This is a genomic window from Prevotellamassilia timonensis (assembly GCF_021531665.1).
GTDB lineage: Bacteria > Bacteroidota > Bacteroidia > Bacteroidales > Bacteroidaceae > Alloprevotella.
Map to the genome: position 1 here is coordinate 1 of NZ_JADYUH010000001.1, position 57,671 is coordinate 57,671.

Sequence of the window (57,671 nt, forward strand, 5' to 3'; positions counted from 1 at the left end):
TCTTATAAGACCAAAACGGAAGCATCACAGCAGCGGCGCAGCCGCCATACTCTTCAAGGGGTTTTCTTGGTTTGTCTTTGCCCCTTTTTCTTTTTATCACTTCCTCTCTTTGTCTCTTTGACTCTTTGTCCCTTTGTCCCTTTGTCTCTTTGTCTCTTCAACTCTTCGATTAATGAGACAATTAATGGGCATTAATGGAGAAAAAATCTTGTTTTGGACACGAATTGTTCGCGATTTGTTCAGAATTAATGAGACAATGCGGGAAAGTGACCTGTCCCTCTGTCCCCTTTTTCTCAAAATCCTTGCACAATCCAAATAAATGCCTTACCTTTGCAGCGCTAGAACCCCCAAGCCTCTTAACAATGCTCAAATCGGGGGTCGTTTTATTTTTATACCACTATGAGATTGTACCTGTCCCTCTGTCCCTCTGTCCCGCTGTGCCACCTTACTGCGGCTTCCGTCCCTTAAAAAGAAAACGCCAAAAACGGAATAAGTCAGCAAAAACAGGTGTTCAAAAACGGAATAAGTCAGAAAAAGTTGGGTTCAAAAAACGGAATAAGTCAGAAAAAGTTGGGTTCAAAAAACGGAATAAGTCATATTTTCTTTTTCCGAGAGATGAAGAAGTGATAATATTGCGCTGATTCTCAATCATTTCCCTTTACTTCTATCGTAATACCTATGCTTGAGCGCAAATTTACCGTGTTCTCGGAGCATTTCCTCAAAAAAGAAAGCGACAAGACTGTGGTTTCCTGCGGCTGTCAGGAGAGGTCGTCCACATCTTCATTTTGAAGTCCGTTGAGCGTATTCATCCCAGATAGTCCTCCAAAAAGCGACGGATGGAGGCGAGACCGAAGCGAGCGGGACAGAGTTCGGCGCGGGGAATGAGTAACACTTCTGCGGCATCATCGCCTGCTTGTAGTACTGCCGCTGTGCTGATGCGGCAAAGGAAGAAGGCATCGCAGGTGTGGACGTCATGACCCGAAAAGGGATAGACATTGGGGTGAGAACCGATGAAACGGTAGTCCTCAATGTCTATCCCGATTTCTTCTTTCACTTCTCTTTTCAATCCTTCAATGAGACTTTCTCCCGGGTTCACGAAGCCGCCGGGAAGGTCCAGTGTCCCTTTTGCCGGTTCGTTGTTGCGAAGGACACAAACCACTTCGTCACGCTCCGTCAGGATGAGTGCTGCGGTGGCGGCGGCAGCGTTCGGATAGAACTCAAAACCACAAGAGGTGCACCGCTTGCTGAAAGCGTTGTGCACCTCAAAGGTTGGTCTGCCGCAGTGTGGGCAGTGATGAAAATCTTCCAAAGGATGTTTCATGAGTCAAAGTACTTAGTAATCCTCAAAAAATAACCTGCATCATCTTTGAAAATCTTTTCGGTCCATATTTCCTCCCTCATCAGTCACATAGCTACGGCTATGCTCCTTCTTCGGGTGAAAATCTGACCTCGAAAATGTCATTCAAACCTGACGCAACTTATTATTTTCATATTACTTAGGGCATGGCGTCGCAGGGGTCAAGCGGGCGGTAAGGTCCGTCTTTCACTTCAAAGATGACCGCGGGCTCCACCACTTCCAGCGAGTGCCATTGTCCTTTCGGAATCTGAATGCCGTAGTGTCCCCGGGAGACATCGAGGCGGTGACGCTCCGTTTCTTCACCTTGGTCGTTGAAGAACATCACATCCAGCTTTCCACGCAGGATGATGAAAGTCTCGGCGGTGGCACGGTGACGATGAATCGGCAGGACAGTGCCCGGTTCCAGTGCGTTGAAGAGACGTTGCGCCTTGGATTCCGCAGACTCGTGAAGGTTAAAGTTCATGCGCAGTCTCTCTGACTGTTTTGCGCGTTCGGCAAGTTCGTCAAAAAGTGTATCGTCAATCAACATGGTCTTCTTTCTTTTCTTGAGTTTGTGGTTTCTCTTCCGATGCGCCCGGGCGGCGTGATGCCGCTCTTCTGCGAGGTTTGGCTTTGCTGACTTTGGTGGCTTTTGCTTCAGCATGGTTTGCTCCAGCCTCGGCTTCAGCGTTGTTTGCCTCGGCTTCTGCGTTCTTTTCCTCGGCTTTGGCGTTGTTAGCTTCGGCTTTGGCGTTGTTAGCCTCGGCTTCAGCGTTGTTTGCTTCGGCTTTGGCTGCTTTGGACTCACCTTGTGACGCATTGTCCCCGGCGTTTTCGGTGTTCACGCTATCCTCTTTTGAGTTGATGTCTTCACCGGCTTCGGGAGTTTCAGTTTTTTTGCGTCGTGGTTTTCGCTTGGGCTTTTCCGGAGTCGCTTCAGCCGCGTTCGTGTCAGTGCTGCTGACTTGCACATTGGCATCTTCAACTTTAGGTGCTTCGTTGCCTGTTGCTTCCGAGTTCGCTTTTGCTGTTCCCTCGCTCTTTGCCTCTTCTTTTTTCTTCGCTTTGGCTCGTGGGTTGGATTTCTTTTCCGCAGCCTTTTTCTCTGAGGCTTTCTTTGTGGACGCTTTTTTCTCCGCTTTTCCTTCTTCTTTCGTTTCCGCCGTTTCCTGTAGCGCTTCGTCCACAGTCATGGCTTTTCGTTTCGGGTTGCGGGTTTGTTTGCGTTTCGGTTTGTTTTCTTCTTCCAGCATCATCGGAGCGGTGGCGAAGTCATTGGCGAGCCGCAGGTCTGAGGTCTGTTCAATGATGTCGAAGCGTTGCGTGTGGTCGTAGGCGGTGTCGTAGGCATCTTCCGCGGAGACGTTCACTTTCCCGCTCGTTTTTTTCGCGGGGTTGTTTTTCGGCTTTGCTTGTTGTGTTTTTCTCTCTGTTTCTTTGATTCCGAGATCTGCGAGACGTGGCAGTGTGAAGTTTTCCACCGCCTCCATGGCGGTGCGTTTTTCTTTTGAATCAAAGAGACTGCGATAGAAGCCTCGATTTCCGTTCAGTCGAATCAGTGCGTCTTTTGCGCCGTGCTGGTGAGCTTCCTTCTTGCTTCTTCCTTGTCCCTTTCCGACGGAGATGCCTTCCACGAAGAGTTCGCAGTGGAAGATTTTCACGTTCTCGCTCTCGTCAAGGTCTCTGATTTCCAATTGGAGGCGATTTTTCTGGCTCCATTCCAGCAGTTTGCTTTTGAAGTTCACCTCTTTCTGTGCCACGGTGTCAAGGTCAATGTAGCGTCCGATGATGCGGTTGCTGACGAACCAATGGCAGTGGCGGTAGCCTCGGTCCAGATAGATGGCTCCGATGAGTGCTTCAAAGGCGTTTCCCCCGATGTTTGTGTGAGACATTCGGGTGGTTTGGGAGACGTGAATCAGTTTTTCGAGTCCCATCTGCGTAGCGAGTCGGTTGAGCGATTCGCGCTGCACGATTTTGGCTCGGGTGGAGGTGAGGAATCCTTCTCTTTCGTTTTTGAAATGACGGAAAAGGATGTCCGACACCACTCCTTCGAGGATGGCGTCGCCAAGATATTCCAACCGTTCGTTGTTGATGGGTTTGTTCGGTTGTGAGTTTCTTCCTTTTCTGTCTCTCGAGTGCGAGCGTCTGTCTTTGTGGCTTTCGTTTTGTTGCTGATAGGCGACGGACTTGTGGGAGAAAGCGATGCGATAGATTTCGATGTCGTGGGGATAGAATCCCAGGATATCATACAAAGCCGAAAGAAACTCCTTGTTCCGTCGGAACGGGAGTTTCATTCGGTCTAAAAGGTTCAGAATCATTTGGGTTCTTATCCGTTGTACTTCTTCAAGATGCAGCAAGCGTTGTGTCCGCCGAAGCCGAAGGTGTTGCTGAGAGCGGCGCGTACGGTTCGCTTCTGTGCTTTGTTGAAGGTGAAGTTGAGGTTATAGTCAATGTTTTCGTCGCGGTCATCATCTTCGTGGTTGATGGTGGGCGGTACGATGTCATTCTGGACGCTGAGGCAGCAAATCATGGCTTCCACAGCTCCGGCAGCACCGAGGAGGTGTCCGGTCATGGATTTTGTGGAACTGATGTTGAGTTCGTAGGCGTGCTGTCCGAAGAGTTTGGTGATGGCTTTGACCTCAGAGATGTCGCCCACGGGGGTGGAGGTTCCGTGCACGTTGATGTAGTCAATGTCCTCCGGTTTCATTTCAGCGTCTTCGAGCGCAGCTTCCATGACGAGTTTTGCGCCGAGGCCTTCGGGGTGAGAGGCAGTGATGTGGTGAGCGTCGGCAGACATTCCGACACCAGCCACTTCGCAGTAGATTTTCGCTCCGCGAGCCTTTGCGTGTTCAAGTTCTTCGAGTACGAGGATGCCGGCTCCTTCGCCCATGATGAATCCGTCGCGGCTTGCAGAGAAGGGTCGAGAAGCGCGGGCGGGGTCATCGTTGCGAGTGGAGAGTGCGTGCATGGCATTGAAACCGCCCACGCCGCAGGGGAAGATGGCAGCTTCAGCACCTCCGGTCACGATGGCGTTTGCCTTGCCGAGACGAATGAGGTTGAAGGCATCTGCCAGGGCGTTGGTGGAAGAAGCGCAGGCGGCGGTGGTGGTGTAGTTCGGTCCGTGGAAGCCATACTGAATGGAGATGTGACCGGAAGCGATGTCGGCAATCATTTTGGGGATGAAGAAGGGATTGAATTTCGGTCCGTTCTCATGGTTCACGGCATAGTATCCTGCTTCTTCTTCAAAGGTATGGATGCCGCCGATGCCGACGCCGAGGATGACGCCGATGCGGTTTTTGTCGAGGGTTTCGAGGTCCCATCCGGTGTCTTTGATGGCCTCCTGTGCAGCGACGAGCGCATATTGCGTGTAGAGGTCCATCTTGCGTACTTCTTTACGGTCAATGAAGTCTGTGGCTTTGAAGTTCTTCACTTCGCAGGCGAACTGCGTTTTGAACTTGGAAGCGTCAAAGTGGGTGATGGGAGCGGCACCGCTGACGCCGGCTTGAATGTTTTTCCAGGTTTCTTCAGCAGTGTTACCAACGGGGGTGAGGGCACCCAAGCCCGTCACGACAACTCTTTTTAATTCCATTTTGATTTTGGTTGTTTTGGTCCGCCTCCTCTGTGAGCATTTTTCTCCTACTTAGAGGATTAGTGCGCAGTCTGCCGAGGCATTTCTCACTAATCCCCTAAGTGGTTTCAGAGCATTCAGCTCGGGATGTGGGGGCGGAGGTGAAAAATTGTTTTTGTCAAAAAAGAAGTGGGTGAAAAGACAAACAACAAATAACGTTTAACGTGCAGCTTTTATGCTTCACAAAGGAAAGTGACGCATCAAGCAAGACGTTAAACGTTAGATGTGTGTCAATCGTGGAAAAGCTCAATTATGAGTTAGCCTCGATGTAAGCGATAGCGTCACCTACGGTAGAGATTTTCTCAGCCTTGTCATCGGGAATGGTGATTCCGAATTCCTTTTCGAACTCCATGATGAGTTCTACGGTGTCGAGAGAGTCTGCGCCGAGGTCGTTGGCGAAACTTGCTTCGTTCTTTACTTCTGCTTCGTCAACGCTGAGCTTGTCAACGATGATTGCTTTTACTTTTGCTTCAATATCAGACATAGTTTCTAATTTATAGATATTAATGAAATGTATTGGCTTATCCTAATTACGGGTGCAAAAATACGGGTTATTATTCGTACTGACAAACATTTGTGCGAAAAAGTGGCATTTTCCTGCACATTTCTTGAATTTGTGTGCTAAGAAAGGCATTAAATCTGTGTTTTTTGCTTTCCCGCAGTCATGATTGGTTTTGTGCTTACAGTCCCCAGACGGAGGTGATGCATTGGTTTTCGATGCTTTCTTCTTTGGTGTCCGGGAGGTTGGGGAAGAAGTTGATGCCGGTGGTCGTCTCAAGTTGGTTGATGCTCATGGCGTGCTTCTTCATGGCGCTTTCAGCCACGGGGTCTTCGTAGGTGTAGTTGTAGTTTTTGTGTTCCAGGAGGAATCCGATGGAGGAATAGATGCCGTTTTTGATGCGGAGCAGTGCCATGAAGTAGTATTTTGGTACGGCAACCTTTGCTCCGTTGCTGCGGTTGACGTGTGTGAGAATTTGTCCGTCGCGGATGGTGCCTCCCTTGACGACGTAGAGCGTGTCGCTGAAGCCTTCGTTTCTTCCGAGTTTCTGAACCAGTCCTTCCAGTGTCACCCAGTAGCCTTGGTTGAAGCTGGAAAGTTGTGGTGACATGTTGGACATGTAGAAGGTGTTTTGATTGGCATCGAGGGAGTAGAGTCGGTCGGCAGAGGCGCAGAGGTGACCTCGGTCATAGCCGCTGTAGGAGCTGCTTCCAATTTGACAATCGGACGGTAGTAGGGGGTCATCCATGAAGGAGCCCGAACGACTCACGTTCTTTTTACGTGTGGCGGAGTCAAAGCGGAAAGCCACCCAGCGGGAGTGATATTCCTTTTTGTCGTATTCAATCGTGTAGGTCACGACATCTTTCTTGGCTCCGTTCACGGTTTCAGAAGACGTGTGGCAGATGAGCAGGGTGCTGCCGTCTCGGAGAATCTCGGGAGTTTCCATGCGGCTGACGATGGCTTTTGCCTCTGCATCAAGTTCTTCTTCGCCGCCGGGTTGTTCGTTATTCCCTCCGTCTTCGCCGGGTGGCAGAATGGGGTCGTCGCCACCGCAGGACGCGGTGAAGGTGAGAGCGGCAAACAGAAGAAGTAGTTTGTGAAGTTTCATTTTCTGGGATATTTTGAGAGAGCAGGAAAGACCGTTGCTGTCGTGGAGGGCAGCAACGGTCTTGGTGAGTCTATGAGAGAGGATTATTCAGCGTAGGTGATGACAATCTTTTTGAAGCGAATCTGGCTTGCAGCACCTGTCTGTCCAGAGATGTTGGTGATGGTAGCCTGGAGTGCGTTGATGCCGGTGAATTTGATGACATCGTCAGCCAGGGAGAAGGTTCCGGGCTCGATGCTGATGTCACCGCTGGCATTGTAGGTCACACCGCTGAAAACGTCCACGGTCATGTCGATGGAGAGAATCTTCTTGGAGGACCTCACAGTCATGGAGTTCTTCGGATACATGCGGATGGTATTGCCGGTGGTGTAGTACTTCGGAGCGTTGTTGTTGCCTCCACCGTCGAAGGTGAGGGTGGTGCCGTCACTGAGGGTGAGGGTGGGCACGGCAGTTCCGTTTTCGAGACCGAGGTCAGCAGCGTTCACGGTGATGGTGTTGCCACTCACTTCGCCGCCGCCTTCTTCGCCTCCGCCGGGTTGGTCACCTCCGCCGGGTTGGTCGCCTCCGCCTTCACCGGGCTGGGTGTTGCCGTTGATGCTGACCACGTAGGCTTTGCCCTGCACGGTTTCAGGCGTGTTGCCCTTGAAGTTGGTGACGCGTCCGCAGACAACCACTTCGTCGCCGACGTTCAGGAGTGTGCCGGAGGTGTATTTCTGATTGCCGAGATAGAGGGCACGGTACACATAGAACTGTCCGGTGCTGGTGCCATCGTCAGAGATGTAGAAGGTGGCGTTACCGAATTCTGTGCCGAACTGCTCTCTGATGGAAACGACTTTTCCCTTGATATAGATGTCTTCGGAGCTTTCTTCACCGTCGGCGAGTGCGGCAGCATATTGGTTGGCTGCGACGCTGTTGAAGGGGTTGGCAGCGGTTCCGTCGCCGGTTGCCTCTCCTTCTTCGCCTCCGCCGGGTTGTTCTCCGCCGGCGGTCACGCCGTTGAGGGAGTAAACGAAGGATTTGCCTTGTGCGGTTTCAGGTGTGTTTCCTTTGAAGTTCACGACAGAGCCGCAGATGATGACTTCGTCGCCCGCTTTGATTTGCGTGTCTCCTTCGGCGAATTTTTTGTTGCCGAGGTAGTAGGTACGATAGATATAGAATTGGTTTTTGGAGGTGCCATCGTCAGAGATGTAGAAGGTGGCGTTACCATAGTCGGTGGAGAATTCCTCCTTGACGGAAACCACGATGCCTTTGATATAGACGGTGGGAGAGTTCACGTCAGCTTCGAGTGAGGAGATGTATTCGTTGATGCCAGCCACGTTGAAGGGCGTAGCCAGTGTTCCGTCGCCTTCGGGCTCGGCGGTTTCGCCTTCATCGCCGCCGCCTTCGCCGCCATTACCTTGATCAAAAATGCCGTAGGGGGCAGGGATGTCCTCGCAAGCTGTGAATCCGAGTGTCAGCACTGCGGACAACAGGAAAAGAAAATACTTTTTCATTGTATGTTTGATTTATGATTTCTGTTTGTGGGTTCGCCGCTGTTTTTTGCGGCACGCCTTATATATTATATATGTGTGGTTTTAGGGATGGTTCGGGATGATGTCTCCGAGGTCTCTCACTTGAATCTGCCAGCTTTTGTCGTAGTAGGTCAGGATTCCGGTGTAGTTTCTTCCGTCTTCCGGCAGTTCTTCGTAGGAGAGGTCAATTTTTGTGGAAGTTCTCAGTGAGACGGTGGAGTTGTTGGAGTAGAGTTCAATGGTGCGGTCCACTGCCATTCCCTTGTCGTGCAGGTTGTAGGGTGCAAAGATTTTCTTTCCGTTGGGTGAGAGTTCTTCCGCTTTGCCGTAGGTTTCGGGCAGGTCGGGGTCAGAGCCGTAGTCCAATTTGTCTCGGTTGGCATCTTTCACTTCGCGAATGCTTCCTTGGATGGTGGCAAGGCGCGGTGTGTTGTAGTATGCCCTGTTGTCGGAGGCTCTGAGCCATGCGTCGCCTTCTGTTCCTGTTAGGTTGATGGGGACGAGTTCCGGTGCGGAGGGGTCGGGTCTTCCGACGAGTTCCACGTTTTCTCGCAGCAGTTCAAAGAGCATGGGTCCGAGGTTCAAGTTGTCCCAAGAAGATTTAACGGGCTGTCCGATGCGGGGCACCTGGCTATAGACGCCCACCCAGAGACCTTTGAGGTTCACCTTGATGCGCTGTCCCAGTTGGAAGTAGGGATAGAGGCAGGTGTTCTTCACGCCGAGGATGATGCACTGGTCTTCGCCGGAAGGTTCCATGTTTCGGATCAGGAGGGTCTGATAGAGGTTTCCGCTGATGTCATTGGCAACGACGACGCCGGTGATGACGATGTCTTCATCCACGCGGGAGTAGAAGTTTTTGTCGTTTCTGACGAAGGTTGCCGTGGCGGAGTTGCTGCAGAAGCGTTCTTTCACTTCGAGGATGGTGGCATTGACTTCGCCCACGGAGGTTTGACTGGTCACGTAGGGTTCTTGGCTGGAAGAAGTGCCAATCATGTCAAAGTCGTTCTCCTCGCAGGAAGTCAGGGAGGCAGTTCCTGCGAGCAGCAGAACCGCTAAACCGATTTTTGAAAATATCTTGTTCATGTTGGGGCAGAATTTAGAATTTAAATCCGATGTTCAAGAATGCGTTGAGCGCGTTGGCGTAGTAGTACTTCGGGTTCTTGGAGAACATGTAGGCTCTTTCGTTTCCGGAGCTGTAGTTGTCGTCGCGGTTTTGCTCGTAGCCTCCGGTTTTCATGTTGCAGTTGTTGGTGAGGTTTTGCACCTGGAGGTTGATGCTGAGGCTCTTTCCTTTTTTCATGCGGATGTATTTACCGATGGAAAGGTCGAGCATCCAGCCTCCTTTGCATTTTTCCTGTTCTGCTGCTCGTGTGGCGAGGATGTTTCCTTCTGCATCGAAGGCGATGCCACTGTAGTCTTTCACGTCTTGGCTTTTGATGAAGGTGACGAGGTCTTCTTCCGTGCTGACCACCGCCCAGCTCTTTCCGGAGTTGGTGGGGGCTGTGACGATGTTGCCAAGTCGGCGATATTCAGAGAAGTCGATATAGACGCGGTCGTAGTAGTTGGCGTTGATTTCAAAGAACCATCCGTTGATGTTGTAGTTCAAGCCGAAACTGAGTGCGGTCAGCGGAGTTCCGTTGGTTCGCATTCCCTTGGCGAGCACTTGAAGCGGCATGTTTTCTCCTGTGACGGGGTTCTGCCATTGGTTGAGTTCTGCGATGGTTCCTGCGTTCATTCCTTCGTAGTTCACTTGTGCCAACGGGTTGTTGGTGTAGCGTGCATCGCTCAGCGTTCCGAGGACGTTGAAGGAGAGGTTGGATGTGATGTCCCATTTGAGTGCAGCTTCAACGCCCATGTGTTCGCGGCGGATTCCGCTCATGGTAAGATAGGTGAAGCGGTTCTCCTGGTCGTTGTAGAAGGCGGTCTGTTCCACTCCGTCGGTGAAGAGTGTATAGTAGCCTGCGACTTTGGCAGTCACGTCTCCGATGCGGAAGCGGTAGGCGAGTTCGGTGCTATAGATTTTCTCAGAGGTGAGATGGTCCACGAAGTTGTTTTGGATGCGCGGTGCCACAAAACTGTTGCGTGCCAGCGGTGCTTCGTTTTGGATGCCGGCGTTGAGGCTGATGATGTGGTTGTTGTTGGGTCGGAGTTGGATTCCGAGTCGTCCTCCTCCGGTGAGGAACTTCGCCATGCCGCTCTTTCCGTAGGAATTTTCGGGGGCGCGTCCATTCTGCATGAGACCTTCGCGTTCAATGGTTGTTCCTTCCACATATCCTTTGGCGTCAAAGGAGAAGATGTCCTTCGTGTATTGATACTGACCAAAGGCGCGTGCCTTCATGACATATATATTATAATTGTATCCGAACTTGTCTCCGACTCCGATTTTGGCGTTTGGATTGCGGAGGTCGTTTTGGATTTCCGGCGCGCCAGGTCCGTAGTCATTCTGTGCGAACTTGTCCACGTCGGTGTAGCGTGTGCCGCCGAGGAGGTCCGCCATGGTTTTGTAGTGCATGCCCTTCGTGAAGTTGAAGGAGGCACCGACGGTGTATTTGTTTTCTTTGTTGATGTCTCGACTCAGCACGCTGTTGAAGGCTGCCACCATCTGGTCGTTGTGGCGACGTTCCTGGTAGTAGAGTGCTTCTCCGCCTGCCGCTTCGTTCTGTCGGTTGACGAAATACATTCTGTCCCAGTTGATTTGACGGTTGGCGTCGTCTGCCATCCAGTAGTCTTTCAGCGTGTTGTACTCCTCGAGGAACCAGGGGTGCTGTGCGAGGTAGTCCGGATTGTTGACGTCCGGGTCATAGACGTTGAAGACGGAGGAGGGGAGGTTTTTGTAGTAGTCGGGTCGCGGGTCGTAGGCGTCTCCGTTCCAGCCGAGTGCGGTGGAACTGTACCAAGAGTACTTAAATCCGGCAGCCGTGGTCCATTTCGTTTTTTCGTTGATGTCCCAGTCCCAGGTGAGGATGGCGGTCGGTTCGAAGTCGTTGACGATGCGTGAGTTTCGTTTTTCCCCGTTTTGGTAACCCCAGTTCGGGTTGTAATAGTGTGAGTTGGCAAGCCAGTAGGCTTCTTCGGTGGATGCACCCTGCTGTCCTCTTTGTGTGGGTGAACCGAAGGTGACGAGCGAGAGCGTGTGTTTGTCTCCGAATTTCTTTTCTGCAGCGAGGAAGTAGGAGAAGGAGTTATAGAAAGTTCCTTCGATGACGCCCTCGTTTGCCCAGCGGTAACCGATTTGTCCGGCGAAAGCCCATCCGGAGGGGAGGTAGCCGGTGGCGTGTGAGAACATGCCGCGTGCGACGTAGTTTCTGTTGCAGCCGGAGAGTGTGATTTTGCTTCCTTGTGCGAATCTTCCGGCGCGTGCGTTCACGTCGGTGGCTCCGCCGATGCCGACGAAGCCGAGTCGGTTGTAGTCAAAGGGGGAGAGACCCTCCTGGTTTCTGGTGGCGTCGTTCATTCCGCCGACCATGCCGTAGCTGAATCTTCCCAGTTCGAGATCGTTCAGTTGCAGACCGTTCATGTAGTAACTGTTGTACATGTTGTCGTAGCCTCTCACTCGGAATCTCATGGGGCTGAAGCGATAGCCGACTTCAGAGTAGTAGGGGTCGCTTTTTGAGCCGGAGATGGTGGCGACGGTCTGTGCCGCGTCGTTGTCTTCGTCCAATTGTGACTCCGTGAAGGTGAAGTCTGCATTGTCCAGCACCTGAAGTGAGTCGGCTGTGGTTTGGGCGTAGGCGCCGGAAGCCACGAGCAGAGCTGCTGCTGTCAGTTTGATGCCTTTTGTCATGCTTGGTGAATGGATTTTTGCCGTGTTCGGTTCAGCGAGAGTTGCGTTTTCCGTGGTTTGGAACCATCGGAAAAGGGACAGTGAAGAACCGTTCGGGCATTCTTAATTAAAATTTATTTGCTGCAAAAGTACTAAAAAAACATCGCGCACTCTTTACGTTTCTGTGAAATTTCGCCTTTTCCGTGCTTTTCGGCAGGAAAAAGATGGTGTTGAGTGGTTTCCACTTGCCGTTCGGCTTGTCTTGGCGATGGGTTTCTTGTCGAAGGCGGTGCGCATTCACGTGATGGGTGTTTGGCTGATTCATCCGACAGCGAACCCCTTCCTTCCAAGAAAGTTCGGGAGGAGTCTTTGCGTTTAAAAAAAATTATAGACCTTTGCGGCGTCATTTGAGCACTTCGCTGCGAGCGGCGTGTTTCTCGCCTATCCCGAGAATCTTCTTGTCTTCTCATCTTTTGAATCTTTAAAGGCAAACATAAGTTCATCCCAAATCATGAAAAAGTTCACTCCGTGGCTTACCCTGTGCGCCACACTTCTCTTCCTTTGTTCTTCCTTCGTCAATCACACTGAGCAGAAAAGACTTGCGCTCTACGGTGTGGCGTTCTACAATCTTGAAAACCTCTTCGACACCGTCCACGACGCCGGAAAGAATGACTACGAGTATCTTCCCAAAGGCAAGAATCGTTGGGGAAAGATGAAATATGAAGCAAAACTTCACAACATGGCGCGCGTGCTCAGCGAACTCTGCACGGACAAACTTCCTGTCGGCCCGGCTGTCATCGGACTCTCCGAGGTGGAGAACGACAAGGCTCTTTCCGACCTCCTCAATGAACCGGCTTTGAAGAACCGAGGCTACAAATTCGTCGATTTTCCCGGCGTGGACCGTCGCGGCGTGGAGTGCGCGTTCCTCTATAATCCCCGCTTCTTCCAGATGGAACGCAGTTTCATCGTGCCTTACTACTATGACCCCGAAGGCAAGATTGACTCCGACCTCCTCGGCTTCTACACGGATGAAAACGGACAGGTGCAAGCCTACGAAGAACTGAAGGGCGACACGACCCACATCACCCGCGGCTTTCTCGTCATGCAAGGCAAACTCGCCGGAGAGAGAATGTTCTTCATCGTGAACCACTGGCCTTCTCGTGCCGCCGGAAGCGAAGCCCGTGAGCGTGCCGGATTCCAAGTGCGCTGTCTCAAAGATGCACTCATGAAGCAAGATCCGGCTGCCAAGATTGTCATCATGGGCGACATGAACGACGACCCGAGCAACAAGAGTATGACCGAGCAGCTTGGCTGCAAGAGCAAAACAAAAGACGTCAAGAATCCCGGTGACCTTTACAATCCGTGGTATGATACACTCTACAAACTCGGACAGGGAACCCTCCTCTACGACGGCAAATGGAATCTGTTTGACCAAATCGTCTTCACCGGAAACCTTCTCGGAAATGACCGCAGCACGCTGAAGTTCTACCGTCATGAAATTTTCATCCGTGACTACCTCTTCCAGCAGGACGGACGCTACAAAGGCAGTCCCCTCCGCACCCACGCCGGCGGAACCTGGCTCAACGGCTATTCCGACCACCTTCCGACCTACATTTATCTCGTGAAAGAACTGAAGTAAACCTCGTTTCATTCTTTCCAGGAAACGCCCTAAACTGTGCCCACCCCAAAAAGTGCGGCACAGTTTTTGTGGTTGCTGTCCGATAAAAGTTTCGCACACCGGAAGCCATACGCCGTCATGGTGACATCGTCAAAACAGTGTCAAAGTCAGCGACTGTTTTCTTCTGTCAGTGCATCGATGTTTCGGCGTAGTCCTTCAAATTTTGCCCTTTTCACCGCACTTTTTCGGAAGAGCCGGGTGTAGTCCTCCCGTGAGAGTTTCATCCAGTCCTCCCGTTGCATCGCCGTGAGTGCCGGGCGCGGCATCAACTCCGGGCAGTTCGTTTCTTGCGCAAAGCGTCGGTTCCACGGACACGCCTCGGCGCAGCGGTCACAGCCGTAGAAGCAATCCTTCATGGCGAAACCCGTGCCCGGAGGCAGAGCGCCGCGGTGCTCAATGGTCAGATAAGAAAGACATCGTCCCGCATCCATTCCGCCTTTTCCGTCCAAAGCCTTTGTCGGACAGGCTTCAATGCAGGCACGGCAGTTCCCGCAAAGCGCAAGTGGAACGTTCTTTGCAGCAGCGTGGGCGGCAGTGTCATCGTAGGCGTCAGCCTCTGCCGTTAGTAGCATTTCCCCTAAGAAAAAGTAGGAGCCCGCTTGGGGTAGGATGAGTTGTGTGTTTCGTCCGATGGCACCCAGTCCTGCACGCATCGCCCAAAACTTCTCATCGATGGGTGCCGTGTCTGCAAAGACTCTTGCCTCGGCTCCCTCCTCAAGTCCGAGTTCGTGAAGGAAGAGCCGCAGTTTCTGTTTCATCACGTCATGGTAGTCGTCGCCGTAGGCATAGCGAGCCAATTTCCATTCATTTTCTTCGTTTTCATCGGGCGTTTCGTCTCTCAGTGGGGCGAGGGAGTGGGCATAGTTCAGTGCGACGCACACCATGGTGCGGGCACCGTCCAAGAGCAAGCACGGATTCAGTCGTTTCTCCAAGTGTTTCTCCAGATAGTTCATCTCGGCGTGACGCCCTTCCAACAAGAATCGTCTCCATTCCGCTTCGCGCCAAGCGGGGAGCGGTCCGGGGTGAGCCAAGCCGCAGGCAGAGAACCCGATTCGCCGGGCAGTCTCTTTGATGAGGCGCGAAGAGAGTTTAGACATGAGATAGGGAATGAAAAAATGCGGTTTCACCGCAAGAAACGGAAGAAAAACTTATTGATAGATGAGCGTGGTCAGTCTGCTTTCGTCATAGACCTCCGCTGCCACGCGCTGCATCTCCTCGGCGGTGACCCCCTGTAGTGCTTCGATGAGGTTCGCAATGTCGCGGTGTGTGCCGAAGTGAGCAAAGGTCTTGCCCATGGCGAGCGCATAGTTTTCCGCCGATTCAGAGGAAATGCCGATTTGTCCGCAGAGTTGTTTCTTCGCTGCGGCAAGTTGAGTCGGGGTGAGAGGTTTCTCAATGAACTTCCGCAACTCCTGCATCAGCAGTCGGCGGCAGCGTTTGACATCTTTGGCATCGCAGCCAAAATAGACGTTCCAAAATCCCGTGTCCGGGTAGGTGTTGAGATAGGAATCCACCGAATAGACAAGTCCTGCCCGTTCTCGAAGCGAAAGGTTCAATCGCGAGTTCATTCCCGGTCCGCCCAGCATGTTGTTGAGGAGTATCAAGGCAAAACGGCGCGGGTCACTGCCGCCAAAGGTCGGTGCGCCAATCAGCACGTGTGCTTGGTGTGTGTCCTTTCTTACCACTCTCTCGATGCCGCAGAGGCGAGGACGGGCCACAGGCTGCGCATCGTCAGGTCTGGGTGGAAGATGAGCGAAGTCCGAGGCGGGAAGCAGTCGTTCCATGCCGCGGACAATGTGGCGAAAGTCCAAGTCGCCATAGACAAAGAAGATGACGTTCTCCGGGCGATAGAATCGGCGGGCGAACGCCTCGGCATCGGCGGTGACATAAGTCCGAAGTCGCTCCGCTTCTCCCAAGATGTCACGACCGAGCGGCTGGTTCGGATACATTAGACTTTCAAACTCGTCAAAGATGATTTCGGAGGGCGAGTCCCGATAACTCTCGATTTCATCGCAAATCACCTCTATTTCTTTCGTGATTTCGCCCTGCGGATACGTACTGTGGAAAACGATGTCGCTGAGCAGGTCTGCGGCACGCGCATAGTCCTCCCGGAGCACGGTGGCATAATAGACAGTTTCCTGTTTCGTCGTGAAGGCGTTGAGGTCGCCGCCGACGCGCTCCAAGCCGTTTGTGATGTGGTAGGCTCTGCGGCGGTGCGTGCCTTTGAAACTGATGTGTTCCAGAAAGTGCGCCATTCCTGATTCCTCGGTGCGTTCGTTGCGTGTGCCGGCTTTGACGACGAAGCCGCAGTGAACCACTCGGGAAGCGTGGGGTTCAAAGATGATTTTCAGCCCGCAGGGAAGCGTGGCTTCTTGATGAGACAAAGTGAATTCCATGCCGATGAAAACGGAGATTTTGGGAAGTTCAAGGTTCAAGGAGCGGAGAAGCGCCCTTATTTCTTCTTAAAGAATTTTCCGATGACCGGAATGCGCGAGACGGGGAAGTCATGATAGAGCACGTGGGCGGCGAACAAGGCAATGCAAGCCGTGTTGCAGAGCAGACGAAGGAATACGTTCTCCACATATTCGCCCGAGAGGCGGATGCAAACGAAGAAAAAGACGGTTAGAACGACATAAATAGCCATGCTCTTCAACGGATAGCGGACGGGATAGTAACGCTGACCGACCACATAACTCAAGAGCATTGCCGTGGCGTAGCCCGCGAAGCCTGCCCAGGCACAAGCCATATATCCATATTTAGGAATGAAGATGATGTTCACGGCAATCAAGACTGCGCAGCCAATGCCCGAGAACCATGCGCCCCAGATGGTTTTGTCGATGAGTTTATACCAAAACGAAAGGTTGAAATAGATTCCCATCATGATTTCGGCAGCCATGACGATGGGCACGACCTGCAAGCCGTCCCAGTAGTCCGGCGCAATGATGTGTTTCAAGATGTCCATGTAAGCCATGACCATGAGGAAAGCCAGTAGCGTGAAGATGAGGAAGTATTTCATCGCCTTGGCGTAGGTCTCGCGATTGTCCTTGTCCTTTTGCTTTCCGAAGACGAACGGCTCGTAGGCGTAGCGGAAGGCTTGCGTAATCATTGCCATTATCATGGCGATTTTTGCGCAGGCACCGTAGATGCCGAGTTGCACTTTGCCCTCTTCTCCGCCCAAGACACGAGGCAGAATCATTTTGTCGGCAGTTTGGTTGAGGATGCCGGCGATGCCGAGCACGAGGATGGGCCAGGCGTAGGATAACATCCGGCGCAGGAGGCGCGTGTCAAGCACGTAGCGAAAGCCGGTCAGTTCTTTGCGGAAGAACAACGTGATGAACGCCGTGCAGAAGAGGTTGATGAAAAAAGCATAGCCGACTCCGACGGAAGGACTGTAGAAAAGTGCGATGAAATCGTGGATTTCCGACATTTCGTAGAGCCAGGGAAGAGCCACAAAGAACAGCAGATTGAGCGAGATGTTCAACACGATGAAGAACAGTTTGAGCGAAGCAAACTTGATGGCTTTCCGGCGATAGCGCAAGAAGGCAAACGGAATGCACTGAAAGGCATCAATTGCCACGCAGACAGCCATCGTCGCAATGTATTCCGGATGCGAAGCATAGTCCATGAACTCCGAAATAGGGTTCAGAAAGCCCATGATGACAGCAATGAAGGCTATGCCGACGAGACCGACGGTCAGCAGCGTCGTCGAATAGACCCGCATCGGCTCCTCTTCCTCTTTGTTCACGAAGCGGAAGAAAGTCGTTTCCATTCCGAAGGTCAGCAGGACAAGCAGCAGGGCGACGTAACTATAGACCTCCGTGATGATGCCGTAGCCGCCGGATGCCGCGGAGAGTTTCGCGGTGTAGAGCGGCACGAGCAAATAGTTTAGGAAACGGCCAATGATGCTGGAAAGGCCATAGACGGCAGTGTCTTTTGCCAGGGCTTTCATGGAAGAAGCCGGCGCGGAAGAGGAGGAAGCAGTTTGGGACATGGGATGGTTGGTAAATCAGAAGAAGAGGTAGCAAAGCAGGATGGCGGCGATGACGCCCGCAAGGTCCGCGAGGAGACCGCAAGCCACCGCGTGACGAGTGCGAGTGACGCCGACAGAGCCAAAATAGACGGCGAGAATGTAGAACGTGGTGTCGGTGGAACCTTGGAAAATGCAAGAAAGCCTTCCCACAAAGGAGTCCGCTCCAAATGTAGTCATGGCATCGACCATCATGCCGCGGGCACCGCCTCCCGAAAGCGGCTTCATGAGTGCCGTGGGCAGGGCGCCGACCCACTGCGTGTCAATGCCGATCAGCGAAATCAGCCATTTCATCTCTTCCACGAGCCAGTCCATTGCACCGGAGGCACGGAAGACCCCGATGCTCACCAAAATGGCGATGAGGTAAGGGATGATGCGGACGGCAGTCTGGAATCCGTCCTTTGCGCCTTCAATGAAAGCGTCATAGACATTTATCTTCGCCCTCATTCCCGAAACGAGAAACATCGTGATGATGGAGAAAAGCAGAATGTTCGCCACGTTTGTGCCCCAAAGATCCAGAGAAGCAGAACTCAACTGTCCGACTCCCCATATCAAAGCGGCGACGAACAAACTCATGCCGCCGAGAACGGCTAAAAGAACGGGCTGAAAGAGATTGATGCGCTGATAGATTGAAGTCACCACTATGCCCGCTAAGGTGGAAAAGAACGTGGCAAGCAGGATGGGAATGAATACGTCTGTCGGTTGGGCGGCGCCCATTTGTGCACGATAGACCAAAATGCTCACCGGAATGATGGTCAGACCGGAGGTGTTGAGCACGAGGAACATAATCATTGAATTTGACGCCGTGTCCTTCTTCACGTTCAGTTCCTGCAACCTCTCCATCGCTTTCAGACCGAGCGGTGTTGCCGCGTTGTCCAGTCCGAGCATGTTGGCGGCAATGTTCATGAAGATGTTGCCGAAAACGGGGTGGTTGCGTGGAATTTCCGGAAAGAGGCGCGTCAAGACGGGACTCAGCAGACGAGCCATCGCCTGAATCAAACCGCCCTTCTCGCCGATTTTCATGATGCCCAGCCAGAGCGAAAGAACGCCCGTCAGACCGAGTGAAATCTCAAAACCTGTCTTTGCTGTTTCAAACGTGGAGTTCATGATGGCAGGAAACACCTCCGTGTCGCCCAGGAACACAAGTTTGATGCAGGCAATGACAAAGGCAATGAGGAAGAATGCAATCCAAATGTAGTTCAAAACCATGGTGTAGAGAATTCTGTTCCGTTCGCCTCAGACGAGGCGGATCGAAAGATGAGAAGATAATTCGGCGCAAAGTTACAATTTTCTAAGGTGCAAATTGTGCAAACACCGAGCGCAGTCCTTTGAAAGGGCAGAAAATGGAAAAAGAATCTCCTTTTTGACGCATCAACCACCCCTTCCGCAGGCAATTCTGAACCGTTTCTTTTGTACTATCCAAATCAAGGGGTAAATTTGCAGTCTCATGCAAGAAGACACTTTTGACATCAGACAAGAACAAAGCGCGCCGCCCACGTCGGAGCGAGACTATGAAAACGCGCTCCGTCCGTTGCGCTTCCATGATTTCAGCGGACAGCAGAAAGTCGTGGAGAATCTCCGCATCTTTGTGGAGGCTGCAAAAATGCGCCACGAGCCACTGGACCACACCTTGCTCCACGGACCTCCGGGACTCGGCAAAACCACGCTTTCCAACATCATTGCCAACGAGCTCGGTGTAGGGTTCAAACTCACTTCCGGTCCTGTGCTGGACAAGCCCGGTGATCTCGCGGGACTGCTGACCAGCCTTGAACCCAACGATGTCCTTTTCATCGACGAGATTCATCGCCTTTCTCCCGTGGTGGAAGAATATCTCTACTCCGCCATGGAGGACTACCGCATTGACATCATGCTCGACAAAGGTCCTTCTGCCCGAAGCATTCAAATAGACCTCAGTCCCTTCACCCTCGTCGGAGCCACCACACGAAGCGGACTCCTCACCGCACCGCTCCGCGCTCGTTTCGGAATCAATTTGCATCTTGAATACTATGACGTCGCAACGCTGACGAAAATTGTGCTCCGTTCGGCAGACATTCTCCGAGTGCCCATCGTCGTGGAGGCGGCAGGCGAGATTGCCGGGCGTTCAAGAGGTACGCCGCGAATCGCCAATGCGTTGCTGCGAAGGGTGAGAGACTTTGCACAGGTGAAAGGTTCCGGAAAGATTGACATGGACATCGCTCGCTTTGCGCTCGAAGCTTTGAATATTGACAAGTATGGTCTAGATCGCACGGACAACAAGATTCTCATGACCATCATCGACAAGTTCAAAGGAGGTCCCGTCGGCATCACCACCATTGCTACCGCCATCGGCGAGGATCCCGGCACGCTCGAGGAAGTCTATGAACCATTCCTCATCCAAGAAGGTTTCATCAAACGCACGCCGAGAGGACGTGAGGTGACGCCGCTGGCATACCAACACCTCGGCATTACGCCGCAGCAGTTGCCCGGCTACACACCGGGGCTCTTTGATTGACGCGCTCGGCAGCGGCATTTTCATACACCATATTATATATGATAAGTTATCAGACCATCAACGTCAGGATGCCGAAGATTCCGCGCCGCCAAACATCTGCGTGGATTCGGCAAGTGGCAGCCTCGTTTGGCAAGAAGGTCGGCGAGATTGCCTACATCTTCTGCGACGATCCGAAAATCCTTGAAGTAAACGTGCAGTATTTAGGTCACGACTATTTCACCGACATCATTACCTTTGACTATTGCGAAGGTGACAGCATCAGCGGTGACCTTTTCATCAGCCTTGACACGGTGCGTTCCAACGCCGAGAAGTTTGGAAAGACCTACGAGGAAGAACTTCATCGCGTCATCATTCACGGCGTGCTCCACCTTTGCGGCATCAACGACAAAGGTCCCGGTGAACGCGAAGTGATGGAGGCTGAGGAGAACAAAGCCTTGGGATTTATTTCGCTCTCAAAATGACGGTTTGATTTCGCCCTCGGAATGACGGATTTGACCCAACCATTGGTCTAAATCCGTCAGCTTGTAAAACTAGTTCTTAAATTTCAGTTTTCTTAAACTAAAACTTTTGTTTGCTTGCAAAACATTCTCTTCTTTTGCGGTTTGTAAAGCAAAGCACGTTTTGTGTGCGAAAAGTTTTTGTGAGTTAACAGTAAATATAATATGGAACAAGCAAAAGGAAAGTTAGGTGTGATGTGCGTGGGACTCGGAGCAGTCAGCACGACATTCATCACGGGTGTCTTGATGACACGCAAAGGTCTGGCAAAGCCTGTCGGCTCCATGACCCAGTATGACAAAATTCGCGTGGGTCGTGGCAAAGACAAGAAGTATTTGCACTACGGTGAGATTGTCCCTCTCGCCTCTTTGGACGACATGGTTTTCGGTGCGTGGGATGTTTATCCCGCCAACGCCTACGAGAGTGCGGTGGAAGCCGAGGTGCTCAAGGCAAAGGATATTGAGCCGGTGCGCGACGAGCTTCTCGCCATTCGTCCGATGAAAGCAGCGTTTGATCGCAAATATGCTTCCCGCCTTGACGGTGACAACGTCAAAGACTGCGCCACCCGTCGTGAGATGGTTGAAGCGCTCCGCGAGGATATCCGCCGTTTCAAGAAGGAGAATGACTGCGACAGAATTGTCGTGATTTGGGCAGCGTCCACGGAAATCTATGTGCCGGTGGACGAAACCGTTCACGGTTCCCTCGCTGCATTTGAGAAAGCACTTGACGCCAACGACACCGACCGCATTGCTCCCTCTATGTGCTACGCCTACGCTGCTCTCCTCGAAGGTGCTCCCTTCATCATGGGGGCACCGAACACCACGGTGGATATTCCCGCCATGTGGGAACTCGCAGAGAAAACCAAAATGCCGATTGCGGGAAAAGACTTCAAGACCGGGCAGACGCTCGTCAAGTCCGGCTTTGCTCCCATCATCGGAACGCGCTGCTTAGGGCTGAACGGATGGTTCTCCACGAACATTCTTGGCAATCGCGACGGTCTCGTGTTGGACGAACCCGCCAACTTCCACACCAAAGAGGTTTCGAAACTCTCCACGCTCGAAAGCATCTTGACACCTGAAGAACAGCCCGACCTATATGCCGACTATTACCATAAAGTACGAATCAACTACTATCCGCCTCGTGGCGACAACAAGGAGGGCTGGGACAACATCGACATCTTTGGCTGGATGGGCTATCCGATGCAAATCAAGATTAACTTCCTCTGTCGCGACTCCATTCTCGCCGCTCCGCTCGTGCTTGACCTCGTCTTGCTGACAGACCTCGCTGCACGCAAAGGTCGCTTTGGCACGCAACGTTTCCTCTCTTTCTTCTTGAAGAGTCCGATGCACAACTACGAAGAAGGAGAAATCCCCGTCAATCATCTCTTCAAACAGTATGTCATGCTCAAAAATGCCATCCGAGAAATGGGCGGCTACGAGGCAGACGAAGAAATCGATTGACCCGCACTTTACCGAATGAAAAAACTTCTTTCCCTCTTTTTTCTCCTCACGCTTTCTCTGGCAGTCGGTGCACAGACCCGGTTGTCAGGGAAAGTTGTGGATTTCAGAACCGGCGAAGTGATTCCGCTGGCGAACGTGGTGAGGCTGGGGGAAAAGAAAACAGTGACCACCGACCTGCAAGGAAGGTTTTCCATTCCGTGGAGGGCGGGGAAGTATAGGATTTCAATGCTCGGCTATCAACCCGTAACCATCATGGTGACGCCGGGCATGGATTCTTTGGTCGTAAAACTTAAGTCCACGGAAAGTGACCTTGGAACAGCCGAAGTTGTCGGACGCAAGAAGAAATATTCAAGGAAAAACAATCCGGCGGTGGAGTTCATGAAAAAAGTGATTGCAGCCAAGGGCAACAATGACTTGAAACGCCATGACTTCTATTCCATTGACAAATACACCAAGATGCTCTTCGCTCTCAACGACGTGACTGAGAAAGTCTTTGAGGAAGGAAAGTTCAAGCGTCTTCCGTTCTTGAAAGAGCATGTTGAAGTATGCAATGAGACCGGTCGCCTCATTCTGCCCATCTCCGTCGATGAAACCGTCAGTCGCGAAATCTTCCGCAAGACGCCAAAGTCGCAGAAGAGCATCATCCTTGGAGCACAGAACACAGGACTTAACAACTTCTTCAGCACGGGCGACATTCTGACGGACATGATTAAGGACTGCTTCACCGACGTGGATATCTATACGAATGATGTGCGACTGCTGCAACATCGTTTCATGAGCCCGATTGGCGACAACGCCATCTCGTTTTATCGGTATTTCTTGGTTGACACGTTGATGGTAGGGAAGGACAAGTGCATTCAAGTGGACTTCACACCCAACAATCCGCAGGACTTTGGTTTCTCCGGCAGCATCTACATCGTTGCAGACAGCACCTACCGCGTTCGGCGTACCGACATAGGCATTCCGAAGAAGTCGGACGTGAATTTTGTGGAAAGCATGCGCATCATTCAAGACTTTCGGCAACTGCCCTCCGGTGAGCAGGTCTTGGTGAAGGACGACATGCTTGTTCAAATCAAAGTCGCAAGTTTTTTGCAGAAGCTCATGGTGCGACGAACCACCAACTACAGCAACTTCTCCTTTGACCCGCTGCCCGAGAAGGAGTTCCGTTTCAAGGGGAGCGTCCACACCAAACCTGATGCGCAAATGAAGGACAAACTGTTCTGGCAGACCCACCGCCCCGACAGTTTGACGAAGTCGGAGTCCGGCTTGGACGCTTTTATGGCGAAACTTCAGAGGGTCAAAGGTTTCAAGCCGATTCTTTGGGTCTTGAAGGCTTTCATCGAAAACTTCGTGGAGACCAGCACCGACCCGAAGAAGCCCTCCAAGGTGGACATCGGACCTGTGAACACCATCATTTCCCAGAACTTTGTGGACGGTCTGCGTTTGAGAGCCTCCGCTCAAACCACCGCCAACCTTCACAAGCATCTTTTCCTGAAGGGATATATTGCCTATGGCTTCAAGGATAATCGTCCGAAGGGCATGGGAGAGGTGACGTGGTCTTTCAATGAGAAAGCCTATCTGCCCCGCGAGTTCCCGGTCAATAATTTGACGTTCACCTTCACCAACGACGTCATGTCGCCTTCCGACAAGTTCCTTCCCACAGACAAGGACAACGTTTTCACCTCCTTCAAGTGGACCACGGTGGACCACATGATGTATTTCAACACGCTCCGCCTCACTTGGGACAAAGAGTGGGGAAACGGCTTGCGCTATACGATGCAGGTGCGCACCACCAAAGACACTCCGACGGCAGCGCTGTTCTACCGCCCCCTCACCGCGGGCAACGTCTTCGGAGATCCGGCAGACAACTATCACAGCCTCCGCACCTCCGATTTGAAAATTGGCGTCACCTATCAGCCCGGCGTCAATTGGATGAACACCAAACAGCGGCGCATCGCCACCAATCACGATGCTCCGAAACTTTCCCTAAGCCATTCCGTCGGTCTCTACGATTTCGGACGGGCAACCTACACCTACAACTTCACCGAAGCCGGCATATACAAGCGCTTTTGGCTCGGTTCGTGGGGAAAGATTGACTGCGACCTTCGCGGCGGTGTGCAGTGGGACAAGGTGCCCTTCCCTTTGCTCATCATGCCTGCAGCCAATCTCTCCTACATCATGGAGGATAACACGTTCTGCATGATTGACAACATGGAGTTCCTCAACGACCGCTACGCCTCTCTCATGTTTTCGTGGGACATGAATGGCAAGATACTGAACCGCATTCCCCTCATTCGTCGTTTGAAGTGGAGAGAATACATCGGCTGCAATGTGCTTTGGGGTACGCTGTCAAAGAAGAATAACCCCTATCTTCTCCGCAACGCCGACGAGTCGAGGATGCTCTTCTTCCCCGGTCACTTTTACGGTCCGGACTCCTACGAGCCCATTTCAAAGATTATGGACAAGAAAGTGCCTTACGTAGAAGTCATGGCGGGCATCCACAACATCTTCAAGATTTTCCACATTGAGGGTGTCTATCGTGTGAACTACCACTATCCCGGCACGAAGAAGTGGGGCATTCGCGGCATGCTTCGCATTAGGTTCTGAGTCGTTTTGGGAAGTACCTCAAAAAAGTGAGCGGAAGATTTCCAAAGACCCCGTGTCGGGAAATCCCGCCACGTGCAGTTGGTAGTAGTGTTCAATTTGTTCCAGCAGGCGACTCCTCTCTGCTCCATTGAAGCGGAAGAAGCGCATGTTGGAATATTTCATTCTAAGCAGTTTGGGCACGAGTGCCGCGTCCTCCGGCTTCAAAAAGTCGGGGTGCAACGGTTGTGATGAACAAAACACGGAGGAGCGCAGGTCAAACCAGCAGTTAGGGTGATAGGTGCGTGCCTCCGGTCGGAAACCGAGGAACTGTGTCAGATAGAGCAAAAAGACCAGGTGGAAGTTCGCAAAGCCCTCTTCGCAGGCGTCCAACCATTGCAGCGACTTTTCAACGTATTGAAACAGCGTCTCCGTGTCCGGCTCGTGGCGCACGGCATGAAAGAGGAACTCAGCCAGATAGAGTGCGATGGCGGATTTGTGCGGATGGAAGGGGAGGGAAGAGTAGGGGAAGGCTGAGGCTACTGCTTGCGGACGCACCAACGCATCACTGTTTCGCTCCCGCCACTCCAACTCCAACAGCGCCAAGGGCTGGAACAGACTGTGGCGTATGGCGGCGCGGCGCGAACGACTGATGCGAACCATCATCCCAACGCAGCCTGCCTTCTCGGTCAGCACATCGACGATGAGCGCATCATCGCCATATTTCCTAACGTGCAGCACAATCGCTTTGCTCTTCATGTCGCGTATATATATAATAAGGAGTAATGCGTATATAATATGGTCTAAGAAACGGATTCCGGAGTGCGTTCGCGGCAGCGCCGCGAAAAAACGCAAAAAACGCGGAAGTAGCACGAAAAACCACCGAAAACCACCCCTGCACCCGCTTCTTCCGCACAAAAATACGATATTTTGCAAAAAAAGTAAGGGAAATATTTGCTGGTTCAAAAAAACACCGTACTTTTGCACTCGCAATTACGACCGAAAGGCGTGAGAGCACACAAAATTGGTCCCTTCGTCTATCGGTTAGGACGAGAGATTTTCATTCTCTAAAGAGGAGTTCGACTCTCCTAGGGACTACTCAATAAAAAAGAAAGAATTAAAATGGCAAACCACAAATCATCTGTAAAACGTATCCGCCAGTCTGCAGCGCGCAGACTCCACAACAGATATTACGCTAAGACCGCGCGTAATGCTGTTCGTGTCCTCCGTGCCACCACGGACAAGGCAGTTGCAGCAGAACTTCTCCCCAAAGTGCAGAAGATGCTCGACAAACTTGCAAAGAACCACATCATTCACAAGAACAAAGCCGCTAACATCAAGAGTAGCGTGGCTTCTCACGTGGGCAAACTTGCTTGATTCCTTTTTTACAGATTACCCAATAGGACTAAAGCCTTCCACCGAAAAGTGGGAGGTTTTTTGTTGCTTGCACGGCGGTGTGTCATAATAGCCAATCTGCTTCGTTGCTATCGGATTCGGGCTTTGTCATCTACTTCAGTACACTTCCTGCGCCCTCATCCTCAGCGCCTTGCATCTTAGCCATTCTGACGCACCTTCGAGGGGGAAGCCCCAAAAATGTGCATTTTGATACACCCTCGTGCTTCAAACTCATTCTTTGCGTACAAAATCTCGTCTGCCGCGTAACCATCCGAAATCAGCCGTCTTGTCCGGATTCTCTGCGTTTTCGTACTTTGTAGAAAACAAATGACACCTACTTGACGCCGATTTGATACCGTCAATACTCTGCCTAATGACCTCAAAACAGTGTAAGAGACTGCAGGGGAAGTGTTGGGACACCCCTGAAAGCCTCTCCCGTGAAGGTGACAGATGAAAGAGGCAGGGAGCAAATGATGTTAATCCGCAGAGAATCGCTAACTTTGCAGTTCAAAACAAGTAACAACCAAAATTTTCATGAGTTTACAATGCGGCATCGTCGGACTTCCTAATGTCGGAAAGTCCACTCTTTTCAATTGTCTGAGCAATGCAAAGGCACAGTCTGCCAATTTCCCCTTCTGCACCATTGAACCCAACGTCGGCGTCATCACCGTGCCCGACGAACGTCTGAACAAACTTGCTGAACTCGTTCATCCAGGGCGAATCGTTCCCACTACGGTTGAAATCGTCGATATTGCCGGCTTGGTGAAAGGAGCCTCCAAGGGCGAAGGACTCGGCAACCAGTTTCTCGGCAACATCCGAGAGACGGATGCCATCATCCACGTGCTCCGCTGTTTTGACGATGGAAACGTCGTGCACGTCGATGGAAGCGTGAACCCCGTTCGCGACAAAGAAATCATTGACACGGAATTGCAGTTGAAAGACCTGGAAACCGTTGAGAACCGCATCAAACGCGTTGAGAAAATTGCGCAAGTTGGCGGCGACAAGACGGCAAAGATTGAATATGAGGTGCTGCTCGCCTATCGCGAAGCCCTGCTGCAGGGCAAAAGCGCCCGCTCCGTGCAGTTTGAAACCAAGGAAGAAATCAAGGCTGCAAAGGGACTTTTCCTGTTGACCTCTAAGCCTGTCCTCTACGTCTGCAACGTCGATGAAGCCTCTGCCGCCACCGGCAACCACTATGTCGAAGAGGTGCGCGAGGCGGTGAAAGACGAAAACGCCGAAGTGCTCGTGCTTGCCGCACAGACTGAGGCAGACATCGCCGAGTTGGAGACCTACGAAGAACGTCAGATGTTCCTGCAAGACGCCGGCTTGGAAGAGAGCGGTTGCAATCGTCTCATCAAAGCCGCCTACGACATGCTCGAACTCGAGACCTTCATTACTGCCGGCGAGATGGAAGTGAAGGCTTGGACCTATCGCCGAGGCTGGAAAGCGCCTCAGTGCGCCGGTGTCATTCACACTGACTTTGAGAAAGGCTTCATCCGTGCCGAGGTCATCAAATATGAAGACTACGTCCGCCTTGGCTCTGAAGCCGCCGTGCGCGACGCCGGTCTGCTTCACGTGGAAGGCAAAGAATATGTCGTGCAAGACGGAGATATCATGCACTTCCGCTTTAATGTCTGAAAGGGTTTTATTGGCTTCATGTGGAACGGTTTCTACGATTCATCAGTGGTCGGAAGCCACCAAGACGTGAGCACTTTCTCATGAGCCTCCCTTGTTTCATAATTTTCAGAACTCCCCAACATTAAATCACTTGTTCCCATGATTTTCTGGAATCCCTCAGTGGAAGCCTTCAGCGTTGGACCGTTCAGCGTGCGTTGGTACGGTCTCTGTTGGTGCATCGGTTTGGCGCTGTCCTACATGACCGCCTATTACCTCTACAAGAAGCAAAAAATTGCGGAGGACAAGTTTGAGCCGCTCTTCCTCTACTGCTTCGTCGGCATCATCGTCGGCGCGCGCCTCGGGCACTGTCTCTTCTACGAGCCCGCTTATTTTCTCGCCCATCCGCTTGAAATCGTCCTGCCGATGAAACAAGACTCCGCGGGCTTTTGGCGTTTCACCGGTTTCGCCGGCCTTGCTTCCCACGGCGGTACGCTTGGGCTGATGGTTGCGCTGTGGCTTTATGTCAGAAAAACGAAAATCAATCTCATGCGTGTGCTCGACAACATCGGCATCGCCACGCCGATTGCTGCCTGCTTCATTCGAATCGGCAACCTCATGAACTCCGAAATTGTGGGCAAGTTCACGCAAAGCGACTATGGCTTCGTCTTCGTTCACAATGGAGATTTACTCCCGCGTCATCCTGCCCAGGTCTATGAAGCACTCGCCTATTTGCTCATTTTCTTCATCGGCATCGCGCTCTATCGCAGGTTGCCGCAGAAGGTCGGTACGGGCTACTTCTTCGGTTGGTGTCTCGCCTCCATCTTCGCTTTCCGCTTCATCGTGGAGTTCTGCAAAGAGGTGCAAGAACCTTGGGAAGTTCAGATGCAGCAGTTCATCGGTCTCGACCAGGGACAACTTCTCAGCATCCCCTTCCTGTTGCTCGGCGCCTATTGCATGGCGGGCGGCAAATGGTGCCGGAAACTGGGTGAGCAAGCGTGAAAAATCAAGCGCAAAGCCCTAAACGAATGACCAAGGGCATTTGACGCAGCGACTTATTCCCAAATTACATTAAAAATCAGCGGGGTGAACAAATGCCCCATACGTTTTTGTGTAACTTTGCACTCGGTTGGTCGGAAGACTCCCTTCTTCGTCAAAAACGTCCGGAGAATCGTTGCCGCTTCAGGCATGGAAAAATACGAAAAACTTATATACCATATATTATAAGACATGCAGATTCAAAAAAACCTTACGCTTGCTTTGGCAGGCACGCTGATGCTAACTTCGTGTGGAAAACTTGGTGAACTGACCGCAGACAACTTCACCGTGACTCCCTCTCCGATGGAGATGGTAGGCGGTCAAGTGCCCGTGACCATCAACGGACGCTTCCCCGAAAAGTATATGAAGAAAAAAGCTGTCGTCACAGTCACCCCCGTGCTTCGCTACCAAGGAGGCGAAGCTGTCGGACAGGGAACCACCTTCCAGGGCGAAAAAGTGATGGATAACTATCAGGAGATAAGCTACAGACTCGGTGGGAACTACACGATGAGAAACACCTTCTCCTATGTGGAAGCCATGCAGAAGAGCGAACTCTATCTCACCTTCAAGGCTCGCCTCGGGAAGAAAGAAGTGAACGTTCCCGAAGTCAAGGTTGCCAACGGCGTCGTTGCCACCGCAGACCTCGCCAAGAAAGCAGCGTGGACCTCTACCACCGAAATGGCTGCCGATGCCTATCAATATGCCATCCAACAAACCAAAGAGGCACAAATCAAATATCTCATCAATCAAGCCAACATCCGCACCAGCGAAATCAAAGGAACCTCCGTTCAGGAATTCCTTCAGACGCTTCGCGACATCAAAGCCGACCAGAAAGGCTACATGCTTGACAACATTGAAGTGTCAGCCTACGCCTCCCCCGACGGCTCAATGAAAGTGAACACTGCGCTGGCACAGAAACGTGAGCAATCTTCCAAAAAATATGTCGGCGAGAGCCTGAAGAAGAACAATCTCGAAACCGAACTTGACACCCGCTACACGGCAGAAGACTGGGATGGCTTCCAACAACTTCTTCAAGCATCCAACGTGCAGGACAAGGACATCATCCTTCGAGTCCTTTCCATGTATCAGGACCCCGAGGAACGCGAAAAACAGATTCGCAACATTTCTGCAGGCTATGACGAACTCGCCAAAGAGATTCTCCCCGAACTGCGCCGCGCACGCCTCACCATCCACTACAACCTCATCGGCAGAAGTGACGATGAAATTCAGGAGCAACTGAAAACAGATGCCTCCAAACTTTCCGTCGAGGAGATGCTCTACGCCGCCACACTGACGGAAGACACCAAAGAACAGAAGGACATCTACTTCAGAACCACCCAACTCTATCCCAATGACTATCGCGCCTTCAACAACCTCGCTTCCATCGCCCTCGAAAACGGACAGCTGAACGAAGCAAAATCTTGGCTCGAGAAAGCAGCAAATTTGAAGGGTGATGCCACCGAGGTGAACGCCAACCAGGCACTCGTGGCTCTCGTCAGCGGTGAAAACGACAAGGCTCAGAGCTTCCTCGCCAAAGCCACCACGGCAGGAAACTACAACGAACTGGCGGGTAACATGATGCTTGCTTCCGGAAACTACGTACAAGCAGCCTCCACCCTCAAAGGAAAGAAAACCAACACCGCCGCCCTCGCTCAGATTCTGAACAAAGACTATGCCGAGGCGCTCAACACCTTGAACGCTGTGGCACGTCCCGACGCCACCACCGCCTATCTCAAAGCCATCGTCGCCGCTCGCACCAATCGCGACAACGAAGTGGTGGGATTCTTGAAACAAGCCTTTGAGAAAGACCCAACTTATAAAGAAAGAGCATCACGCGACCTGGAATTTGTGAATCTCTTCAACGATTCCTCCTTCCAAAGTCTGGTCAAATAAAAGCCTGCTTTTGACACATCACTACACGGAAGGATGAGAACGCCAAGCGCTTTCTGCATCCTTCCGTGTCTTTTCCTCTTTTCAACCATCTAATCTTATGAAAACCTTATCTACCGCTCTCCTTCTGGCAACCTCTCTCCTGCTCACAGCCTGCGGTGTGGGAAAAGACAGAGTGAGATTTGAAGGAAAACTGGAAAACATCAACGACGCTGAGTTCTACATCTACAGCGACGAAGGCGGCTTCGAGGGAGTCGACACCATTCGCATCCAAGACGGTGAGTTTGTCTATGAGCGCAAACTCCTCCGCCCCGTCCTCGCCTCCTTGCTCTATCCGAACTTCACGCAGTCCCACGTCATTCTCGAGCCGGGAAAGACCATCAAAATGAAAGGCGATGCTTCCCGCGTCGGGGAAGCCAAAATCACCGGCACCGAAGAAAATGAACTCCTGACCGACTTCCGAACCGACCAAATCGGAAAGTCAGAAGCCAACCGTTTCTTGGCAGCAGAACAGTTCATACGTCAGCATGCCGAAACCATGGCGGCGGTGGCTGTCTTCAAAGCCTACTTCGCCACGTCCAGGCAGAAGAACGTGAAACTCTCCATGGAAATGCTTCAGACGCTGCACAAAGCACAGCCGAAGAACTATGCCGTCAACTATCTCTGGAACTTCTATCAACCCATCTTCATGAACGGCGTCGGCGAGCAACTTCCCGAATTTTCTGCAGAGACCACTGAGGGAAAACAGGTGACGCAGAAAGACTTTGAAGGCAAGAAACTCCTCGTTGTGGCAGTCGGATTCTGGACGCCCGATTCGAGAACCTTCCTGAAAGAACTTAAAAAGAAGTTGGACGCGGCAGGCAATCCCTTTGAAGTCTTGCTCGTTTCGCTCGATGTGGATCGCGGAGGCTTGCGCAAACAGTTACAGCAGATTGATGTGAACTATCCCGTCATCTGTGACCGTCAATCCTTCAATTCTCCTCTGGTCGGCACGTTCGGACTGCGCTATGTCCCCTCCGCCATGGTGGTGAACAGTCAAGGCAAAATTGTTCAGCGCGACGTGACGGAAGTGGATAAACTCAATTTGAATATTTAAGCCACTAAAACGGGTGTGTCCGCTTCCGCGACATGCCCGTTTGTCTTTAGCCGAAAACACAATGTTGGTTTCCGTACATACCGCCGCTCTGAACGGTCTGCAAGCCATGCCGGTGCTCATTGAAGTGAGCCAGATTATTTTTAAAAATGCAGCCGTCATGTCCTCCTATCTTCGGTCTGAGTGACAGCCAAACCTATCAATTGCTGTGGCCTATTCCATACAACGAGCTAATGACCAATCCGTCGATGACACAAAATCCGGGTTATTAGCGAAAACCTACAAACCCAAGAGTACTAATCAAAAAAAACAAGAAGAATGACACACAAAAAATTTGTATTGACAGCTGCAATAATGCTATTTGCTATCCTGAATTTCTCGGCATGTGATGATAACGAGAGCAGTTCGGAGTATTCTAAGTTTCATGGCTGATGGTTACATGAATTTCAACTTGAAGGAGTGGGTGCTCCAAGTATGGCATACGCATATTGGTTTCACGATGATGTTGTAGAGGGTGAATACCTTCTTATAGACCATATAGAAAGTGGCTTCTCCAAGCATGCCGTTGGAAAATGGTATATGAATAATATCATCTGTGTAGATATGCCATACACTGTAAAGGGAAATACCATATTCATAGACAACTCCAAAGATAATTTCTTAGTTCTCCAAAACGGGAAACTTGTAAAGAATGGAAACGGCTATGAATATACTAAACAATGATTTTGTTGTATCTAATTTTTACAAATTAATAAACTGAATAATATATGAAAACTAAAGCATTCTCCCTATTCTCTGTAATAGTTATTTTACTGTCTTCAATATCACTCTTCTCGTGCAGCAACGACGACGAAGACGGAATATGGACAGGAGGCACTAACCTCGTGGGTATATGGGCCGTCTTAGATTCTTACAACGATACAGAAGTTCCTTCAACGCATGAACTTTATATTATAAAGGCAGATGGCAGTATTGCACTCTTGTATAATTGGGACTTTCTCTACGACGATGGCTATCTGGTTGACAAATATTTTGGTTATCCCCAAGAGGAAATTGAAAAGGAAATGGAGGAGTGGGCAGCATACGACACCTATACATGCACATTCTCCAATAACACCTTCTATTGGCAAGGAACTGCGATGGCAAAAATCACAGTCATTGATAAGGAAACGGTCAAGATGGAAAGTGTCTTCCTAGGCAATGAAACCCTGCATAAGGTAAAGGAAGTTATCGGTAAACGTAGTTTTGATTATGACGGCTCCAATGGTCAAACGGCAAGTCTTTTAGGTAAATGGATAGGCGTAGATATGGAACGGAATAAGAATGGTACGTATAATGTACATTATCTGTTTGAGCTTGATGACAGAGGCAGACTGAGCATTCGTCCTTTGGAAGGTGTATATCATAAAAGCAATTATGGCAATGGATATATCGAGTCACCGCTTTCACAAGATGAACTTGACAGGCTACTTCGTTCAAATCTCACTGTTTTCAAGTTTTGTCAAAAAAAGAATAATAAGCTCTTTTGCAATAACGAGCAGTTAGCAACCATAGAGGCGACAAGTGACGATGAATTTGTAATGGTAAGTACGCGATGGGGCAAACTTCGGCTGTTACCAAACGGTGAAGACGTTGGTATCATTTCTTCCCAAAATAAAAATGACTGGAACTAGCAATCTGGTTATTCTCCAGCGGGAGCTAGAATAAGCAGCTACTCACGTCGTTCGTCACGTACACCAGGGTGCGGCACGTTCACATCATTCCTTATTCTCTGACACATCCATCATTGATTCAACTATCGAACCAGCAGCCGAAGGCTGCGTTGAAACAGGAAGCCTGCGGGGATTCCCTGAAACTAGGGAACGAAGTTCCCGTTGAAACCAGATCGCGCAACGACCGATGAAACTTTTGGTCAAAGCGCACCCAAAGCCCGCCTCGTAATATTATACATCGCGAAGGATCGCTGCTGCAAATCGCTGCATTTAACATTGTAGGTAGGTTCTATAAATTAGTTTTAATGGAAGGTAGTGTTTCTATCTTGCTTGGATGCCTTTTCGCCTCTCGCACCATATCTTTTTGTTTTTCTTTCAGTCACATAGCCCGCTATGCTCCTTCCTCAACTGACAAAAGTTCATCTCTAAGAAATCAAAAATCAACTCAACCTAATTTATAGAACACCCCTTTAGCCGAAAATACAATGTTGGTTTCCGTACACACCGCCGCTCTGAACGGTCTGCAAGCCATGCCGGTGCTCATTGAAGTGAGCCAGATTATTTTTAAAAACGCAGCCGTCATGTCCTCCTTCAACATGGTAGGGCTGCCCGACAGTGCCGTGAGGGAAAGCCGTCTCCGCGTGGAGGGCGCCATCAAAAACTCAAAATTCGCCATGCCGCCGAAAACGCAAGTCACGGCAAACTTCGCACCGGCGGATGTCAGAAAAGAAGGCACGGGCTACGACCTCCCTCTCGCCATCGGACTGCTCGCCGCCAATGAGCACGTGAAAAGTGAAAAACTTGAACGCTTTGTGCTGGTCGGCGAACTTGGTTTGGACGGAAGTCTGCGCCCGGTGAAAGGCGCGCTCTCCATCGCCATCAAGATGAGAGAGTTGAACTTCGAAGGAATGATTGTCCCGCAGGAAAACGTGCGAGAAGCAGCCGTCGTGAATCGTCTGAAAGTCTTTGGTGCTTCCCATCTTCGTGAAGTCGTGGACTTTCTGAACGGAAAAGAAGACGCACTTCAGCAAACCATCGTCAACACTCGCGAAGAGTTCTTCTCCGCCCAGCAGCACGACACCTTCGACTTCTCTGAGGTAAAGGGACAGCAGACGGTGAAGCGAGCCTTTGAGGTGGCTGCCGCCGGAGGGCACAATCTGATTCTCATCGGATCCCCGGGCTGCGGAAAGAGCATGATGGCAAAGCGCATTCCTTCCATCCTTCCTCGTCTCACGCTGAACGAAAGCCTTGAGACCACCCAACTTCATTCCATTGCAGGAAAACTCGGCGTCTCCACCTCTCTCGTCACCGAACGCCCCTTCCGCTCGCCGCACCACACCATCAGCGATGTCGCCCTCATCGGAGGCGGCACTTCGTGTCAGCCGGGGGAGATAAGTCTGGCACACAATGGCGTTCTCTTCCTTGACGAACTTCCCGAGTTCTCGCGCTCTGCACTCGAAACCCTGCGCCAACCCTTGGAAGACAGACAAATCACCATCTCCCGTGCAAAATACACCGTCACGCTTCCTTGTTCCTTCATGCTCGTTGCCTCCATGAATCCTTGCCCTTGTGGTTACTATAATCATCCGACTCATGAGTGCAAGTGCATGCCGGGGCAGATTCAGCGCTACATGAACAAAATCAGCGGACCGCTGTTGGACCGCATTGATATACAGGTAGAGGTGACGCCCGTTCCGGTTGAAGAACTGTCTCAACTTCCTTCGGGCGAGTCAAGTGCCATGATTCGTCAGCGTGTGGAAGAAGCAAGAAAGATTCAAACCGAGCGTTTCAAGGACTGCCCCGGCATCCACTGCAACGCCCAAATGACTCGCCGGCTTTTGGAACAGTATGCCCGCTTGGACGAAGAGTCTGCCAACGTGCTCAGCACCGCCATGCGACGCTATAATCTTTCTGCCCGAGCCTATGACCGAATCCTCAAAGTGGCACGCACCATCGCTGACCTTGACCACTCCGCCGACATCCGGCGTGCCCACATCTCTGAGGCTGTCGGCTATCGCCAGTTGGACCGTGAGGACTGGGGCGAGTAGCAACGGTGCCTTTGCTTCCGTACTTACGAAGGCGTCACCATGAGGGATTTGGGACTTCAAAAGAAACTTACCGGACAGCAAAGGGGTTACACTTCATGATGCTAAAGCACTGAGAACGAGACTTGTTTATAAAGAAACGTACGAACGCGTCGTTTTGGGAGAAAACCACAAAACGACGCGTTCGCACTGTTAAAACGAGAGCTACGTGTTTTTCAAGAACTTAGCCTTTCAAAACGTCCCAAAAGTGTAACCCCTCTCTCGGGTAATTAAGCTCTTGCCGATGCGACTCCGCGTCTCAGAATGGATAGAGAAGTACATGACCAAGCCCGAAACCGACAGCCTCGCAGCAGATGGAGCATTATCACGCACCGATTCGTCACTTCTGCGTGCGCACTCCGCACTCTGTCACGAAAGGAGAAAAATTCAATATTTAGGGCAACTTTTTTTCAAACCCGTTCTTAAGGAACTCGCGCAACCCCAAGTGTACCACTCCCTGGCGATCACTTCTTCTCACAAGAGGAGTCATGGAAATGACATACTTAGGGTAATTATCCTTGATATTATCCAAACTTCCAAACTCTCTCTCTTCTGTTTCCTCAGAAGCTATTAGGTAGGCAACCTGCACGTACAAGCGCTCATTTGACTTCGTACACACAAAATCCACTTCACCAGCTCTCAGCTGCCCTACGCTCACAGCATATCCCATTCTCACCAATTGCTGGTAAACGATATTCTCCAATATCTTCTCTATATCTCCCTGCCTCTCTCCACCAGCAATAAGATTGCGAAGTCCGACATCACCGAAATAGATTTTTTCATTAGACTCCAGCAGTTTCTTGCCATGAATATCAAATCTATCTACCGTCAAGAGCAGGTATGCATCCCTAAAATAATTAAGGTACGCAGCTATAGACTTGACCGACACGTCCAACCCTTGCGACTTCATGAACTTGCTAATATTGTTCAGCGAACTCAGTTTGCCAATAGTATCAGCAAAGTAGCGCAACAATGTATTCAGGAATGACACGTTGCGGATATTGTTTCTTTCAACAATATCCTTAAGCATCACCGTGTGAAAAACCGCTCTAATGTAATCCCAGACGAATTCCTCATCATCAAGTCCGACCTGCTTTAGACCTGGTAATCCACCATAGTTGATATATTTTGACAATGCATCATCATTGTCTTCAAGTTCATGAAAAAGCAGAAACTCTTGGTAACTGAGCGATTGCACGTATATCTCATGGTATCGTCCGCCTATCAAGGTACTAAGTTCACTTGACAGCATCTTCGAATTACTTCCCGTAATGATAATGTCAGTATCCTCTTCTGTACGGTAACTTCTTACGCTCTTTTCCCAAGATTCTATCTCCTGCACCTCATCAATGAGAATAAAGTTATGCAAGCCCTCCACCCAATGCTCATCAATGTAAGCATTCAGTTGTTCATTGTTCTTGATGGCATCAAACTTTTTCCGCTCCTTGTTGATGTAGATGAAGTTTGTCTGCATATCCTCCTTATGCCTCTCAAGAAAGTCCCTAAGAATATAGCTTTTGCCAACTCTCCTTTGACCAGTGAGGACTATTATCTGTCCCTTGCCTATCCATGCATCAACCTTATCTGCATAGAGTTTTCTTGTAATCAACTGCATACCTATAAGAAATATTTTGCACAAATATAGTAGTTTTATTTCCCACAGGAAACAAAAACAGCGTTTTTTACTCCTTAATCCAATTAAAAGGGGCTGCGCCAATGTTGACACAGCCCCATATGGTTTCACCATGAGCGTCATTACTTTTTCTTTGCCTTCTTCTCAGGCTCTTCGTGTCAGCCGGGGGAGATAAGTCTGGCACACAATGGCGTCCTCTTCTTGGACGAACTTCCCGAGTTCTCGCGCTCCGCACTCGAAACCCTGCGCCAACCCTTGGAAGACAGACAAATCACCATCTCCCGTGCAAAATACACCGTCACGCTTCCTTGCTCCTTCATGCTCGTCGCCTCCATGAATTCTTGCCCTTGTGGTTACTATAATCATCCGACTCATGAGTGCAAGTGCATGCCGGGGCAGATTCAGCGCTACATGAACAAAATCAGCGGACCACTCCGCCGACATCCGGCGCGCCCACATCTCTGAGGCTGTCGGCTATCGCCAGTTGGACCGCGAGGACTGGGGCGAGTAGCAGCAACACCGTTTATCTCTTCCGGTCTTTTTACGCTGACACCAAGCCGCCACGCTTCACACTGAAAAAACAATTATTGCTGTCCCCTAAAACTTCTTTTTGCGACACCGCCCTGACTCTTGTGCGCCTGCCGCCACGCTTTGACGCGCTGACTAATAGCCTCCGGCTGTGTGTCTATACGTAAATAAAGGGGGAAGAAAAACTATGCAAACTATACACAACTCCTACATTTAATCCTGCATCTATCTGATTTCCCGCGCGTTACATGATGTATAGTTTGTGCTCCAAACTATACACAAACTATACATTGAACTATACATTGAGACGTTCAAACCCCTACATTGTGACGACGCGCAAACCCTACACAAAACGACGCGCAAACCCTACATTGCAACGGCACGCAGTTTTACTTAGGAGCGCACCTAAGAAAAACTAGGAGCGCACCCAGTTAAAACTAGGAGCGCACCCAGTTAAAACTAGGAGCGCACCCAGTTAAAATTAGGAGCGCACCCAGTTAAAACTAGGAGCGCACCCAGTTAAAATTAGGAGCGCACCCAGTTAAAATTAGGAGCGCACCCAGTTAAAACTAGGAGCGCACCTGGGAAAAATTAGCCTTCCCCCAATTTTTCTTTGCCTTCCTCAAATTTTTCTTTGCCTTCCTCAAATTTTTCTTTGCCTTCCTCTAGTTTTTCTTAGCCTTCCCCTAGTTTTTCTTTCCCTTCCTCTCTCCCACTCTCCCACTCTTCCTCTCTTTGTCTCTTAGTCTCTTAGACTCTTAGTTCCCATGTAGGGTTTAATGTAGGTTTTGTGTAGGATTTTTGCTTCAAACCCTACACAGTGCAACATACGGAGAATCAGAGAGATACGAAGAGAATGTAGGGTTTTGTGTAGGGTTTGCAGAGTTTTTTTCGCCCTATTATTTACGTATAGACACACAGGTGTAGGTTGTTGGTCATCGTGTCAAAGCGTGGCGCCGTGCGCCGTTGGGGTCGGGCGGACAAGAGTCCATGTCGAACGATGTGTTCGCCTCTATTTTTCGTCGCGCAAAAATGTGGTAGCGGACAGCAATATCAAATGACGTTTACGGGTCGGCAATGAAAAACGCAAACTGCGCCGGAACTTTTCGGTTCCGACGCAGTTTAGAATGTATGTCACCTCGCCCACAAGGGCGGAGGTAGGAGCGATTTAGAGTTGAGGACCTGCAGCGACGAGAGCTTTGCCGGCAGCGTTGCCTTCATACTTAGCAAAGTTCTTGATGAAGCGAGCGGCGAGGTCTTTGGCTTTCTCTTCCCACTGAGCAGCTTCAGCGTAGGTGTCACGCGGGTCGAGGATGTTGGTGTCCACGCCGGGGAGTTCTGTGGGCACGACGAAGTTGAAGAAAGGAATCACCTTGGTCGGAGCCTTGTCGATGCTTCCGTCGAGGATGGCGTCGATGATGCCACGGGTGTCGCGGATGGAGATGCGCTTGCCGGTTCCGTTCCAACCAGTGTTCACGAGGTAAGCCTTGGCACCGTTAGCCTCCATTTTCTTCACGAGTTCAGCAGCATACTTGGTGGGATGGAGTTCCAAGAAAGCCTGTCCGAAGCAAGCGGAGAAGGTGGGAGTGGGTTCGGTGATGCCGCGCTCTGTTCCTGCGAGTTTTGCGGTGAAGCCGGAGAGGAAATAGTACTGAGCCTGGTCGCTGTTGAGGATGGAGACGGGAGGCAGTACGCCGAAAGCGTCAGCGGAGAGGAAGATGACCTGCTTGGCAGCGGGACCCTTGCTGATGGGCTTCACGATGTTCTGGATGTGGTTGATGGGGTAGCTGACGCGGGTGTTTTCGGTCACGCTCTTGTCTGCGAAATCAATCTTTCCGTCAGCAGCCACGGTGACGTTCTCGAGGAGTGCGTTGCGCTTGATGGCACCGTAGATGTCGGGTTCGCTTTCTTTGTCGAGGTTGATGACCTTGGCATAGCATCCACCTTCATAGTTGAAGACGCCGTTGTCGTCCCATCCGTGTTCGTCGTCGCCGATGAGTTTGCGCTTCGGGTCGGTGGAGAGAGTGGTTTTGCCTGTTCCGGAGAGTCCGAAGAAGATGGCAGTGCTAGTCTCGTCCATGTTGGTGTTGGCGGAGCAGTGCATGGAAGCGATGCCCTTGAGCGGGTTGTAGTAGTTCATCATGGAGAACATACCCTTCTTCATTTCGCCACCGTACCAAGTGTTGATGATGACCTGTTCGCGGCTGGTGATGTTGAAGACCACGGCGGTTTCGGAGTTGAGTCCGAGTTCTTTGTAGTTTTCAACCTTAGCCTTAGAAGCGTTGTAAACGATGAAGTCGGGTTCAAACTCAGCGAGTTCTTCTTCGGTCGGACGGATGAACATGTTCTTCACGAAGTGAGCCTGCCAAGCCACTTCCATGATGAAGCGGACAGCCATGCGAGTTTCTTTGTTTGCACCGCAGAAACCATCTACCACAAAGAGGCGCTTGTTGGAGAGCTCTTTCTGAGCGATTTCCTTCACGGCAGCCCATGCTTCCTGAGAAGCGGGTTTGTTGTCGTTCTTATATTCGTCACTTGTCCACCAAACAGTGTCTTTGGAGTTCTCGTCCATGACGATGAACTTGTCTTTGGGGGAACGTCCGGTGTAGATACCGGTCATGACGTTCACGGCATTGAGTTCGGTGTTTTGACCCACCTCAAAGCCTTCGAGGCCAGCCTTGGTTTCCTCTTCAAAGAGTTGTTCGTAAGAGGGATTGTGTACAATCTCAGTTACACCGGTGATACCGTACTTGGTTAAATCTAATTTTGCCATAATGATTTATGAAAATAAAGATGTAAATAATGATTCTTGAATACAGTTCAGAGTAACTCGAAAGTTAATCTCTTAATTGCGAAGCAAAAGTACGAAAAAGTCATCACCCTCAAACGTTTTTCACACAATTTTTACCATTCTCCCCTTCTCTCTCCCCTTCTTTGCCACTATTGGGGAGGTCTAAAGGGAATTCTTCGAGGATGTGTCCGTAGTTGGTGAGGCGTCCGTCCGGGGTGTGCGTGTGGAGCGGGATTTTGTAGGTGATTTTGTGGAAGCGATAGCGTGTGCAGGCTTCGTGCCATCCCTCTTCGGTGAAAGGTTCGTTGAGCCGTTTTCCCAGCGGGCCCATTTCGCTGAGTGGTAGACTCTCAATCAGGCGTTGCACTTCGGGAAGTTCGCGGCGCGCCACAGCAAAGCAGTAGTCTAAGAGCAGGTAGTCCACCAAGCGGTTGCGTCGTTTCCAATAGCTCAGATGCAGGTCGGCGATGAAGGACGGGAGGATGTGTCCTTTGCCTGCTGCCACGAAGAAACTCACCCAGCCGCCGCGGGAGACGTTGCGATAGCGTGTGATGTGGTGGCAGCTCCAGTAGTCTGTGCCCGGAGGGATGAAGTCGTCCAATTTTCCCGAGGGAATCAGTAGCGTGCTGTCCATCCAGATGCCCCCGTGTTCCCGCAGCAGCATCATGCGGAGGATGTCCGAGAAGTGCGTCAGGTCGATGATGCCTCGACGTTGTTTCTCCAGCACGTAGTCCGGCATGGTGACATAGTCCGCAAAGTTGTGTTGTGTGATGAGAATGACCGGGTGAGCACCGGCACAGCGCTTCATGGCAGCATAGCACGCCTTCACAACGGGCGGCATCTGTTCCTCTCCCTGCCACCAGCAAGTCCAGATGGGAGAGTGGGCGGAGAGCGGCTCACACGGTTTGGATGCCGCTTTGGGAGGGTAGTTGTCGAGGAGTTCGCGTCCGCCGCAGGCGTTCATCAGATAGGAGAGGATGCAGCGTTGTTTCAGGCGTGAGGCGGCGATTTCGATGGATTTTCCAACTTTTTTGAGAGAGAACATGGTAAGGAATTAACAGTTTGGCGAGGATTCTTTACTGTTGCGAAAGGCGGAGATACTTATCCATGACGAGGAGTTGGATGAGTTCCTCTCGGCGCGGGTCGCGGAATTGTCGGACGAAGTCGTGGGCGTTTCGGATGATTTCCTCCGCTTCCTCCGGGTGTTGAATGTAGTGTTGCAGTTTCTCCTCCAGGTCAGCGTAGTCATCGCGTACCTCCACATAGTGTTTCCCGGCTTCCAGTTTTCCTTCCATGAACCATGTCTCGCAGGTGGGGCGCGGCATGACGGCGAGCGAGTTGGAGGACATGACCCATTTCAGGTTTGACGCCACGTCGTTGCCTTCAATCGCCATGATGAACTTGTAGTCCAGATGCTCGCGGATGGTTTTCTTTGGCTGCATCCACTCTTCCGGGCATCCCTCGTTGCGACCCACCACGCCGCAGTCGCAGAGCGGATGGTCGAAGAACTGTTCGAGGAAGGCGGTGCGGAGACGACTCTGACGAATTTTTCCGCGGAAAATCACCTTGTCCTGCTTCTCACGGAAGGGCACGGGGTCTTCGACAAAGAGAAAGTGACGCAATTTGTCCAGTTTGAGCAGTACGGAGTTCGTGTTGTCACCCTCCAGCAGGCGGCTCTTCACGACCGTCGGGCTCTCGGGAGTGAAATAGACATCACCCGGCAGGAAACTCCAGCGCAGGTTGGGGTCAAAGAAGCGTGTCACGTCGTGCTGGTCGAGAAAGTAGGCGGTGTGGAACATGTTTCGCTTGAAATCGCCAAGCCTTCCCACATAGTGAAAGATGCTGCGCCCATATTCCCGCAAATCTTCTTTGGGCAGAGAGAAGGGGGTGCACACCTTATTATAATAGTTGGCGCGCTCGAGACAGTAGTCGTAGTCCTCTCGCTGTTTGGCTTTTTCCAAAATTTGTTGGAGGCGGGCGCGATAGATGCAGTCGGGAACGAGGGTGCCCAGCATGCCTTTCAGAAAATACAAAGCTTTGTTGGGTTTCCCGCTGCGGAGTTTGTAGGTCAGTTTGTCAGACATGAGATGAATTTCTTTGGGATTTCAAGAACGAGACAAAAACTGGTGGAAACGTTCTTGAAAACACGGGATTCAGTCGCAAATGTAGCGTTTTCAACCCAAAAACGCCACAAAAAGTGGTGTGTGTTTGACAAAACGACATTCATTTCCTATTTTTGCGGGGCATCACGCACTATTTCTGCGTATAAATAAAGGGGTGTTCTTAAAAATTAGATTGAGTTGATTTTTGATTTCTTTGAGATGAACTTATGTCAGTGGAGAAAAACGGGCTGTGTGACTGACGAAACTGACAAAAGGGCGCGCTAAGAAATGAATCACTCATAAAGACTCTGCAACCAAAACGTAAGCACTTTCCTTTGAACACTCCTTATCCCGTAATTTATAGAACATCCCTTAAGTAATTCAGACTATGTTGCACATCGCTTTCAACACAGACAGTGCCTATACCCGCTTCTGCGGCGTGACAATGGTTTCTCTGCTTCGGCACAACCGTCAGGAATTGGTGACGTTCCACATCCTGGGACGTGGACTGACGCCGGCAGACAAGGAGGCATTGACCATTTTGACCGACAACTTCGGACAACAGATTTGCTTCTACGACACCGACCCGAAATTGCTGGAGGGAATGTCCATCAACTGCTCCGCGGGACACATCTCGCTGACGACCTATCTCCGCTGCTTTCTGGCGGAGGCGCTGCCTGCCACGATTGACCGGGTGATTTATCTGGACTGTGACATGCTCGTGCTCAACTCTCTGAAAGAGCTTTGGGAGACGGACATCGCGGGGAAAGCTCTGGCGGCGGTGGAGGACATGAGCTGCGACGAAGATGAACGCTTCGAAAGGCTGTGCTATCCGAAGTCTGAATCTTATTTCAATGCGGGTATGTTGCTCGTGAACTTGCAATACTGGCGCGAACACCAAGTTGGAAGGGAGTGTCAGGACTACTATCACCGTCATCCGGAACGCATCCGCTTCAACGACCAGGACCTTCTCAACGCGGTGCTCCACGGTCAGTGGGTGAAACTGTCGGCGAAATGGAACGTGCAGGAGGGCTTTTATCGTCCGGCGTTTGCAGAGAACGAACAGTGGAAGGCGGCGCACCCGGACTTGCTGACGCACCCTTCTATCCTTCACTTCACGAACCGCAAGCCTTGGGACTACGACAGTCTCCATCCTCTGCGACACCTCTTCTTTGACTATCAGGCGTTCACACCTTGGTGCCGGATGCACCCGCTTCACAATCCGCTCCTTTGCCTGGCACGCTTCTTCCGACACCTCCCTTATTACTTGCATCTCCGCAAACCAAAATATTCCACACTGCCCGCAGAAGGCGTGGCAGCAAGATGCTGAGACGCTCGTCGGGGTACTCGGTGGCCTTCGCTCGTCGGTTTTCGCTCGTCGGGGCGGGTGGTCCCGCCCCTTGCCGCTTGGCGCTCCCCGACCGTGTTTGCATCCGCCCTTCTCTCTGCTCGAAGCGCGTGCCGCGCTTCAAGCAAAAGCGACCCGCCTGCGGCGGATTTCAGTACAGCAAACGGGGCGGGTGGTGGCTCGCTCGTCGAGGGTGTGCCAAAATGCACATTTTGTCTTCACCCTCGAAGGTGCGTCAGAATGGCTAAGATGCAAGGCGCTGAGGATGAGGGTGCAGGGAGTGTACTGAAGTACATGACCAAGCCCGAATCCGATAGCAACGAAGCAGATTGGCTATTATGACACACCGCCTTGCTGCTTGGCGCTCCCCGACCGTGTTTTTATCCGCCCTTCTCTCTGCTCGAAGCGCGTGCCGCGCTTCAAGCAAAAGCGACCCGCCTGCGGCGGATTTTAATACTGCAAACGGGGCGGGTGGTTTTTTCGCTCGTCGGGGCACTCGGTGGCTTTCGCTCGTCGGGGCGGGTTTCCTTGAAACGACGGCTTTTTCCGCTCTTTGTCCCTTTGATTCATCATTTCGCGGAGTGCATGATTCATAAATAGATAGAAATTCGTACTTTTGCCCGAAATTTGGGATATTCTCCCCTTTTGGGGGATGTTTTTCCCTTTGAATTCATTTGTTTATGTCAGGAAAACATTCCAAACGGAAAAATACCGGAAAGTTCAGCGTGGTGACCACCTGCATCAGTACCACGCTGGTTTTGATGCTTTTGGGCATTGTGGTGCTCTTTGTCACGGTCGGTAACAACTTCAGTCGTCAAATTCGTGAAGGTCTCACTGTGGAAGTGATGGTGAGCGACACCATTCACCGTTCCGACCTGCTTTCTCTCCAAACTTTTTTGAGACAAGCTCCTTTTTCCCGCCGTGTCGATTACATCAGCAAGGAGCGCGGCACTCGTGAGATGAACGAAGCCTTACAGGGCAATATGGGCGAGTTCATAGGCTCCAGCCCCATTCCGGCGGAGTTTGAAGTCTATCTAAACTCCGCTTATGCCAATCTTGACAGCCTCAGCCACTTTGAACCGGTGTTGCGAAGCCGCCCCGGCGTGATTGAAGTGTCTTATCCTCGCGATGTCATGGAGAGCCTTGACCGCACCATCCCGATGGTCGGTTTGGCACTGCTGATTGTCGCGGCTTTGTTGGCACTCGTTTCTTTCGCGCTGATCAACAACAGCGTCCGCATGAGTGTTTATGCGCGTCGTTTCAGCATTCACACCATGAAGCTCGTGGGAGCAGAGTGGAGTTTCATTCGTCGCCCCTTCCTGCGTCGCGCCTTTTTCATCGGTTTGGTCGCTGTCTTGATTGCCGACGGTTTGCTCGGCGGCTCGCTCTACTATCTCCAATTCATGGCAGGCGAAGGAGAGGTCTATCTCAACGATCTCATCACCCCCGAGGTGTGGGCGGCAACGTTGGGCATCGTGGCAGTCTGCGGTTTGGTGCTGACGGTTTGGTGTGCCTATCTTTCCGTGAACCGTCATCTCCGTAGCGACGAGAGTGATGTCTATCTGAAGTGAGGCTTCAAGGAGGTCTCTATTCCTTATTATATATAGTCGCAAATTCTATTCCTTTTCATATTATGTCCTCCAAAAAGAAACAAAGGATTTTTGCCTTTGACCGTATGAACTTTATTCTTCTTGCGGTCGGCATGGCCGTGGTGATTCTCGGCATGATTCTGATGTCCGGCTCCGGTTCCACGGAAACGGAGTTTAATCCTTCCATCTTTGATGTTCGTCACGTCAAGGTGGCACCTGCCGTTTGCCTTTTCGGCTATTTGTTCATGATCTACGCCATTGTGCGTCGTCCCAAACCAAACAAAGAAGAAAATGACTTGGATTGAAACCATCATCGTTGCCATCGTGGAAGGGCTGACGGAGTTCCTGCCGGTGTCCTCCACCGGTCACATGATTATCGCACAGGGGCTGCTCGGCATGGAGAGTACTCCGTTCGTCAAAGCTTTCACCGTCATCATTCAGTTTGGTGCCATCCTGAGCGTGGTGTGCCTCTACTGGCAGAAGTTCTTCTACCCCGAAACCATCAAGACGCACGGTTACACCTGGTGGCAAGCCATCTGGCGCTTCTATCTGAAACTCATCGTCGGTGTGTTGCCTGCCGTGGTGCTCGGCTTGAGTTTCAACGATTTCATTGAAAACAATCTTGGTAATGTTACGCTGGTGGCAGTGATGCTCATTGTCGGTGGTGTCTTCATGTTGTTCTGCGACAAACTCTTCAACAAGGGCTCCGTGAACACGCCGCTGACCTATCGCCGCGCCTTCATCATCGGTCTGGTTCAGTGCATCTCCATGATTCCCGGCGTTTCTCGCTCCATGGCAACCATCGTGGGCGGTATGTCTCAGAAACTGACGCGTAAGGCGGCGGCTGAGTTCAGTTTCTTCCTCGCCGTGCCCACCATGTTCGGTGCGACGTGCTTGGAAACTTATAAACTCATCAGCCACGGTGATGGAAACATTCTCACCGAAGGCAACAACCTCGCGATGCTCGTGCTCGGCAGCGTCGTGGCTTTTGTGGTGGCAGTGGCTGCCATTAAATTCTTTATTAACTACGTGGCTCGCTACGGTTTCGTGGCTTTTGGCTGGTATCGCATCATTGTCGGTCTGCTGATTCTCGGTCTCGGCTGGATGGGCTACGATCTCGCCATGGTGGATTGATGGACGCGCTGTTTCCCCTTTCCGTTCCGGCTGAGGTTCGTCCCGTCGCCAACGACGTGGTGGAACTGAAGCGTTTATTGCAGTTGGCAGCTTCGGATGCGGAGTTGCCCGTGCCTTCTCTGATTCTTGCTTTTGACAAACCGCTCGGCATGACGTCCTTCCAGCTCGTTGCGAAGGTGCGCAAGTCGCTGACGCTTGCCATGGGCGGAAGAAAGATTAAGGTGGGACACGCCGGTACGCTGGACCCGCTCGCCACTGGGGTCGTGGTGATTTGCACGGGGAAGGGTACGAAGGAAATAGACCGTCTGCAAGCGGGCGTGAAGGTCTATGACGCCACGCTGAAACTGGGTGCCACGACTCCGAGTTTTGACCTTGAACACGAGGTGGACAGGACTTTCCCGACAGAACACATCACTGAGTCTTCCGTCCGAGACGCTCTGAAACGCTTCCGCGGGGACATCATGCAAGTGCCGCCGGTCTATTCTGCCTGTAAGGTGGACGGGAAACGTGCCTACGACCTGGCACGCCGAGGAAAAGCGGACGAGGTGGAACTGAAACCGAAACTGCTCCGCATCGACGAAATCAACCTCACGGACTGCCGCCTCGAGAAACAAGAAATCGACATTCATGTGGTCTGCTCAAAGGGTACTTACATCCGCGCCCTGGCTCGAGACATCGGCGAAGCTCTTGACAGCGGCGCGCACCTGACCGCCCTACGACGTACTCGCGTTGGGGACTTCGGTGTCAACGACTGCTTCCACGCCGACGACTTTGCCAAGATGCTCGGCGTTTGACGAGCACTCGGTGGTCTTCGCTCATCTGTGTGTTCGGTGGCTTTCGCTCGTCGGGGCGGGTGGTCCCGCCTCTTGCCGCTTGGCGTTCCCCGACCGTGTTTGCATCCGCCCTTCTCTCTGCTTGAAGCGCGTGCCGCGCTTCAAGCAAAAGCGACCCGCCTGCGGCGGATTTCAATACTGCCAACGGGGCGGGGTGGCTTTCGCTCGTCGGGGCAAGTGGTTCCGCCCCTTGCCGTTTGGCGCTCCCCGACCGTGTTTGCATCCGCTTTTCTCTCTGCTCAAGGCGCGTGCCGCGCTTCAAGCAAAAGCGAGCCTCCTGCGGCGGAAATCGGTTGCCCCTGTGGCTTTTTCTGAAATTTGAAATTTTGCGGCTCTGCCGCCTTCTAATACTACTTGTCAAATGAAACTCTCACAATTCAAGTACAAACTTCCGGAAGAAAGGATTGCAAAATATCCTGCTCCTCATCGCGACGAAAGCAGAATGTTGGTGCTTCACCGTTCTACTGGTGACATTGAGCACCTCATGTTCAAAGACATTCTGAGTTTTTTCAACGAGAACGATGTGTTCGTCTTCAATGACACCAAAGTCTTCCCCGCTCGTTTGTATGGCAACAAGGAAAAAACCGGTGCACGCATCGAAGTGTTCCTTCTTCGAGAACTGAACGAAGAACTCCGCTTGTGGGACGTGTTGGTCGATCCGGCTCGTAAAATCAGAATTGGCAACAAGCTCTACTTTGGCGAAGACAACTCCGTCGTGGCTGAAGTGATTGACAACACGACGAGTCGCGGACGTACGCTTCGCTTCCTCTACGACGGTGACCACGATGAGTTCAAACGTGCTCTCTTTGCGCTGGGCGAAGCACCCATTCCCCGCTTTGTCGGACGCGAAAGCGAACCTGAGGACCTCGAACGTTTCCAGTGTCTTTTTGCTCGCCACGAAGGTGCCGTCACGGCTCCTACTGCCGGTCTCCACTTCTCCCGAGAGATGTTGAAGCGTATGGAAATCAAAGGCATCGAGGCTGCTTTCGTCACGCTCCACTGCGGACTCGGTAACTTCCGTAACACGGACGTCGAAGATTTGACGAAACACAAGATGGACTCCGAACAGATGTTTGTGGATGCGGAGTGCTGTCGCCTCGTGAACAAGGCAAAAGACGAAGAACGCAACGTGCTGGCTGTCGGAACCACGGTGCAGCGTGCGCTTGAAACTGCGTGCAGCGCAGACATGCGAATCAAAGAATTCGAAGGCTGGACCAACAAGTTCATCTTCCCGCCCTACGACTTCTGCGTTGCCAACTCCATGCTTTCCAACTTTCACCTCCCCTACTCCACGCTGCTCATGCTCACCACAGCCTTTGGAGGCTATGAGCAGACGATGCACGCCTACGAAGAGGCGTTGAAGGAGGACTACCGCTTCGGTCCCTTTGGAGACGTGATGCTCATCATTGACTAAGCAGCGCCGTTTGGCTTACTTTTGAACGCTCCTATCTCGTATTTTATAGAACATCCCTCAAGAGTTTCAGTCACATGATTTTCCTGGGTCTTGGCTCCAATTTGGGAGACAGAGAGACACTTCTGCGACAGGCGATTGGCAAGTTGTCGGAGAAGTTGGGAAAGCCTGTGGCTGTTTCTTCTTTCCACGAGACGGCTCCCGTCGGCTTCGTTTCCGCTCATCGTTTCCTCAATGCGGTCGTTGCGTTCAACGCTTCCATCGAGCCTTTTGCGCTTTTGGATTTCACGCAGGAAATCGAGCGAGAACTGGGACGGAGTCGCAAGAGCGTGAACGGGGAGCACTTTGACCGCACGATGGACATAGACATTCTTTTCCTCGGCGACACTGTGCTTTCCTCCGAGCGCCTCACGATTCCCCATCCGCACATCGCCTCGCGTCGTTTTGTGCTCGAACCCCTTGCTGAGATTGCGCCAGCCTTTGTTCATCCCGTTCTTCATCTCCCGATTCAAGCCATGCTTCACGCCTCCCTCGCTCCCCGTTTGTTTCGCCTCAGTGCTGAGATGCTTTCGGGCGTCACTTCTGACGCAGTCTTTCGTTCTGATGAAATCATCTCCGCCGTTAATCGTCTCCTGCCTCAGCTCACGGCGCATCCTCTCCTCCACACGCCGGAGTCCCTCCGCCGTCTCGTGGCGAGCGAGCGCACCGAAGTGTGGTTGGTGTGTGACGAAGCGAGCGGCATTTGCGGCATGGCGAGTCTTTGTCTTTGCGAGTCGCCCACGGGTTTGAAGGCGTGGGTGGAAGATGTCGTGACCGACGAGTCGGTGCGCCGTCGGGGCTATGGGCGCCTTCTGCTCTGCCGTCTTATTGAAGAAGCCCGCGGCTGCGGTGCCAAGGGCATCTATCTCACCTCCCGTCCCGAGCGCATCGCCGCCAATGCTCTCTATCGCAGTCTCGGTTTTGAGCCGCGAGAGACAAATGTCTATTGCATGAAGTTCTGAGGCGCGTTCTCTTTCGGTAAGGAGAGATAATTCCCCTTTTATATATTGTATTCCTTCCGCTTTGTTATCCTTTCGCGAGATTTTCAAGAACACCGGTTTGCTCGGTGCGGTGCAGGTGTTGAACATCCTGCTTTCGATTGGTCGCAACAAGATTGCGGTCCTTTGCATCGGTTCTGTTGGTTTGGGTTTGACCGATTTGTTTGCCAAACTCATTGAAGCCGTTGGTGGTCTCACCAATTTCGGCATAGGTCTCACCGCCGTGCGTCGCATCTCCGAACTCCGTGAGCGTGGTGTCAGTGCGGTGCGCCTTCACCGCCACGTGCGCCTTGTCCGCACTTGGACACTTTTGCTCGCCCTCCTCGGCGCCGCTGTCACCGCCATGTTTGCCCTGCCCCTCAGTTGGCTGATGACAGATTCTCCTTCCCACGCCCTTTCTTTTGCTTGTCTTGCCCCCGCCGTGGCTTTTTCCACCCTCACGTTTTGTGAAATCGCCATTCTCCGTGCTTTCCGTTGCATTGGTTCTTTGACGAAGGTCGGTGTTGCCGTGGCTGTCTCCGGTTTGTTGGTCAGTGTCGTTTGCTATGTTTTGCTTGGCATTCCCGGCGTCCTTTGGGCGGCACTGGGTGTCACCTTCGTCTCGTGGCTTCTCCCCTTCCATTTCAGTCGTCGTCTTGTCCCCTATCGTTTAGGCAGTCTCCGCCTGCGCCATCTTCGCTGCGGCTTCCCCATGTTGCGCCTTGGTTTCGGCTATGTCGTTGCCGGCATCGTCGCCGGTTGGGCAGAGTTGTTCATTCGCAGCGTGCTGTTGCGCTCCGAGGGCGGTTGGAGCATGATAGCCTTTTATGCCGCCGGTATCACCCTCACTGTCAGTTATGTCCGCGTGCTTTTCACCTCCCTCGACGCCGACTTCTTCCCTCGTCTCTCCGCCGTGGCATCGTCTCCTCGCGAGGCGAACGCCACCATCAACCGTCAAATCGTGACGCTCGTCACCCTCACCGCCCCCTTCCTTTTGGTCTTTTGCGCTTGTCTGCCGTGGATTGTCCCATTGCTCTACAGTAGCGAGTTCCTCCTCATCATCCCCATGACGCTCTGCGCTGCCGGTGCGATGTACGTCAAAGCCATCTACACCCCCGTGGCTTATCTCTCCCTCGCCCGCGGTGACGCCTTCACCTACATGGTGATGGAGATTCTCTATAATCTCGTGTTTTGTGCCGGGGTTTCTTTGGGGTATATGTATCATGGACTTCTCGGTGCCGGTTTGGGTCTTTCCGCCGCCCATTTGTTTGATTTGTGCGCTTTGTCTTTGGTCTATCGTTTGCGCTACGATTGGCGGATGGACCGTTTCACCTTTCTTCGTTGTTTCCTCCCCGGCGTGTGTCTCGCCCTCGGTTTGTGGTGTTGCACGTGGGAGGCGTGGCATCTTCGTTTCGTGGGTATCGCGCTCTGCGTTCTGCTCATGCTCCCCACCCTGCTTCCCGTCTGGAAGCAGATTCGAAACAATCGGTGACGCCACCCTTCTGCACCAGATGTCTCAAAGGTGTCAGCGACGCCACGCCGTCCGCGAACGCCACTTTTTTGTGAAGGTCAGTGCGGCACCCTCCTATTTTTTCTGAGGAATCAAAAATCGATTCGAGCAGGTTGTTGAGACATGTGGAAAAAGAAAAATTGCGTGGCAAAGCACAAAAAATCAGTCAATTCTTTGAGGATGAAAAGAAAGTTTGTACTTTTGCACCCGCTGACAAAAAGCCAGCATCTTGTTTAATCATTCTATTTTGTTTTATGTATTTAGATTCTGCAAAGAAATCAGAGATCTTTGGCAAGTACGGACAGTCTAATTCGGACACCGGTTCACCCGAGAGCCAGGTGGCTTTGTTTTCCTACCGTATTGCCCATTTGACGGAGCACATGAAGAAGAACCGTAAAGATCATACGACAGAGCGTTCTCTCGTCAAGTTAGTCGGCAAGCGCCGTGCGCTGTTGAACTACCTTAAGCACAAAGACATCGAACGCTATCGTAACATTGTCAAGGCTCTCGGTCTGCGTAAGTAAATCTCACACTCCCGCAGAGGCTTGTCAAAACCAAGCAAACCCCGCAGTCGGTCTGTTCCGGTTGCGGGGATTTTTCTTGGCTAATTTTGCCGGTAAGTTCCCAATCTCCTACCTTCTGTTTCCTCATCCGTTTTTCCTCATGCAAATTTTTCTCATTCTTTTCGTCGCCTTCATTGCCGCCGTCGCAGGCTATCTTTGGGGAATGATTCTTACCCGCCGCGCCGGAGAAACAGCCCTCAGTGAGGCACGCGAAGCCGCCTTGCAGGCAAAAATTCGGCTCGAGGCTTTTGAAAAAGCACAAACCGAAAGTTTCAAAACACAAGCGGAGGCACTCAAAGCGCAGACCGAAGCCCTCAAGGCGGAATTCAAAAACCTCTCCGCCGACGCTTGGCGCAATGAGAGTGACGCGCTCCGCAAAACGCACCTCGCAGGACTCGAGGCACTTCTCAAACCTTTGGCAAAGGACATCGACACCTTTCGCACGCAATTTGTCGTCTCCCACACCTCGCTCGACCACTACATGAAGGAACTTGCCGCCCGAACCGACAACCTCGGACGCGAAGCAGAGAATCTCGCCAAGGCGCTGAAAGGAAGCTCCAAACTCCAGGGAAACTGGGGCGAAGCCATCCTCGCCAACCTCCTCGAGGCGAGCGGACTGACCCAGGGCAGAGACTACACTCTTCAGTTTCATGTCAGCGACGGAAAAGGTGGCACGCTGATTCCCGACGTGGTCATCAATCTTCCCGACGACCGCCGTCTCGTGATTGACTCCAAAGTCTCGCTGAAAGCCTACGCCGACTGTGTCGCCGCCGAGAACGACGAAGAGCGCGGGAGACTTTTGAAAGAACACGTCAAGAGCCTGCGCCAGCACGTTCGGGAACTGTCCGAGAAAGACTATGCCCGCGTCATCGGCGGCAGCATCGGCTATGTCCTCATGTTTGTGCCCGTCGAAGGTGCCTACGTCGCCGCCGTGCAAGCCGACCCCGCCTTCGTCACCGATGCCTACGCCCGCCACATCATCCCCGTGAACCCCACGAATCTCCTCATGGCACTTCAGCTCGCCTACCATCTTTGGCAGAGCGAAATGAGACAGCGTTCGGTCCACGAAATCTATGAGGAGGCGGACAAACTCTACCGCAAATTCACCTCCTTCGCCAACAACTTCGTCAAAATTGGTCATTCCTTGCAGCAACTCCAGCGAACCTATGAAGACGCCGAGCGACAGCTTCACACGGGGCGCGGCAACATCGTCTCGCGTCTCGAAGGATGGAAAAAGAAAGGATTGAACCCCTCTGCTGCCTTGCCCGAAGAGTTGCGGGAGGAGTGAAAGGCTGCCGTCTCGAAAAACAAGAGAAAGCCCTTTTTGAGGACAAATAGTTAGCAGAAATGCGTTTTCCTCCCCTTTTTGAGGTAAAAAACACTGATTTTCTCCAAAAAAACTGACATTTTGATGATTCTTGCAAGAGAAAACACTACTTTTGCTCGGCTTGTTGCTCCGGAGCGTCATTGGAAAGGCAGAAAGTTGCCACAGACTCCGGAGACCACCATTCATTCTAAACTCTTCAACCTTATACTTTGAAAAACAAATGGAGAAAGTCGATCAACTTGACTTGAAAATTCTGAAGATAATTTCAGTCAACGCTCGTATTCCTTTTAAAGATGTGGCAGCCGTCTGCGGAGTCTCTCGCGCCGCCATTCATCAGCGCGTGCAACGCCTCATTGAAGCAGGTGTCATCACAGGTTCGGGCTACACCGTTTGCCCCAAAAGCATTGGATATTCCACCTGCACCTACGTCGGCATCAAACTGGAGCGCGGCTCCATGTATAAAGACGTGTCCATGCAGCTCGAAACCATTCCGGAAATCGTGGAATGCCATTTCACCACCGGCAGCTACACCATGCTCATCAAGCTCTACTGCCGCGACAATGAGCATCTCATGGATTTGCTCAACAACCGCATCCAACAAATCCCGGGTGTCATTTCCACCGAAACACTCATTTCTTTAGAACAAAGCATCACCAGAACGGTGCCCGTCTGCACCGAGTTTCTGGATGACTGAAGCTAACTTGAGGTGAGGCGACTCGCGAAGTTGCCTCACCTCAAGTTTATCCCTCCCTCACAGAACCTTCAGAAAAACAAATGAACTGGAACGGACTTCTCATCGGACTTTCAACCTTTCTCATCATCGGCGTGTTTCATCCGATTGTGATAAAGACAGAATACTATTTCGGCGTGCGCCCATGGTGGCTCTTTCTTCTGCTCGGCATCGGCTGTCTCGTCGGCGCCGTCTTCGTCAGCGGCGTGATTCCCTCCGCTCTTCTCGGTGTCACCGGCTTCTGTTTTCTCTGGAGCATTCTTGAACTGTTCGACCAGCGGAAGCGAGTGAAAAAAGGCTGGTTCCCGAAAGGTCCCGGTCACGAAAAAGGCTGCTCTTCCAAAAAGGGTTGAATTAAATCGTCAGGCGAAAAGAAAGACCACATGAACACGGAAAAAGAAACCTCGGCGCGTCAGACTCCGCAGCGCCGCCCCGTCATCGGCATCACAGCCAATTTTGAAGACGGACAATTCAAATTGCAGCCAGGCTATGTCGCCTCCGTCGAAGCGGTGGGCGGTCTGCCGCTCCTGCTTCCGCCCCATCGTCCTCAACTCGGCGAAGCCTTTGACGTGCTGGACCACATTGACGGACTCATTCTCTCCGGCGGCGCCGACCTCAACCCCTTGCTTGTCGGCGAAGACCCTGTGCCCGCATTGGGAAACATCAATTCCGTTCGCGACGAATTTGAATTGGAACTCATCCGTCAAGCCTACGCCCGCCACATCCCGATGCTCGGCATCTGCCGTGGCATTCAGATGCTTGCCGCTGCGCTGGGCGGGCGCATCGAGCAGGACATCGCCACAGCCCATCCCGGCGTCTTGCTCGTCAAACACAGTCAGCAAGCCCCCAAAGGCACAGCCACCCACTTCGTCACCACCGAACCCGGAATGATTCGCAACCTCTTCGGCGTGCGCTTCGCCGTCAATTCCTTCCACCATCAGGCGGTGGGTGAAGCCGGCAGTTTGTTCCGTGTCACCGCTCGCTCCTCGGATGGAGTGATTGAAGCCATGGAAAGTCGGGATTCCCGTTTCGTGGTCGGTGTGCAGTGGCATCCCGAATGCTTCCTGCCCGAAGGCGACCGCTCCATGCTTCCCCTCTTTCGCCGACTGACCGAAGCCGCCTCCTTCTTTGAACGTGCAAAAGCGTTCCACCGTCACCGCGTCACGCTTGACAGCCACTGTGACACGCCGATGGTCTTCCCAAACTTGGACCAGCCGACGCTCAACGTGCGCTCCGATGTCGCCCTTGTTGATTTTGTCAAGATGAGAGAAGGCGGACTGCACGCCACCATCATGGTGGCATATCTCAAGCAGGAAAAAGGCTTTGACGCGAAGGCTTACGAAGCCGTCGATGAAAAGACCCGCCGCATCCTCGGGCAGATTGAAGCGTGGGTGAAGGACGCTGAACCCACCGTCAGTCTCGCCGCCACGCCCGCCGAAGTGCGGAACAATTTCGCCCGTGGCGTCACGTCGGTCATGCGAGGCATCGAAAACGGCTATGCCATCGGCGAAGACCTTTCCAAACTGGAGGAATATCGAAAGATGGGGCTCGTCTATGTGACACTCTGCCACAACAACGATAACCAAATCTGCGAGTCTGCCCGCCACGACGAAGGCTATGAAACCTTTGGCAAAGGGCTCTCCGACTTCGGCAGTCATGTCGTGAAAGAAATGAACCGCGTCGGACTGCTCATTGACCTGAGTCATGCTTCCGAACAGACCTTCTACGACACACTTGACCTCTCGGCAGTGCCCGTCGTGTGCAGTCACTCCAACTGCCGCGCCCTCTGCGACCACCCGCGAAATCTCACCGACGAACAGCTGAAAGCGTTGGCTGAAAAAGGCGGCGTCGTGCAGATAAACTTCTATCACGGTTTTCTCCGAAAAGACGGTGAAGCCACGGTGGAGGACGTTGTGCGCCACATTCTTCACGCCATGGAGGTGGCAGGTGAGGACCACGTCGGCATCGGTTCTGACTTCGACGGCGATGGCGGAGTGAAAGGCGTGGCTTCGGCGGCAGAAATGATGAACTTGACGCGTCTGCTTCTTCAAGCGGGCGTCACCGAGGCGCAACTCGAAAAACTCTGGGGTGGCAACTTCCTCCGCGTCATGCAGAAGGCGCAGGATTATGCCAAGGAGGTCTGAGAAGCCGGTCAAAACGTAAGTACGTTCTTTCGTGCGCTCCTTATTCCATATTTTACAGAACATCTCACAACTGAAAACCATTCCATAACTTTCTCGTTTTGAAAACCTATTTCTCTCTCATCTTGCTCCTCCCCGCCCTTCTCTTGGGCAGCTGCAAGGGGCAACAAAAGACGGATGGCGACGCTGCCGCATCCGACACCATTCCTCTGTCGCAAGTGAAGTTCAACGCCGACTCCGCTTTCGCTCACATCGTGAAACAGTGCGAATTTGGACCGAGAGTGCCCAACAGCGAAGCGCATCGACGCTGCGGAGACTACATTGTCAGTGCCTTCCGACGCCTCGGGCTTCAAGTCACCGAACAAAAAGCAGACCTGAAGGCGTGGGACGGAAAGACCTTGGCAATGCGCAACATCGTTGCCTCCTATCTCCCCGAACAAACGGAGCGCGTCATCATCTGCGCCCACTGGGAGAGCCGCCCGTGGGCGGATGCCGACCCCGATTCCTCCAAACACCGCCAACCCGTCATGGCAGCCAATGATGGCGCTTCCGGCGTGGGTGTGATGCTTGAGTTGGCACGTCTGTTGCCGCAACTCAACCCCGCTGTGGGCATAGACTTCATCTGCTTTGATGCTGAGGACTATGGCACGCCCTATTGGGACGCGGCGTTGGAACCTGAGGACGGCAGTGACTGGTGCATGGGGTCAAGATATTGGAGCCGTAATCCCCACGTCGCCGGTTACCGTGCCCGCTACGGCATTCTGCTCGACATGGTGGGAGGCGAAGATGCCCGCTTCTGCTTCGAAGGCATTTCCATGCGCTATGCCCGTGACGTCATGGTGCGCCTTTGGGATGCTGCCTCCCGTTGCGGACATTCCGACCTCTTCCAATCTCGTGAGGGAGGTTGGGCACAGGACGACCACGTGCCGATGAACGAAGTGGCAGGCATTCCCACGATTGACGTGATTCCCTTCGTGGAGGGAGAACACACCTTCGGCGCCACTTGGCACACCGTCTCCGACACGCCCGAACGCATCTCCAAAACCACACTGAAAGGCGTCGGACAAAGCCTCATCCAGTTCCTCTCGGAAGAGCAGTAATCTTTGAGGATTCTGAAAAAGTTGGAATCTAACTTGTTACTTATACGTACTACACATCACACAAACTCATGACCATCAACGAAACCCAAGACGAAATAATTGAAGAGTTCACCGCGTTGGACGATTGGATGGATCGCTATCAAATGTTGATTGACCTCGGCGAGGAGCAGGCGCCGCTTGCCGATGCTGACAAGACTGAGCAGAACTTGATTGACGGTTGCCAAAGTCGCGTTTGGATTGTCTGCGAAGAGAAGGATGGCAAGCTCCACTTCCGTGCCGACAGCGATGCCCTCATCGTGAAAGGACTCGTCGCCCTTGTGTTGCAGGTGGTGAACGACCACCGTCCCGACGAGATTTACGCCGCTGACCTCTATTTCATTGAACGCATCGGACTGCGCGACCACCTTTCTCCCACCCGCTCCAACGGACTGTTGGCGATGGTCAAGCAAATCCGAATGTATGCACTTGCGTTCCAGACCAAGATGCAGGGGTGATTTTGCAACCTCTCGACAC

General features: G+C 52.0%; 48 protein-coding genes, 1 tRNA gene and 1 pseudogene. 32 read left to right on the forward strand and 18 right to left on the reverse strand.

Features of this window, described 5'->3' with window-relative positions; all coding sequences use genetic code 11:
• Positions 1-805: 805 nt before the first annotated feature.
• The 9 genes from I6E40_RS00005 to I6E40_RS00045 all read right to left on the reverse strand — a co-directional run bounded on the left by I6E40_RS00005 (position 806) and on the right by I6E40_RS00045 (position 11,863).
• On the reverse strand, positions 806-1,321 hold the full coding sequence (locus I6E40_RS00005; protein WP_235384796.1) for an NUDIX domain-containing protein: 516 nt from the start codon (positions 1,319-1,321) through the stop codon (positions 806-808).
• A 175-nt stretch (positions 1,322-1,496) separates the two neighbouring features.
• Positions 1,497-1,886 (reverse strand): WbuC family cupin fold metalloprotein, encoded by a 390-nt coding sequence (locus tag I6E40_RS00010; RefSeq protein WP_235384797.1) that lies wholly within the window; start codon positions 1,884-1,886, stop codon positions 1,497-1,499.
• Positions 1,876-3,654 carry a ribonuclease III family protein gene (locus tag I6E40_RS00015; RefSeq protein ID WP_235384798.1) on the reverse strand — a complete coding sequence of 593 codons (1,779 nt, stop codon included), beginning with the start codon at positions 3,652-3,654 and terminating at the stop codon, positions 1,876-1,878. Before I6E40_RS00015 ends, I6E40_RS00010 begins: the two co-directional genes overlap by 11 nt.
• A gap of 8 nt (positions 3,655-3,662) precedes the next feature.
• On the reverse strand, positions 3,663-4,925 hold the full coding sequence (gene fabF / locus I6E40_RS00020) for a beta-ketoacyl-ACP synthase II (RefSeq protein ID WP_235384799.1): 1,263 nt from the start codon (positions 4,923-4,925) through the stop codon (positions 3,663-3,665).
• Positions 4,926-5,214: 289 nt separating this feature from the next.
• Positions 5,215-5,448 carry an acyl carrier protein gene (locus tag I6E40_RS00025; RefSeq protein ID WP_235384800.1) on the reverse strand — a complete coding sequence of 78 codons (234 nt, stop codon included), beginning with the start codon at positions 5,446-5,448 and terminating at the stop codon, positions 5,215-5,217.
• A 196-nt stretch (positions 5,449-5,644) separates the two neighbouring features.
• On the reverse strand, positions 5,645-6,571 hold the full coding sequence (locus I6E40_RS00030) for a DNA/RNA non-specific endonuclease (protein ID WP_235384801.1): 927 nt from the start codon (positions 6,569-6,571) through the stop codon (positions 5,645-5,647).
• Between the two features lie 83 nt (positions 6,572-6,654).
• Positions 6,655-8,061: a hypothetical protein gene (locus I6E40_RS00035; RefSeq protein ID WP_235384802.1), complete on the reverse strand. Its 1,407-nt coding sequence runs from the start codon at positions 8,059-8,061 to the stop codon at positions 6,655-6,657.
• An 81-nt stretch (positions 8,062-8,142) separates the two neighbouring features.
• The gene (locus I6E40_RS00040; RefSeq protein WP_235384803.1) at positions 8,143-9,162 is read right to left on the reverse strand and encodes a DUF5689 domain-containing protein; all 1,020 of its coding nucleotides are present in this window, start codon (positions 9,160-9,162) and stop codon (positions 8,143-8,145) included.
• Positions 9,163-9,175: 13 nt separating this feature from the next.
• Positions 9,176-11,863, reverse strand: coding sequence for a TonB-dependent receptor (locus I6E40_RS00045; RefSeq protein WP_235384804.1), 2,688 nt, complete (start codon positions 11,861-11,863; stop codon positions 9,176-9,178).
• 490 nt (positions 11,864-12,353) lie between these two features.
• Between I6E40_RS00045 and I6E40_RS00050 the strand changes: the two genes are divergently transcribed.
• Entirely contained in the window at positions 12,354-13,481 is a 1,128-nt protein-coding gene (locus I6E40_RS00050; protein ID WP_235384805.1) for an endonuclease/exonuclease/phosphatase family protein, read from the forward strand.
• Positions 13,482-13,627: 146 nt separating this feature from the next.
• On the opposite strand, the gene queG is transcribed toward I6E40_RS00050, so the two are convergent.
• Genes queG through I6E40_RS00070 form a run of 4 tightly spaced genes read right to left on the reverse strand, consistent with a single transcriptional unit; the run spans position 13,628 to position 18,756 of the window.
• The gene (queG, locus tag I6E40_RS00055; RefSeq protein WP_235384806.1) at positions 13,628-14,617 is read right to left on the reverse strand and encodes a tRNA epoxyqueuosine(34) reductase QueG; all 990 of its coding nucleotides are present in this window, start codon (positions 14,615-14,617) and stop codon (positions 13,628-13,630) included.
• A gap of 51 nt (positions 14,618-14,668) precedes the next feature.
• Entirely contained in the window at positions 14,669-15,916 is a 1,248-nt protein-coding gene (locus I6E40_RS00060; RefSeq protein ID WP_235384807.1) for a M16 family metallopeptidase, read from the reverse strand.
• A gap of 56 nt (positions 15,917-15,972) precedes the next feature.
• Positions 15,973-17,511 carry an oligosaccharide flippase family protein gene (locus tag I6E40_RS00065; protein WP_235384808.1) on the reverse strand — a complete coding sequence of 513 codons (1,539 nt, stop codon included), beginning with the start codon at positions 17,509-17,511 and terminating at the stop codon, positions 15,973-15,975.
• 15 nt (positions 17,512-17,526) lie between these two features.
• On the reverse strand, positions 17,527-18,756 hold the full coding sequence (locus tag I6E40_RS00070) for a nucleoside recognition domain-containing protein (protein WP_235384809.1): 1,230 nt from the start codon (positions 18,754-18,756) through the stop codon (positions 17,527-17,529).
• A 238-nt stretch (positions 18,757-18,994) separates the two neighbouring features.
• On the opposite strand from I6E40_RS00070, the gene ruvB reads away from it, so the two are divergent.
• The 4 genes from ruvB (at position 18,995) to I6E40_RS00090 (ending at position 24,600) form a co-directional block, all read left to right on the forward strand.
• The gene (gene ruvB / locus I6E40_RS00075; protein WP_235384810.1) at positions 18,995-20,038 is read left to right on the forward strand and encodes a Holliday junction branch migration DNA helicase RuvB; all 1,044 of its coding nucleotides are present in this window, start codon (positions 18,995-18,997) and stop codon (positions 20,036-20,038) included.
• Positions 20,039-20,076: 38 nt separating this feature from the next.
• Positions 20,077-20,499: an rRNA maturation RNase YbeY gene (gene ybeY / locus I6E40_RS00080; protein ID WP_235384811.1), complete on the forward strand. Its 423-nt coding sequence runs from the start codon at positions 20,077-20,079 to the stop codon at positions 20,497-20,499.
• Positions 20,500-20,700: 201 nt separating this feature from the next.
• A complete protein-coding gene (locus tag I6E40_RS00085; RefSeq protein WP_235384812.1) occupies positions 20,701-21,993 on the forward strand; it encodes an inositol-3-phosphate synthase in 1,293 nt (430 codons plus the stop codon).
• Between the two features lie 15 nt (positions 21,994-22,008).
• A complete protein-coding gene (locus I6E40_RS00090; RefSeq protein WP_235384813.1) occupies positions 22,009-24,600 on the forward strand; it encodes a DUF5686 family protein in 2,592 nt (863 codons plus the stop codon).
• Between the two features lie 18 nt (positions 24,601-24,618).
• Here the strand turns inward: I6E40_RS00090 and recO are convergent, their stop codons facing one another.
• Complete coding sequence (gene recO, locus I6E40_RS00095) at positions 24,619-25,335, reverse strand: DNA repair protein RecO (RefSeq protein ID WP_235384814.1); 717 nt, start codon at positions 25,333-25,335, stop codon at positions 24,619-24,621.
• A 267-nt stretch (positions 25,336-25,602) separates the two neighbouring features.
• Between recO and I6E40_RS00100 the strand changes: the two genes are divergently transcribed.
• From I6E40_RS00100 to I6E40_RS00140, 11 genes are all read left to right on the forward strand, one after another.
• Positions 25,603-25,674 (forward strand) — tRNA-Glu (locus tag I6E40_RS00100).
• A 24-nt stretch (positions 25,675-25,698) separates the two neighbouring features.
• Complete coding sequence (rpsT, locus tag I6E40_RS00105; protein WP_235384815.1) at positions 25,699-25,953, forward strand: 30S ribosomal protein S20; 255 nt, start codon at positions 25,699-25,701, stop codon at positions 25,951-25,953.
• 552 nt (positions 25,954-26,505) lie between these two features.
• Positions 26,506-27,609: a redox-regulated ATPase YchF gene (gene ychF / locus I6E40_RS00110; RefSeq protein ID WP_235384816.1), complete on the forward strand. Its 1,104-nt coding sequence runs from the start codon at positions 26,506-26,508 to the stop codon at positions 27,607-27,609.
• Between the two features lie 138 nt (positions 27,610-27,747).
• A complete protein-coding gene (gene lgt, locus I6E40_RS00115) occupies positions 27,748-28,587 on the forward strand; it encodes a prolipoprotein diacylglyceryl transferase (protein ID WP_235384817.1) in 840 nt (279 codons plus the stop codon).
• 228 nt (positions 28,588-28,815) lie between these two features.
• Positions 28,816-30,516, forward strand: coding sequence for a tetratricopeptide repeat protein (locus I6E40_RS00120; protein WP_235384818.1), 1,701 nt, complete (start codon positions 28,816-28,818; stop codon positions 30,514-30,516).
• 97 nt (positions 30,517-30,613) lie between these two features.
• Positions 30,614-31,609, forward strand: coding sequence for a TlpA disulfide reductase family protein (locus I6E40_RS00125; RefSeq protein WP_235384819.1), 996 nt, complete (start codon positions 30,614-30,616; stop codon positions 31,607-31,609).
• A 61-nt stretch (positions 31,610-31,670) separates the two neighbouring features.
• Entirely contained in the window at positions 31,671-31,793 is a 123-nt protein-coding gene (locus tag I6E40_RS10930) for a hypothetical protein (RefSeq protein WP_262910805.1), read from the forward strand.
• Positions 31,756-31,878: a RagB/SusD family nutrient uptake outer membrane protein gene (locus I6E40_RS11050; protein WP_410897014.1), complete on the forward strand. Its 123-nt coding sequence runs from the start codon at positions 31,756-31,758 to the stop codon at positions 31,876-31,878. The genes I6E40_RS10930 and I6E40_RS11050 overlap by 38 nt, the downstream gene beginning before the upstream one ends.
• Before the next feature lie 202 nt (positions 31,879-32,080).
• The gene (locus tag I6E40_RS00130; protein WP_235384820.1) at positions 32,081-32,329 is read left to right on the forward strand and encodes a hypothetical protein; all 249 of its coding nucleotides are present in this window, start codon (positions 32,081-32,083) and stop codon (positions 32,327-32,329) included.
• A gap of 44 nt (positions 32,330-32,373) precedes the next feature.
• Positions 32,374-33,279, forward strand: coding sequence for a hypothetical protein (locus tag I6E40_RS00135; RefSeq protein ID WP_235384821.1), 906 nt, complete (start codon positions 32,374-32,376; stop codon positions 33,277-33,279).
• 524 nt (positions 33,280-33,803) lie between these two features.
• Positions 33,804-35,366, forward strand: coding sequence for a YifB family Mg chelatase-like AAA ATPase (locus I6E40_RS00140; RefSeq protein WP_235384822.1), 1,563 nt, complete (start codon positions 33,804-33,806; stop codon positions 35,364-35,366).
• Positions 35,367-35,796: 430 nt separating this feature from the next.
• Here I6E40_RS00140 and I6E40_RS00145 read toward each other — a convergent pair whose 3' ends face one another.
• A complete protein-coding gene (locus I6E40_RS00145) occupies positions 35,797-37,149 on the reverse strand; it encodes an ATP-binding protein (protein ID WP_235384823.1) in 1,353 nt (450 codons plus the stop codon).
• A 33-nt stretch (positions 37,150-37,182) separates the two neighbouring features.
• Between I6E40_RS00145 and I6E40_RS00150 the strand changes: the two are divergent.
• Positions 37,183-37,470: pseudogene (locus tag I6E40_RS00150) on the forward strand (ATP-binding protein); the annotation flags it as partial.
• A 1,261-nt stretch (positions 37,471-38,731) separates the two neighbouring features.
• Here the strand turns inward: I6E40_RS00150 and pckA are convergent.
• The 3 genes from pckA to I6E40_RS00165 form a co-directional block, all read right to left on the reverse strand.
• A complete protein-coding gene (gene pckA, locus I6E40_RS00155; RefSeq protein ID WP_235384824.1) occupies positions 38,732-40,336 on the reverse strand; it encodes a phosphoenolpyruvate carboxykinase (ATP) in 1,605 nt (534 codons plus the stop codon).
• A 109-nt stretch (positions 40,337-40,445) separates the two neighbouring features.
• A complete protein-coding gene (locus I6E40_RS00160; protein WP_235384825.1) occupies positions 40,446-41,399 on the reverse strand; it encodes a capsular polysaccharide synthesis protein in 954 nt (317 codons plus the stop codon).
• Positions 41,400-41,430: 31 nt separating this feature from the next.
• Complete coding sequence (locus I6E40_RS00165) at positions 41,431-42,438, reverse strand: glycosyltransferase family 90 protein (protein WP_235384826.1); 1,008 nt, start codon at positions 42,436-42,438, stop codon at positions 41,431-41,433.
• A 406-nt stretch (positions 42,439-42,844) separates the two neighbouring features.
• On the opposite strand from I6E40_RS00165, the gene I6E40_RS00170 reads away from it, so the two are divergent.
• The 15 genes from I6E40_RS00170 to I6E40_RS00245 all read left to right on the forward strand — a co-directional run bounded on the left by I6E40_RS00170 (position 42,845) and on the right by I6E40_RS00245 (position 57,652).
• On the forward strand, positions 42,845-43,786 hold the full coding sequence (locus tag I6E40_RS00170; protein WP_235384827.1) for a glycosyltransferase family 8 protein: 942 nt from the start codon (positions 42,845-42,847) through the stop codon (positions 43,784-43,786).
• A 698-nt stretch (positions 43,787-44,484) separates the two neighbouring features.
• Positions 44,485-45,375 carry a cell division protein FtsX gene (locus I6E40_RS00175; protein WP_235384828.1) on the forward strand — a complete coding sequence of 297 codons (891 nt, stop codon included), beginning with the start codon at positions 44,485-44,487 and terminating at the stop codon, positions 45,373-45,375.
• Positions 45,376-45,437: 62 nt separating this feature from the next.
• Positions 45,438-45,698 (forward strand): DUF3098 domain-containing protein, encoded by a 261-nt coding sequence (locus tag I6E40_RS00180; RefSeq protein WP_235384829.1) that lies wholly within the window; start codon positions 45,438-45,440, stop codon positions 45,696-45,698.
• Positions 45,685-46,527 carry an undecaprenyl-diphosphate phosphatase gene (locus tag I6E40_RS00185; protein ID WP_235384830.1) on the forward strand — a complete coding sequence of 281 codons (843 nt, stop codon included), beginning with the start codon at positions 45,685-45,687 and terminating at the stop codon, positions 46,525-46,527. Before I6E40_RS00180 ends, I6E40_RS00185 begins: the two co-directional genes overlap by 14 nt.
• On the forward strand, positions 46,527-47,321 hold the full coding sequence (gene truB / locus I6E40_RS00190) for a tRNA pseudouridine(55) synthase TruB (RefSeq protein ID WP_262910806.1): 795 nt from the start codon (positions 46,527-46,529) through the stop codon (positions 47,319-47,321). The genes I6E40_RS00185 and truB overlap by 1 nt, the downstream gene beginning before the upstream one ends.
• 400 nt (positions 47,322-47,721) lie before the next feature.
• Positions 47,722-48,774, forward strand: a complete 1,053-nt coding sequence (gene queA / locus I6E40_RS00195) for a tRNA preQ1(34) S-adenosylmethionine ribosyltransferase-isomerase QueA (RefSeq protein WP_235384831.1) — start codon at positions 47,722-47,724, stop codon at positions 48,772-48,774.
• 74 nt (positions 48,775-48,848) lie between these two features.
• Positions 48,849-49,772, forward strand: a complete 924-nt coding sequence (gene folK / locus I6E40_RS10995) for a 2-amino-4-hydroxy-6-hydroxymethyldihydropteridine diphosphokinase (RefSeq protein WP_317207383.1) — start codon at positions 48,849-48,851, stop codon at positions 49,770-49,772.
• A 61-nt stretch (positions 49,773-49,833) separates the two neighbouring features.
• On the forward strand, positions 49,834-51,279 hold the full coding sequence (locus tag I6E40_RS00210; RefSeq protein WP_235384832.1) for an oligosaccharide flippase family protein: 1,446 nt from the start codon (positions 49,834-49,836) through the stop codon (positions 51,277-51,279).
• 272 nt (positions 51,280-51,551) lie between these two features.
• The gene (gene rpsO / locus I6E40_RS00215) at positions 51,552-51,821 is read left to right on the forward strand and encodes a 30S ribosomal protein S15 (RefSeq protein ID WP_235384921.1); all 270 of its coding nucleotides are present in this window, start codon (positions 51,552-51,554) and stop codon (positions 51,819-51,821) included.
• A 139-nt stretch (positions 51,822-51,960) separates the two neighbouring features.
• On the forward strand, positions 51,961-53,148 hold the full coding sequence (gene rmuC / locus I6E40_RS00220; RefSeq protein WP_235384833.1) for a DNA recombination protein RmuC: 1,188 nt from the start codon (positions 51,961-51,963) through the stop codon (positions 53,146-53,148).
• Between the two features lie 259 nt (positions 53,149-53,407).
• Positions 53,408-53,881, forward strand: a complete 474-nt coding sequence (locus tag I6E40_RS00225; RefSeq protein ID WP_235384834.1) for an Lrp/AsnC family transcriptional regulator — start codon at positions 53,408-53,410, stop codon at positions 53,879-53,881.
• A gap of 80 nt (positions 53,882-53,961) precedes the next feature.
• The gene (locus I6E40_RS00230) at positions 53,962-54,270 is read left to right on the forward strand and encodes a DUF4491 family protein (RefSeq protein ID WP_235384835.1); all 309 of its coding nucleotides are present in this window, start codon (positions 53,962-53,964) and stop codon (positions 54,268-54,270) included.
• Between the two features lie 30 nt (positions 54,271-54,300).
• A complete protein-coding gene (locus I6E40_RS00235; protein ID WP_235384836.1) occupies positions 54,301-56,061 on the forward strand; it encodes a membrane dipeptidase in 1,761 nt (586 codons plus the stop codon).
• Positions 56,062-56,159: 98 nt separating this feature from the next.
• Positions 56,160-57,158: a M28 family peptidase gene (locus tag I6E40_RS00240; RefSeq protein ID WP_235384837.1), complete on the forward strand. Its 999-nt coding sequence runs from the start codon at positions 56,160-56,162 to the stop codon at positions 57,156-57,158.
• A gap of 68 nt (positions 57,159-57,226) precedes the next feature.
• Positions 57,227-57,652 carry a SufE family protein gene (locus I6E40_RS00245; RefSeq protein ID WP_235384838.1) on the forward strand — a complete coding sequence of 142 codons (426 nt, stop codon included), beginning with the start codon at positions 57,227-57,229 and terminating at the stop codon, positions 57,650-57,652.
• Positions 57,653-57,671: the final 19 nt, after the last annotated feature.

Coding starts and splice junctions, on each gene's coding strand:
- ybeY (WP_235384811.1), top strand. CDS start 20,077: ATGATAAGTTATCAGACCATCAACGTCAGGATGCCGAAGATTCCGCGC.
- I6E40_RS00165 (WP_235384826.1), bottom strand. CDS start 42,438: ATGTCTGACAAACTGACCTACAAACTCCGCAGCGGGAAACCCAACAAA.
- fabF (WP_235384799.1), bottom strand. CDS start 4,925: ATGGAATTAAAAAGAGTTGTCGTGACGGGCTTGGGTGCCCTCACCCCC.
- I6E40_RS00135 (WP_235384821.1), top strand. CDS start 32,374: ATGAAAACTAAAGCATTCTCCCTATTCTCTGTAATAGTTATTTTACTG.
- I6E40_RS00185 (WP_235384830.1), top strand. CDS start 45,685: ATGACTTGGATTGAAACCATCATCGTTGCCATCGTGGAAGGGCTGACG.
- rmuC (WP_235384833.1), top strand. CDS start 51,961: ATGCAAATTTTTCTCATTCTTTTCGTCGCCTTCATTGCCGCCGTCGCA.
- I6E40_RS00120 (WP_235384818.1), top strand. CDS start 28,816: ATGCAGATTCAAAAAAACCTTACGCTTGCTTTGGCAGGCACGCTGATG.
- I6E40_RS00050 (WP_235384805.1), top strand. CDS start 12,354: ATGAAAAAGTTCACTCCGTGGCTTACCCTGTGCGCCACACTTCTCTTC.
- I6E40_RS00015 (WP_235384798.1), bottom strand. CDS start 3,654: ATGATTCTGAACCTTTTAGACCGAATGAAACTCCCGTTCCGACGGAAC.
- queA (WP_235384831.1), top strand. CDS start 47,722: ATGAAACTCTCACAATTCAAGTACAAACTTCCGGAAGAAAGGATTGCA.
- I6E40_RS00060 (WP_235384807.1), bottom strand. CDS start 15,916: ATGGAATTCACTTTGTCTCATCAAGAAGCCACGCTTCCCTGCGGGCTG.
- I6E40_RS00160 (WP_235384825.1), bottom strand. CDS start 41,399: ATGTTCTCTCTCAAAAAAGTTGGAAAATCCATCGAAATCGCCGCCTCA.
- I6E40_RS00045 (WP_235384804.1), bottom strand. CDS start 11,863: ATGACAAAAGGCATCAAACTGACAGCAGCAGCTCTGCTCGTGGCTTCC.
- ruvB (WP_235384810.1), top strand. CDS start 18,995: ATGCAAGAAGACACTTTTGACATCAGACAAGAACAAAGCGCGCCGCCC.
- I6E40_RS00225 (WP_235384834.1), top strand. CDS start 53,408: ATGGAGAAAGTCGATCAACTTGACTTGAAAATTCTGAAGATAATTTCA.
- I6E40_RS00170 (WP_235384827.1), top strand. CDS start 42,845: ATGTTGCACATCGCTTTCAACACAGACAGTGCCTATACCCGCTTCTGC.
- pckA (WP_235384824.1), bottom strand. CDS start 40,336: ATGGCAAAATTAGATTTAACCAAGTACGGTATCACCGGTGTAACTGAG.
- I6E40_RS00040 (WP_235384803.1), bottom strand. CDS start 9,162: ATGAACAAGATATTTTCAAAAATCGGTTTAGCGGTTCTGCTGCTCGCA.
- I6E40_RS00145 (WP_235384823.1), bottom strand. CDS start 37,149: ATGGTGAAACCATATGGGGCTGTGTCAACATTGGCGCAGCCCCTTTTA.
- I6E40_RS00030 (WP_235384801.1), bottom strand. CDS start 6,571: ATGAAACTTCACAAACTACTTCTTCTGTTTGCCGCTCTCACCTTCACC.
- recO (WP_235384814.1), bottom strand. CDS start 25,335: ATGAAGAGCAAAGCGATTGTGCTGCACGTTAGGAAATATGGCGATGAT.
- I6E40_RS00245 (WP_235384838.1), top strand. CDS start 57,227: ATGACCATCAACGAAACCCAAGACGAAATAATTGAAGAGTTCACCGCG.
- I6E40_RS00175 (WP_235384828.1), top strand. CDS start 44,485: ATGTCAGGAAAACATTCCAAACGGAAAAATACCGGAAAGTTCAGCGTG.
- rpsT (WP_235384815.1), top strand. CDS start 25,699: ATGGCAAACCACAAATCATCTGTAAAACGTATCCGCCAGTCTGCAGCG.
- I6E40_RS00180 (WP_235384829.1), top strand. CDS start 45,438: ATGTCCTCCAAAAAGAAACAAAGGATTTTTGCCTTTGACCGTATGAAC.
- I6E40_RS00005 (WP_235384796.1), bottom strand. CDS start 1,321: ATGAAACATCCTTTGGAAGATTTTCATCACTGCCCACACTGCGGCAGA.
- I6E40_RS00065 (WP_235384808.1), bottom strand. CDS start 17,511: ATGTCCCAAACTGCTTCCTCCTCTTCCGCGCCGGCTTCTTCCATGAAA.
- I6E40_RS00025 (WP_235384800.1), bottom strand. CDS start 5,448: ATGTCTGATATTGAAGCAAAAGTAAAAGCAATCATCGTTGACAAGCTC.
- I6E40_RS00085 (WP_235384812.1), top strand. CDS start 20,701: ATGGAACAAGCAAAAGGAAAGTTAGGTGTGATGTGCGTGGGACTCGGA.
- I6E40_RS11050 (WP_410897014.1), top strand. CDS start 31,756: ATGCAGCCGTCATGTCCTCCTATCTTCGGTCTGAGTGACAGCCAAACC.
- truB (WP_262910806.1), top strand. CDS start 46,527: ATGGACGCGCTGTTTCCCCTTTCCGTTCCGGCTGAGGTTCGTCCCGTC.
- I6E40_RS00140 (WP_235384822.1), top strand. CDS start 33,804: ATGTTGGTTTCCGTACACACCGCCGCTCTGAACGGTCTGCAAGCCATG.
- I6E40_RS00125 (WP_235384819.1), top strand. CDS start 30,614: ATGAAAACCTTATCTACCGCTCTCCTTCTGGCAACCTCTCTCCTGCTC.
- lgt (WP_235384817.1), top strand. CDS start 27,748: ATGATTTTCTGGAATCCCTCAGTGGAAGCCTTCAGCGTTGGACCGTTC.
- I6E40_RS00230 (WP_235384835.1), top strand. CDS start 53,962: ATGAACTGGAACGGACTTCTCATCGGACTTTCAACCTTTCTCATCATC.
- I6E40_RS00235 (WP_235384836.1), top strand. CDS start 54,301: ATGAACACGGAAAAAGAAACCTCGGCGCGTCAGACTCCGCAGCGCCGC.
- queG (WP_235384806.1), bottom strand. CDS start 14,617: ATGTCTAAACTCTCTTCGCGCCTCATCAAAGAGACTGCCCGGCGAATC.
- folK (WP_317207383.1), top strand. CDS start 48,849: ATGATTTTCCTGGGTCTTGGCTCCAATTTGGGAGACAGAGAGACACTT.
- I6E40_RS00090 (WP_235384813.1), top strand. CDS start 22,009: ATGAAAAAACTTCTTTCCCTCTTTTTTCTCCTCACGCTTTCTCTGGCA.
- I6E40_RS00010 (WP_235384797.1), bottom strand. CDS start 1,886: ATGTTGATTGACGATACACTTTTTGACGAACTTGCCGAACGCGCAAAA.
- I6E40_RS00035 (WP_235384802.1), bottom strand. CDS start 8,061: ATGAAAAAGTATTTTCTTTTCCTGTTGTCCGCAGTGCTGACACTCGGA.
- I6E40_RS10930 (WP_262910805.1), top strand. CDS start 31,671: ATGTTGGTTTCCGTACATACCGCCGCTCTGAACGGTCTGCAAGCCATG.
- I6E40_RS00070 (WP_235384809.1), bottom strand. CDS start 18,756: ATGGTTTTGAACTACATTTGGATTGCATTCTTCCTCATTGCCTTTGTC.
- I6E40_RS00130 (WP_235384820.1), top strand. CDS start 32,081: ATGGCATACGCATATTGGTTTCACGATGATGTTGTAGAGGGTGAATAC.
- rpsO (WP_235384921.1), top strand. CDS start 51,552: ATGTATTTAGATTCTGCAAAGAAATCAGAGATCTTTGGCAAGTACGGA.
- ychF (WP_235384816.1), top strand. CDS start 26,506: ATGAGTTTACAATGCGGCATCGTCGGACTTCCTAATGTCGGAAAGTCC.